The sequence below is a fragment of the Brevibacterium sp. 239c genome, from assembly GCF_900169365.1.
Classification (GTDB): Bacteria; Actinomycetota; Actinomycetes; order Actinomycetales; family Brevibacteriaceae; genus Brevibacterium.
Window position 1 is genome coordinate 1 of record NZ_FXZH01000022.1, and the last position, 57,442, is coordinate 57,442.

50 protein-coding genes, 1 tRNA gene and 1 pseudogene (1 of these 52 cut by a window edge) are annotated in these 57,442 nt (G+C 62.9%); 25 read left to right on the plus strand and 27 right to left on the minus strand.

All coding sequences use genetic code 11. The features are described 5' to 3' along the window. Positions 1–316 precede the first annotated feature (316 nt). The 6 genes from BSP239C_RS17000 to BSP239C_RS17025 all read right to left on the minus strand — a co-directional run bounded on the left by BSP239C_RS17000 (position 317) and on the right by BSP239C_RS17025 (position 7,148). On the minus strand, positions 317–1,948 hold the full coding sequence (locus BSP239C_RS17000; protein WP_101574540.1) for a long-chain-fatty-acid--CoA ligase: 1,632 nt from the start codon (positions 1,946–1,948) through the stop codon (positions 317–319). Between the two features lie 266 nt (positions 1,949–2,214). Then, positions 2,215–2,973 (minus strand): enoyl-CoA hydratase, encoded by a 759-nt coding sequence (locus BSP239C_RS17005; protein ID WP_101574541.1) that lies wholly within the window; start codon positions 2,971–2,973, stop codon positions 2,215–2,217. Between the two features lie 247 nt (positions 2,974–3,220). Beyond that, positions 3,221–4,219: a cytochrome c oxidase assembly protein gene (locus BSP239C_RS17010; RefSeq protein ID WP_219618920.1), complete on the minus strand. Its 999-nt coding sequence runs from the start codon at positions 4,217–4,219 to the stop codon at positions 3,221–3,223. Positions 4,220–4,400: 181 nt separating this feature from the next. Beyond that, positions 4,401–4,970 (minus strand): GNAT family N-acetyltransferase, encoded by a 570-nt coding sequence (locus tag BSP239C_RS17015; RefSeq protein ID WP_101574542.1) that lies wholly within the window; start codon positions 4,968–4,970, stop codon positions 4,401–4,403. Beyond that, positions 4,970–6,127 (minus strand): PLP-dependent aspartate aminotransferase family protein, encoded by a 1,158-nt coding sequence (locus tag BSP239C_RS17020; RefSeq protein WP_101574543.1) that lies wholly within the window; start codon positions 6,125–6,127, stop codon positions 4,970–4,972. Before BSP239C_RS17020 ends, BSP239C_RS17015 begins: the two co-directional genes overlap by 1 nt. A 103-nt stretch (positions 6,128–6,230) precedes the next feature. Further along, the gene (locus tag BSP239C_RS17025; RefSeq protein WP_101574544.1) at positions 6,231–7,148 is read right to left on the minus strand and encodes a LysR substrate-binding domain-containing protein; all 918 of its coding nucleotides are present in this window, start codon (positions 7,146–7,148) and stop codon (positions 6,231–6,233) included. 86 nt (positions 7,149–7,234) lie between these two features. Between BSP239C_RS17025 and BSP239C_RS17030 the strand changes: the two genes are divergently transcribed. From BSP239C_RS17030 to BSP239C_RS17040, 3 genes are all read left to right on the plus strand, one after another. After that, positions 7,235–8,323, plus strand: a complete 1,089-nt coding sequence (locus BSP239C_RS17030; protein WP_101574545.1) for a YeiH family protein — start codon at positions 7,235–7,237, stop codon at positions 8,321–8,323. Positions 8,324–8,475: 152 nt separating this feature from the next. Beyond that, positions 8,476–9,774, plus strand: coding sequence for an FAD-binding oxidoreductase (locus tag BSP239C_RS17035; RefSeq protein ID WP_101574591.1), 1,299 nt, complete (start codon positions 8,476–8,478; stop codon positions 9,772–9,774). Positions 9,775–9,922: 148 nt separating this feature from the next. After that, entirely contained in the window at positions 9,923–11,341 is a 1,419-nt protein-coding gene (locus BSP239C_RS17040; RefSeq protein ID WP_101574546.1) for an SLC13 family permease, read from the plus strand. Positions 11,342–11,462: 121 nt separating this feature from the next. On the opposite strand, the gene BSP239C_RS17045 is transcribed toward BSP239C_RS17040, so the two are convergent. Further along, positions 11,463–12,050 (minus strand): GNAT family N-acetyltransferase, encoded by a 588-nt coding sequence (locus BSP239C_RS17045; RefSeq protein WP_101574547.1) that lies wholly within the window; start codon positions 12,048–12,050, stop codon positions 11,463–11,465. Positions 12,051–12,220: 170 nt separating this feature from the next. Here BSP239C_RS17045 and BSP239C_RS17050 point away from each other — a divergent pair, with 170 nt between their 5' ends. Beyond that, on the plus strand, positions 12,221–12,547 hold the full coding sequence (locus BSP239C_RS17050) for a GNAT family N-acetyltransferase (RefSeq protein WP_101574548.1): 327 nt from the start codon (positions 12,221–12,223) through the stop codon (positions 12,545–12,547). Here the strand turns inward: BSP239C_RS17050 and BSP239C_RS17055 are convergent. Then, the gene (locus BSP239C_RS17055) at positions 12,493–12,999 is read right to left on the minus strand and encodes a DUF2306 domain-containing protein (protein ID WP_101574549.1); all 507 of its coding nucleotides are present in this window, start codon (positions 12,997–12,999) and stop codon (positions 12,493–12,495) included. The genes BSP239C_RS17050 and BSP239C_RS17055 overlap by 55 nt on opposite strands. A 123-nt stretch (positions 13,000–13,122) precedes the next feature. Here BSP239C_RS17055 and BSP239C_RS17060 point away from each other — a divergent pair, with 123 nt between their 5' ends. Continuing rightward, positions 13,123–13,821, plus strand: coding sequence for a MerR family transcriptional regulator (locus BSP239C_RS17060; RefSeq protein WP_101574550.1), 699 nt, complete (start codon positions 13,123–13,125; stop codon positions 13,819–13,821). 125 nt (positions 13,822–13,946) lie between these two features. After that, a complete protein-coding gene (locus tag BSP239C_RS17065; protein WP_101574551.1) occupies positions 13,947–15,404 on the plus strand; it encodes an NAD-dependent succinate-semialdehyde dehydrogenase in 1,458 nt (485 codons plus the stop codon). Here the strand turns inward: BSP239C_RS17065 and BSP239C_RS17070 are convergent. Both BSP239C_RS17070 and shiA read right to left on the minus strand, forming a co-directional pair. Next, positions 15,376–16,386: a zinc-binding dehydrogenase gene (locus BSP239C_RS17070; RefSeq protein WP_101574552.1), complete on the minus strand. Its 1,011-nt coding sequence runs from the start codon at positions 16,384–16,386 to the stop codon at positions 15,376–15,378. The two genes, BSP239C_RS17065 and BSP239C_RS17070, sit on opposite strands and share 29 nt — an antisense overlap. Continuing rightward, complete coding sequence (shiA, locus tag BSP239C_RS17075; protein WP_101574553.1) at positions 16,386–17,750, minus strand: shikimate transporter; 1,365 nt, start codon at positions 17,748–17,750, stop codon at positions 16,386–16,388. The genes BSP239C_RS17070 and shiA overlap by 1 nt, the downstream gene beginning before the upstream one ends. 229 nt (positions 17,751–17,979) lie before the next feature. On the opposite strand from shiA, the gene BSP239C_RS17080 reads away from it, so the two are divergent. From BSP239C_RS17080 to BSP239C_RS17090, 3 genes are all read left to right on the plus strand, one after another. Further along, entirely contained in the window at positions 17,980–18,765 is a 786-nt protein-coding gene (locus BSP239C_RS17080; RefSeq protein WP_101574592.1) for an IclR family transcriptional regulator C-terminal domain-containing protein, read from the plus strand. 86 nt (positions 18,766–18,851) lie between these two features. Continuing rightward, the gene (locus BSP239C_RS21405) at positions 18,852–19,481 is read left to right on the plus strand and encodes a putative immunity protein (RefSeq protein WP_101574554.1); all 630 of its coding nucleotides are present in this window, start codon (positions 18,852–18,854) and stop codon (positions 19,479–19,481) included. Then, positions 19,478–19,990, plus strand: a complete 513-nt coding sequence (locus BSP239C_RS17090) for a putative immunity protein (RefSeq protein WP_101574555.1) — start codon at positions 19,478–19,480, stop codon at positions 19,988–19,990. The genes BSP239C_RS21405 and BSP239C_RS17090 overlap by 4 nt, the downstream gene beginning before the upstream one ends. Before the next feature lie 69 nt (positions 19,991–20,059). On the opposite strand, the gene BSP239C_RS17095 is transcribed toward BSP239C_RS17090, so the two are convergent. The 3 genes from BSP239C_RS17095 to galU form a co-directional block, all read right to left on the minus strand. Further along, positions 20,060–21,907: a hypothetical protein gene (locus BSP239C_RS17095; protein WP_101574556.1), complete on the minus strand. Its 1,848-nt coding sequence runs from the start codon at positions 21,905–21,907 to the stop codon at positions 20,060–20,062. 74 nt (positions 21,908–21,981) lie between these two features. Beyond that, positions 21,982–22,578 (minus strand): GNAT family N-acetyltransferase, encoded by a 597-nt coding sequence (locus tag BSP239C_RS17100; protein ID WP_101574557.1) that lies wholly within the window; start codon positions 22,576–22,578, stop codon positions 21,982–21,984. A gap of 83 nt (positions 22,579–22,661) precedes the next feature. Continuing rightward, positions 22,662–23,564: a UTP--glucose-1-phosphate uridylyltransferase GalU gene (gene galU / locus BSP239C_RS17105; RefSeq protein ID WP_101574558.1), complete on the minus strand. Its 903-nt coding sequence runs from the start codon at positions 23,562–23,564 to the stop codon at positions 22,662–22,664. Positions 23,565–23,605: 41 nt separating this feature from the next. Between galU and BSP239C_RS17110 the strand changes: the two genes are divergently transcribed. Both BSP239C_RS17110 and BSP239C_RS21295 read left to right on the plus strand, forming a co-directional pair. Continuing rightward, on the plus strand, positions 23,606–24,262 hold the full coding sequence (locus BSP239C_RS17110) for a 5-formyltetrahydrofolate cyclo-ligase (protein ID WP_101574559.1): 657 nt from the start codon (positions 23,606–23,608) through the stop codon (positions 24,260–24,262). Between the two features lie 169 nt (positions 24,263–24,431). Next, positions 24,432–24,572: pseudogene (locus tag BSP239C_RS21295) on the plus strand (FmdB family zinc ribbon protein); the annotation flags it as partial. A 14-nt stretch (positions 24,573–24,586) separates the two neighbouring features. Here BSP239C_RS21295 and BSP239C_RS21300 read toward each other — a convergent pair. Then, positions 24,587–24,787 (minus strand): hypothetical protein, encoded by a 201-nt coding sequence (locus tag BSP239C_RS21300; protein ID WP_308298078.1) that lies wholly within the window; start codon positions 24,785–24,787, stop codon positions 24,587–24,589. Between the two features lie 146 nt (positions 24,788–24,933). Here BSP239C_RS21300 and BSP239C_RS17120 point away from each other — a divergent pair, with 146 nt between their 5' ends. Together BSP239C_RS17120 and mscL are read left to right on the plus strand one after the other, a co-directional pair. Continuing rightward, the gene (locus BSP239C_RS17120; protein WP_101574561.1) at positions 24,934–25,563 is read left to right on the plus strand and encodes an SAF domain-containing protein; all 630 of its coding nucleotides are present in this window, start codon (positions 24,934–24,936) and stop codon (positions 25,561–25,563) included. A 239-nt stretch (positions 25,564–25,802) separates the two neighbouring features. Continuing rightward, positions 25,803–26,279 carry a large conductance mechanosensitive channel protein MscL gene (gene mscL, locus BSP239C_RS17125; RefSeq protein ID WP_101574562.1) on the plus strand — a complete coding sequence of 159 codons (477 nt, stop codon included), beginning with the start codon at positions 25,803–25,805 and terminating at the stop codon, positions 26,277–26,279. Between the two features lie 189 nt (positions 26,280–26,468). Here the strand turns inward: mscL and BSP239C_RS17130 are convergent, their stop codons facing one another. Together BSP239C_RS17130 and BSP239C_RS17135 are read right to left on the minus strand one after the other, a co-directional pair. After that, the gene (locus BSP239C_RS17130; RefSeq protein ID WP_101574563.1) at positions 26,469–26,708 is read right to left on the minus strand and encodes a hypothetical protein; all 240 of its coding nucleotides are present in this window, start codon (positions 26,706–26,708) and stop codon (positions 26,469–26,471) included. Further along, positions 26,701–31,488 (minus strand): DUF4011 domain-containing protein, encoded by a 4,788-nt coding sequence (locus BSP239C_RS17135; protein WP_101574564.1) that lies wholly within the window; start codon positions 31,486–31,488, stop codon positions 26,701–26,703. Before BSP239C_RS17135 ends, BSP239C_RS17130 begins: the two co-directional genes overlap by 8 nt. A gap of 107 nt (positions 31,489–31,595) precedes the next feature. Here BSP239C_RS17135 and BSP239C_RS17140 point away from each other — a divergent pair. The 3 genes from BSP239C_RS17140 (at position 31,596) to BSP239C_RS17150 (ending at position 34,295) form a co-directional block, all read left to right on the plus strand. Further along, a tRNA-Arg gene (locus tag BSP239C_RS17140) sits at positions 31,596–31,671 on the plus strand. Positions 31,672–32,043: 372 nt separating this feature from the next. Beyond that, positions 32,044–33,570: a hypothetical protein gene (locus BSP239C_RS17145; RefSeq protein WP_101574565.1), complete on the plus strand. Its 1,527-nt coding sequence runs from the start codon at positions 32,044–32,046 to the stop codon at positions 33,568–33,570. Positions 33,571–33,674: 104 nt separating this feature from the next. Then, entirely contained in the window at positions 33,675–34,295 is a 621-nt protein-coding gene (locus BSP239C_RS17150) for a carboxylesterase (RefSeq protein ID WP_101574566.1), read from the plus strand. 87 nt (positions 34,296–34,382) lie between these two features. On the opposite strand, the gene BSP239C_RS17155 is transcribed toward BSP239C_RS17150, so the two are convergent. The 5 genes from BSP239C_RS17155 to pdxH form a co-directional block, all read right to left on the minus strand. Beyond that, positions 34,383–35,447 carry a universal stress protein gene (locus BSP239C_RS17155; protein ID WP_101574567.1) on the minus strand — a complete coding sequence of 355 codons (1,065 nt, stop codon included), beginning with the start codon at positions 35,445–35,447 and terminating at the stop codon, positions 34,383–34,385. Between the two features lie 141 nt (positions 35,448–35,588). Continuing rightward, the gene (locus BSP239C_RS17160; protein WP_101574568.1) at positions 35,589–36,089 is read right to left on the minus strand and encodes an HNH endonuclease; all 501 of its coding nucleotides are present in this window, start codon (positions 36,087–36,089) and stop codon (positions 35,589–35,591) included. 453 nt (positions 36,090–36,542) lie between these two features. Then, the gene (locus tag BSP239C_RS17165) at positions 36,543–37,364 is read right to left on the minus strand and encodes a C40 family peptidase (protein WP_101574569.1); all 822 of its coding nucleotides are present in this window, start codon (positions 37,362–37,364) and stop codon (positions 36,543–36,545) included. Positions 37,365–37,835: 471 nt separating this feature from the next. Continuing rightward, positions 37,836–38,522 (minus strand): metal-dependent transcriptional regulator, encoded by a 687-nt coding sequence (locus BSP239C_RS17170; protein ID WP_101574570.1) that lies wholly within the window; start codon positions 38,520–38,522, stop codon positions 37,836–37,838. 245 nt (positions 38,523–38,767) lie between these two features. Next, the gene (gene pdxH / locus BSP239C_RS17175; protein WP_101574571.1) at positions 38,768–39,439 is read right to left on the minus strand and encodes a pyridoxamine 5'-phosphate oxidase; all 672 of its coding nucleotides are present in this window, start codon (positions 39,437–39,439) and stop codon (positions 38,768–38,770) included. 157 nt (positions 39,440–39,596) lie between these two features. Here pdxH and serC point away from each other — a divergent pair, with 157 nt between their 5' ends. Continuing rightward, a complete protein-coding gene (gene serC, locus BSP239C_RS17180) occupies positions 39,597–40,754 on the plus strand; it encodes a phosphoserine transaminase (RefSeq protein ID WP_101574593.1) in 1,158 nt (385 codons plus the stop codon). Between the two features lie 261 nt (positions 40,755–41,015). On the opposite strand, the gene BSP239C_RS17185 is transcribed toward serC, so the two are convergent. The 5 genes from BSP239C_RS17185 to BSP239C_RS17205 all read right to left on the minus strand — a co-directional run bounded on the left by BSP239C_RS17185 (position 41,016) and on the right by BSP239C_RS17205 (position 44,955). Beyond that, positions 41,016–41,513, minus strand: a complete 498-nt coding sequence (locus tag BSP239C_RS17185; protein WP_101574572.1) for a DUF456 domain-containing protein — start codon at positions 41,511–41,513, stop codon at positions 41,016–41,018. Between the two features lie 149 nt (positions 41,514–41,662). After that, a complete protein-coding gene (locus tag BSP239C_RS17190; RefSeq protein WP_101574573.1) occupies positions 41,663–42,922 on the minus strand; it encodes an MFS transporter in 1,260 nt (419 codons plus the stop codon). A gap of 8 nt (positions 42,923–42,930) precedes the next feature. Further along, positions 42,931–43,914, minus strand: coding sequence for a DUF3027 domain-containing protein (locus tag BSP239C_RS17195; protein ID WP_101574574.1), 984 nt, complete (start codon positions 43,912–43,914; stop codon positions 42,931–42,933). Continuing rightward, positions 43,914–44,294 carry a cold-shock protein gene (locus tag BSP239C_RS17200; protein WP_101574575.1) on the minus strand — a complete coding sequence of 127 codons (381 nt, stop codon included), beginning with the start codon at positions 44,292–44,294 and terminating at the stop codon, positions 43,914–43,916. The genes BSP239C_RS17195 and BSP239C_RS17200 overlap by 1 nt, the downstream gene beginning before the upstream one ends. 430 nt (positions 44,295–44,724) lie before the next feature. Further along, positions 44,725–44,955 (minus strand): hypothetical protein, encoded by a 231-nt coding sequence (locus tag BSP239C_RS17205; RefSeq protein WP_101574576.1) that lies wholly within the window; start codon positions 44,953–44,955, stop codon positions 44,725–44,727. A 72-nt stretch (positions 44,956–45,027) separates the two neighbouring features. On the opposite strand from BSP239C_RS17205, the gene BSP239C_RS21305 reads away from it, so the two are divergent. Next, positions 45,028–47,232, plus strand: a complete 2,205-nt coding sequence (locus BSP239C_RS21305) for a helicase-associated domain-containing protein (RefSeq protein WP_308298077.1) — start codon at positions 45,028–45,030, stop codon at positions 47,230–47,232. Positions 47,233–47,290: 58 nt separating this feature from the next. Next, complete coding sequence (locus tag BSP239C_RS17215) at positions 47,291–48,925, plus strand: DNA repair helicase XPB (protein ID WP_101574577.1); 1,635 nt, start codon at positions 47,291–47,293, stop codon at positions 48,923–48,925. Positions 48,926–49,359: 434 nt separating this feature from the next. On the opposite strand, the gene BSP239C_RS17220 is transcribed toward BSP239C_RS17215, so the two are convergent. Further along, positions 49,360–50,319: a DMT family transporter gene (locus BSP239C_RS17220; protein WP_257930264.1), complete on the minus strand. Its 960-nt coding sequence runs from the start codon at positions 50,317–50,319 to the stop codon at positions 49,360–49,362. 239 nt (positions 50,320–50,558) lie between these two features. Here BSP239C_RS17220 and BSP239C_RS17225 point away from each other — a divergent pair, with 239 nt between their 5' ends. From BSP239C_RS17225 to BSP239C_RS17250, 6 genes are all read left to right on the plus strand, one after another. Continuing rightward, positions 50,559–51,158, plus strand: coding sequence for a CGNR zinc finger domain-containing protein (locus BSP239C_RS17225; RefSeq protein WP_257930265.1), 600 nt, complete (start codon positions 50,559–50,561; stop codon positions 51,156–51,158). Between the two features lie 194 nt (positions 51,159–51,352). Beyond that, on the plus strand, positions 51,353–52,108 hold the full coding sequence (locus BSP239C_RS17230) for a response regulator transcription factor (protein WP_009881891.1): 756 nt from the start codon (positions 51,353–51,355) through the stop codon (positions 52,106–52,108). A 30-nt stretch (positions 52,109–52,138) separates the two neighbouring features. Further along, positions 52,139–54,013 (plus strand): cell wall metabolism sensor histidine kinase WalK, encoded by a 1,875-nt coding sequence (locus BSP239C_RS17235; RefSeq protein ID WP_101574578.1) that lies wholly within the window; start codon positions 52,139–52,141, stop codon positions 54,011–54,013. Continuing rightward, entirely contained in the window at positions 54,010–56,052 is a 2,043-nt protein-coding gene (locus tag BSP239C_RS17240; RefSeq protein WP_101574579.1) for a trypsin-like peptidase domain-containing protein, read from the plus strand. Before BSP239C_RS17235 ends, BSP239C_RS17240 begins: the two co-directional genes overlap by 4 nt. Before the next feature lie 180 nt (positions 56,053–56,232). Then, positions 56,233–56,520 (plus strand): WXG100 family type VII secretion target, encoded by a 288-nt coding sequence (locus BSP239C_RS17245; RefSeq protein ID WP_101574580.1) that lies wholly within the window; start codon positions 56,233–56,235, stop codon positions 56,518–56,520. 214 nt (positions 56,521–56,734) lie between these two features. Further along, positions 56,735–57,442 carry the 5' portion of a PspA/IM30 family protein gene (locus BSP239C_RS17250; protein ID WP_101574581.1) on the plus strand. It continues 39 nt past the right edge of the window, so the window shows 708 of its 747 coding nt (coding positions 1–708); it begins with the start codon at positions 56,735–56,737; the stop codon falls past the right edge of the window.

Consider the following 57,442-nt stretch of genomic DNA (forward strand, 5'->3'; position numbering starts at 1 on the left):
CGAGCATTTCAGCGTCGGTCAGGTAAAGGTTTCACGTATCGAACGCGCTGAAGCTCGTGATGACGAGTTCGCAGCGCAGTACCGGGACTTCCTTCTTCAAGCCGCTTGACATCTATAGGAGCATCACAGAGGGTGCTCAACCGAGTTTCAGTTGAGCACCCGCGTTTCGAGGAAGGGGAGCAGCACAGCACCTGAGCTACAGGGGAGAGCCGGCCACGACCTCCGCGAGCCGGCCCGGGCCAGGCGGCTCAGCCGGCCGCGGCCTGCCCAGGCCCACTGTGCGCAGACCTGCGCAGACCAGACTAGGCTGCTGGGCCTACTTCTCTTCCCAGTTCTTGCGGAGCAGCTTCTTGTCGAGCTTCCCCACCGAGGTGCGCGGCATCTCCTCGACGACGTTGACCTCATCTGGCATCTGCCACTTGGCGAAGCGCTCACTGAGAGTTTCGATGATGGACTCGCGGGTCACCTCGGCGCCGTCATTGGCAACGACATAGGCAATCGGCCGCTCATCCCACTTCTCATCAGGGACTCCGATGACGGCTGCTTCCTTGACGTTGGGGCTGTCGAGGATCGCGTTCTCCATATCGATCGAGGAGATCCACTCGCCGCCGGACTTGATGACGTCCTTGAGGCGGTCGGTGATCTTGAGGTAGCCGTAGGCATCGATGACACCGACGTCACCCGAACGCCACCAGCCGTCGATGAACCGGTCCGCGTTGTCGGGCAGCTGGAAGTAGGACTCCGTGATCCAGGGACCGCGCATGACGATCTCGCCTACGGACTTCCCATCGCGAGGCATCTCCTCACCGGTCGGGTCGACGATCTTGAGATCGACGCCGATGATCGGCAGGCCCTGGTAGCGTTTGAGGTCCCATTTCTCCTCATCACTGAGATTCATGCCGGACTTGATGCGCCAGTTCGTGGTCGCCAGCGGAGTGGTTTCGGTGGCACCGTATCCGTGGATCACCTCGGCGCCGGTGATCTCCTTGAAACCGCGCATCATCGACAGCGGCGGCTCGGAGGATCCCGAGACCAGGCGGACGCCGCTGAGGTCGGGCGGGGTCGGCATATTCTTCATCATCGCCAGCATCGGCGTGAAGATCGCGGGAGCGCCGTTGGCCAGCGTCACCTTCTCTTCAATGAAGGCCTGGCCGATGGCGCCGAACTCTTCGACGGCGAATTTGCCTGGCAGGACGAGCTTTGCGCCAGCAGCCACCGCGTTCTGCGGGAAGCCCCAGGAGAGCACGTGGAACATCGGGGTGATAGGCATGACGCAATCGTCGAAGGTCGCATTGAGTGCGGCCAGTCCGCCCATCGTGTGCAGGTAGATCGAGCGGTGGGAATAGTAGACACCCTTGGGTCGACCTGTAGTTCCGGTCGTGTAGCCGGCATAGGCCGCTGTCTTCTCGTCGACAACAGGCCATTCATAGGTCTCCGGCTTGTCGGCGATGAGATCTTCGTAGAAGACGACGTTCTCTAAGGAAGTCTCGATCTCCGAGGCGGGCTTGTCGGTCATGATGACCCACCCCTTGACGTCGAGCTTCGGTGCGAGCGACTCGGCAACGTGGAGGAGTGACTCGTCGACGAAGATCCAGTCGGACTTCGAGTGGCTGACCACGTAGGCGAGGTCCTCGGGAGCCAGACGCAGGTTGAGCTGGAGCATGGTTGCGGCCACGCCGGGGACCGAGAAGTACAGCTCGAGGTGGCGGCGAGAGTTCCAGTCGATGACGCCGACCATGGAGCCTGCGCCCACACCAAGCTCGCCCAGACCATGGGCGAGCTGAGCCATCCGCTTGTATTCGTCGGCGTAGTTCGAGCGACCCCAGGACCCGTCAGACCGACGGTAGACGACCTCTGATTCGCCGAAGAAGGTCGCGGCATGCCGGATCAGGGTGGTGGTGTTGAGCTGGTAGCTGTCTCCGAGTGTGGATGGAATGCCTGTAAGCATGAGACTCCTTTGATCATGGTGGTCGTACTGGGGTGTCGCGATCGTGGTGGGACCCAGAGCTTGCGCAGTTGTCGAGGCTGCACGGTTCGCGTCATGGTGTGCAGTCGGAACACGTTGACGCCTGGGTCGTTTTCATCGTCAGAATATCCCGGCAGGTGATGCGGTTCACAATTTGCACCGCAACGTTACCAATTAGAAACTAACGGACGCCGAGGTGCGGGCCCGCCCTGTTCGCCGAGTCGGGCCCGTCCGATGCGACAGTCCGGCTATTCGCCGGTGAAGTTCGGTCCGCGCTTTTCGATGAAGGCCGCGACCCCTTCGGCAAAGTCATTACTGGCCCGCAACGCTGTCTGACCCGTGAGCTCCTGGTCGAATGCATCGTCGAGTTCAGTCAGCGTCGCCGCGTTGATGGCTCCCTTCGAAGCGGCGAAAGCGAGGGGTGCGCCCTGAGCCCATTGTGCTGCGATCTCCTGTGCCCGGCTCAGGTGCTCGCCCGCGAGCGTGACCTCGCTGGACAGGCCCCAATCGAGTGCTTCCTTGGCCCAGACCTTCTGTGCCGTCAGCGCCATCTTCATGGCTCGATGCCGACCCGCCGAGGCTGCGACGAGTGCCGTCGCCCCTCCATCGGGCATGAGCCCGATCTTAGTGAAGGCCAACATCAGGTACGACTCTTCGCTCATCACGGTGTAGTCGCAGGCCAGAGCCAGGGAACAGCCGATGCCGGCTGCGGGACCGGAGACCGCGGCGATGGTCGGTATCGGCAGATCGATGATCGATCGGATGATGGAGTTGGCCCGGTCGAGGCCGAGCCCTCCGCCCTGCACAGACCCCTGCAGATCGGCACCTGAACTGAAGGACCGGTCATTGCCGGTGATGATGAGCACACGGGCTGTGGTGGCTGCCGCAGCGACGGCGTCCCCGATGCCCTCCATAGCCTCCTCGGTCAGCGCGTTGAGACTTTCGGGGCGATTGATCGTGACAGTGACGACCCCATCGTTCAGGTCGGTGAGAACACTCGAGGTCAAAGCGACTCCTCTATGTTGGCGTTGGATGTCTGATCTTTCATCCAACTTTAACGTACGTTAAGTTGATCTGGGTCACACCGCTCGGAAGTACTCTTGGAAGCGAGCAGGCGCGCTTTCCCGTCAAGCAGCGCACTTGCCGCCGTGCCACGGGCCACCCTGCGCTCGCGGTCACCGCACCACGAGTCTCACGCCGTGCCACAGGCCACGTTGCACCCCGGGCCCCTGTGGTCCTGCCAGTTCATGGTGGTCACACTCTGCGGTGCCGGCTGTGCTGGTCTGCCTCAGACAGCGAAGCCAAATAGGCGTTGTAATTCCGCAGCTGGGCGTCACCGTCCCTGGCAGCTTGGCGGTCGAGACGACGACTGAGTCGCGCATCAGATCTCTGCCACTTGAACACCAGCACGCCGAGCATGATCAACGTCGGAATCTCCGTGAACGCCCACGCGATGCCGCCTCCGAGGAACTGGTCCTTCAACGGATCGATGCCCCACATCGGCATTCTGTAGAAGCTCGTGAGCAATGTCGTCGACATCATCACGACAATCCCGAAGAATGCGTGGAACGGGATGGTGGCCACAATCTCGAAGACCTGCACGACGGTGGGATCGATGCGAACCTGGCGCTTACTGCTCGTTCGCGGTGAGGGATCGATGCCGAAGATGTTCCAGAAGTAGAGCATCCCGATGGCCACGAAGTGGATGAACATCAGGTTGTGTCCCCACATCGTCGACATCAACCAGTCGAAGACGGGGGTGAAATACAGACCGTACAAGCTCATCAGGAACAACACGGTTGTCACGACCGGGTTGGTCAGCACGCGCAGAGGAGGACTGTGGACGATTGCGAGGATCACTCGACGCGCATTCCATCGACCCGATCCGGCCGGCAGGACACGCAGCATCAGTGTGATCGGCGCACCCAGGACCAACAGGATGGGACTGAGCATCGACAGAATCATGTGCTGAATCATGTGCATGCTGAACAGCGCCATGCCATAGCCATTCAATGCTGTGCCATCGACGAGGATCACGGTGGCGATACCCAAGGTCCACCAGATGGTTCGCGAGATCGGCCAGGGCACTCCTCGCCGATGGAGCAGCCAAACACAGATGAGATACGCCAGCAGGCCGAGCGTCGCGAGGATGACGATGATGGGGATCGGCTGCGGGTGCCATTCGATGACCCGTGACAGCGTCGGCGGGAGCGTCGGATGCCACATCGTCCCGCTCATCTGGTGCTCATGCATGCGCGCCCTCTCCTCGATCAAATTCTACGTACCGTAGAAAATTGGCTCGAGGCCCACCGTACGCTGGTTGTGCCGCTTCGTCACCCGGAGATCTCCACCCTCGCCGAGGCGCTTGCCCGGACCCAGCGGCCCGTTCAGGTGCACGGCCCGTCCAGGCAGTCCAGTCAGCCCAGTGGCGTGCTCAGATCAGCGCGGCCGCCAGCTGACTCCCCGTCAGAGCCCGGTCGGCGAAGACCAGTCGCATCGCCCGCGGATCGGGGTTACCGGCATCAGGTGCTCGATGCCGCAAGGTCAGACCCACCTTCTCCGCGACTCTCCGTGAGGCCGCATTATGTTCGAGCAGGTAGGCGATGACCGGCAGTTCCGGCTTGAGCTCCTGGGCCCGAGCAACGGCCAGGCGTGAGACCTCGCTGGCGTAGCCGCGGCCCTGAACTTCGGGGCGGAAGCGGTAGCCGAGGTTCCAATAGGCTTCGATCCGATCGGGATCCCACTCATCGGCCATTGGTCTGCGCCTCACGCCGCAGCCGCAGGTCCCCAGCACCGGGCCATCCTCCGATTCGCGCACAATCCACGCACCGAGCCCGTCGATCTCCCAATCAGCGATGCAAGCTAACAGATACGCCTCGGCTTCCGCCCGCCTGACCATCCGGCCGCTGGGAAAATGCGTCCAGACACGGGGGTCGCTGTGGATTTCGAAGACCTCATCCAGGTCCTGAAGTCCTGGACGGTCGAGAACGAAGGGAGCAGCCATCAAGCGCTGTGAGCCGTGCGCAGGGCCGCGTCGAGGTCGCTCCACAGATCATCGACGTGCTCGATGCCCACGCTCAGACGCAGCAGCCCATCGGGAACCGATTCCGGCTCCGAGGCATTGCGCCGACGACGTTCGATGAGGGACTCCACTCCGCCCAGGGACGTGGCAGGAGTCCACACCCGGACCGCCTCGGCGACGGCTGTGGCCTGTTCCGGCGTCTGGGTGCAGAAGGCAACGATCGCACCGAATCCCGACATCTGTGCCGCCGCACGCTCATGCCCGGGGTCCTCGGGCAAACCCGGGTAGCGGGTTTCGACGACGCTGGGGTGCGAGCTCAGACGCTTCGCGATCACCGCGGCATTGGCCTGGGCGCGCTCCATGCGCACCGACAAGGTCCGCAGACCACGCAGCGCCAACCAGACCTCGAAGGGCCCGGCGATTGCCCCACGCAGTGAGCGTTCGCGATGAAGTCGCTGGTGCAGCTCTTCGTTGCTCGTCAGCGCTGCACCGAGGACGACATCCGAGTGTCCGGCGAGGTATTTGGTGACCGAGTGGACGACGACGTCCGCACCCAGATCGAGCGGCGTCTGCAGCAGCGGGGTCGAAAAGGTGTTGTCCACGATGGTCAGGATGCCGCGCTCGCGCGCAGCGGAGATGAGTGCGGGTGTGTCTGCGACTTCGAGCATCGGGTTGGTCGGAGATTCGATCCACAGCACCGCCGAGGCGGCAGCAACCTCGTCGAGTGCCGTCACGACGGCCGCGGTGTCGGCGATGTCGACGGTGACGAGCGTGAATCCGCTGCGCTCGGCGACTTCGCCCGCGGACTCCAGCGACCCCTGGTAGCAGTGCCGGGGCATGATCAGAGTGCCCTCGCGCGGGACCAGGCTGAGGGCAGCGGCGATCGCGGCCAGCCCCGAGCCGAAGACCAGTCCGGGCAACGCAGCATGTTCGAGTTCAGCTAATGCCTCCTCGAACGGAGTCCACGCCGGGGTCGAGAACCGACCGTAGACATAGGCGGACTGATCGATCTCACGGCTGCCGACGAAGGTCGAGGACAGTTCGATGGGAGGGTTCACCGACGACCCGGTCGAGCGTTGAGGACGACCCGCCTCGACGAGGACGGTCTCTGGTGCGTGGGACGAATCTGGAGAGGTCATCGTCCCAATATATGTCGCATGCCGACCACGCCGCACTGACGTCTCAGTGGTGTGACTGACGCCTCAGCGGTCATTCGGAGGCCTCAGTCGCACCACTGATGCCTCAGCCGCGTACACGCACCATGTGCTCCAGCAGTGCCCTGGCTCCTGTTGAGAGTCGGCGCCTAGGCGACCACACCGCGTGCAGTTCACGGTCGAGGGCGACCCCGGACTGCACCGGCAGCGGCACCAGGCGTCGGGCCCGGAAGTCATCGCGCAGAGCCAGCTCGGAGAGCACAACGGGTGCGACACCGGTGGCAGCTGCGATCTTCAGCGCCGAGTTCGACCCGTACTCGCCCACCACACGTGCCCCACCGAAGCGAGCCAATGCGGAGTCAAGGACCTCCCGTGTTCCCGAACCGACCTCTCTGACCAGCAGCGGAACCTCGGCCAACGCCTCAGCGGCGATCGGGGCCGTCCACGCATCGGCGAAGGCGGGTGCGGCGGCGATCATAAGACGGTCATGGCCGACCACCTCGGCGGGGAAATCCTTGGGCAGGGACACAGACTCGATGAGGCCGAGGTCGCAACGCTGCTCACGGACGGCAGCGATGACCGCGGCCGAGTTCTCGACCGCCAGTCCCACGTCGATATCGGGATGGGAGGAAGTGAACGTCGTCAGATAGCGGGGCAGAAGGTATTCGGCCACGGTCAGCGAGGCGGAGACCCGAACAGTGCCAGCCCGCGCATCCTGGATGGCGCGGGTGCCGGCGTTGAGATCGGCATAGGCATCGATGACCTTCGAGGCCCATTGGGCCACGGCATGACCTTCGGCGGTGAGCTGGGTGCCCTGCGGCGAGCGCACGAGCAGCGGCACCTTGAGATCTCTTTCCAGGTGGCGCAGGCTGCGTGAGGCATTCGGCTGCGCAAGGCCCATCGCCTCGGCGGCCTGTCCAATGGACTGGGCGCTCGCGCTCAGAGTCACCAGCAGCCCCAGCGCCGGGAGCTCGGGCCAGTCCTGCATTCTGCTGAGATCCTGCATGCCCCAATACTGCCATATCAGCGCCATATGGGTCGGTCGAACAATGCCGGCTACCGAAACCTCTGAGTGCTTGACAGACTGAACTTATGAAACGCATTGTCAGCCTCCTCCCAGGCTTGGGAGTCGCCGCAGTCGCCACCGCGATCGCGTGGCCCATCTCAATGGTGGCCCCCATTCTCTCCCCGCTCCTCGTCGCCATCGTCCTGGGGATCATCGTCGGCAACGTCCTCCCCGAACTGCCGCAGACCTTCCAACCCGGCCTCGCCTTCGCGGCCAAGCCCCTCCTGCGTCTGGGCATCGTCGCCCTCGGCGCACAGGTCGTCCTCGGCGACATCCTTGACCTCGGCTGGCTGGTCCTCGTGCTCGCCGCGGTCGTCGTCGCCGTCGGCATCATCTCCGGACTGCTGCTGGCACGTCCGTTCCGCGTCGATTCGAGTCTTGCGCTGCTCATCGGCTGCGGGTTCGGCATCTGCGGGGCCGCCGCGGTCGCCGGGGTCGAGTCGACGCTGAAGGCGAAGAAGGAGGACGTGGCCGCGGCGATCGGTCTCGTGGTCCTCTTCGGCACCCTGATGATCGCTGTGATCCCCTCGCTGAGCGCCGCCTTCGGTCTGGCCCAGGACACCGCCGGCATGTGGGGCGGGGCGTCCACCCACGAGGTCGCGCAGGTCGTCGCAATCGGCGGCATCATCGGCCCCGCGGCTCTGCAAGTCGCCGTCCTCGTCAAGCTCTCCCGCGTCATCATGCTCGCCCCGACCGTCGCCGTGTTCAGCTTGGTGATGCGCCGCAACGAGAGCCGGGAGCGGGCTCTGGTGACTTCCCCCGCCGAGGTGGCCTCGCAGTCCTCGTCGGACGCTGAGTCATCCTCGGATGCCCAGTCGCCTTCGGGTGGCCTGCCCGCTGCACCTGCGGCGAAGCGCCCGCCCATCATTCCCCTCTTCGTTCTCGGATTCCTCCTCATGGCGGGCCTGCGCACCTTCGGCCTGCTGCCTGACGTTGCGGTCTCCGGCCTGGGCTGGATCCAGACCGTGTGCCTGGCCATGGCGATGTTCGCCCTGGGGCGCGGAGTCCAGTGGCGTTCACTGCGCAACCTCGGCGCAGGTCCGATCGGCCTAGCCGCGGTGACGACTCTCATCGTCGCGGTGATCAGCCTCGGCGGCGCCGTCCTCCTGACCTGAGGTAATGAGCGCGGTACTGGTCTGAGGCTCTCACCTTGGTCCTGATCTGAGCTCCTGAGCGCACACATGCTGGAAGCACCTTCTGCAGGCTGCCCGTCCTGGCTACGATGATGGCGAAGTCGAACCATGATCCAGTCGAGAAGGATGCGGCAATGAGTGCGAACGCGATAGTCGTCGGCAGCGGCGTGATGGGAGCGTCCATCGCGTTTTCCTTGGCCAAACGTGGATACTTCGTCACCGTCGTCGACAAGAAGGCGGGACCGGCGCAGGGTTCGACGGGGGCGACCAGTGCGATCGTTCGCTTCACCTATTCCCTGCGGGACTCCATCGCCCTGGCCTGGGAGTCCAAGCACCTGTGGGAGAACCTGCGGGACCATGTTCAGGCACCGGAATCGGAACCGGTCGCGGACTTCATGCGCACCGGCATGGCCGTCTTCGACATACCCGGGCTGATCCCGGCCACAGTCCGCACAGACTTCGAGGCCCTCGAGATCCCCTATGCCGAGTGGGACGCAGCCGATCTTGCCCGGGAGCTGCCCGGTGTCGACCCCTCGAACCACTTTCCACCGACGCGCCCGGAAGATCCAGCCTTCCTCGACGACAGTGTCGAGCCCGCCACAGCACTGTACACACCCGACGGCGGGTATATCTCTGACCCGGTCCTGGCCACGGAGAACTTCGCCCGCGCCGCCAAACGACATGGCGCCCGGTTCCTCTACAACACCGAGGTCATCGGCCTCCACCACGCCGATTCCACCTGGTCGATCAACCTCGCCGATGGCCGAGTCCTCGATGCCGACGTCGTGATCAACGCGGCCGGACCCTGGTCAGCCCGACTCAACGAGCTCGCCGGGGTCGGCTCCGACCACGGAATCTCGCTGACTCCCCTGCGCCAAGAGGTCCATACCCTTCCGGCGGAATCGACCGTCATCCGCGCCGATGGCTCTCCCATTCCGGCCGTGCTCGATGCCGGCATCGGCACCTATATGCGCGCCGAGGTGGGCGGCCAGCTGCTCATCGGAGGCACAGAACCCGAATGCGATGAGCTGGAATGGGTCGAGGACCCTGACACCGTATCGATGAGCGTTCGCTCCGAACTATTCGAGACCCAGGCGCTGCGAGCGGCCAAACGCTTCAATGACATCACGATCCCGAACCGGGCCCGAGGAGTCGTCGGCGTCTACGATGCTTCCGCCGACTGGACCCCCATCTACGATCGCTCCGTAGCGGATGGCTTCTATCAGGCGGTCGGCACCAGCGGCAACCAATTCAAGAATGCGCCGATGGTCGGCGAGCTCATGGCGGAACTCATCGACGCCGTCGAGCACGGTCATGACCACGACCGTGATCCCCTCCAGATCTCACTCCGATACACGGGCGGGGAGCTGAACCTGGGAACCTTCTCGCGGCTGCGGTCTCCGGCAGGAACCAGCGGAAACGTCATGGGCTGATCTCAGCGGGGCACACTCACGTGCCGTTATTTGGGAATTACCGACCATTCGGGCTGCGATTACCGCTACTGTCCTTGCCGAACTGGTAATGTCACTCAGCGAGCCATCCAGTTTCGTTCAGCGAAATTCCAGCCTAAATGGGGAAATCATGCTCCTTCAAATCATTGCATTGTTGATCTTCATCGCCCTGTTCGCAATCGGCGCGATCCGCGGTGTGCAGATCGGCATACTCATGCTCGTCGGCGCAGCCGGCACCGGTCTGTTCCTGGCAGATATGAATGTCGATGACATCATCGCGGAGTTCCCGCTCTCGATCATGATCCTGCTGGCCGGGGTCACCTACTTCTTCGCCATCGCGCAGGAGAACGGGACCGTCGACAAGATCATCGACTGGGCGCTGGAGAAGGTCGGGTCCTCTGCCGTCCTCCTCCCCATCGTCTTCTTCATCATCACAGCCGGCATTGCCTCCATGGGGGCGCCTCTTGCCGGTCTCGTGATGATGCCGGTGGGCATGCAGGTGGCCCGCAAGTACGGGGTCGACTATGCGCTGATGGGCTTGGCGATCTGCTTCGCCATCGGCGCCGGCGGGTTCGCTCCGACCAGCCTCTACGGCATCGTCACGTACAGCACTGCCCATGATGCGGGAATCGACCTGTCGCCGTTCCTGCTCTTCGGCATCGCCGTCGTCGTCTATCTCGTCATGCTCGTCGTCGCCTACTTCATGTACGGTCGCACACTCTTCGGACGCAAGTCCGCCATGGCCGCGGCTGGTACCGCGCACTCCGGGTCCTACGTCAGCGAGACAAACGGGTTCGGAACCACCGGCGAAGGTGCCGGTTCCACGATCTCCCGTGGATCGGCCTCGGCGACCAAGGTGGCCTTCGGTGAGGATGAAGAGGACGAAGCACTCTTCGACTCTTCAAGCACCTCCGCGAGCGCCGAGTCGGGCCCCTTCACATTCGTGCAGATGCTCACCGTGGTCCTCATGGTCGGACTCATCGGCTCGGTCGTCGCTCTGGCAGCATACGGCAAGGAACCCGACATCGGCCTGCTGTGCTTTCTGTTCGGTGCGATTCTTTCGCTCGCCGATCCTAAGACCGGCAAGGCCGCGCTGCCCAAGATCGACTGGTCGACCGTCCTGCTCGTGGGCGGCATCATCACCTTCGTCGGAGTGCTGCAGAACATGGGCGCCGTCGATCTCCTGGGTGAGGGCGCCGAGGCGATCGGATCGCCACTCATCGCTGCCTTCGTTCTCTGCGTGGTCGGCGGACTGGTGTCCGCGTTCGCGTCCACGACCGGCATCCTCGCCGCGCTCGTGCCTCTCGCGCTGCCCCTCATCGCCGCTGGCGGAGTACCCGGCTGGGCACTGATTGCGGCGCTGGGCGTGTGCTCGGCCGTCGTCGACGTCTCGCCGTTCTCGACGCTGGGTGCCACGGTCGTGGCCACGGCTCCACAGGATCATAAGGCGCGGCTGACGCGCATCCTCGTGAAGTTCGGCATGTCGATGGTCATCATCGGGCCCATCGTGCTCGTCGGCGGTCTCGTCATCCCTGCCATGTTCTTCTGAGGCATCTGGCGTCCGGACCCATTGGGACGCCCGCCTCCAAGACGCACATGGTGCCCAGCGAAAATCGCTGGGCACCATGTGTGTCTGTGTCACTTCATTCGGTTCGACCCGCTGCCGGAACTCAATCCAGCGGTTTGACCAGTACGACGAACTCGAGGTCATCGACCAGGGGCACACCGAATCGATCGTCGCCGTAGGGGAAGGGCTCGATCTCTCCCGTGCGCTCGTAGCCGCGGCGCTCATAGTAGGCGATGAGTTCGGCGCGCTTGTTGATGACGCTCATTTTCAGCGAGTGAGCGTTCCAGCGTTCGACCGCCCACGCCTCGGCGAGGTTCATCAGTGCCGAGCCCACACCCTGGCTCTGCCCGAGCGGAGAGACCGCCAGCACACCGAGGTAGGCGATCCCGTCGACGGGTTCGCGCAGGTAGACGCTGCCGACAGCATGCCCTTCGGCGGACCGGACCAATATCATCGACGAATCGGTCTCTGCGAGCATCTCGCGGGCCATGTCGGCATCGAGCCGCTGACCGCTGAGCAGATCCGCCTCCGTCGTCCACCCCCGCTTCGAGGGCTCACCCCGGTAGGCGGAAGCGACGAGCTCAACATAGTCGTCGATGTCGTCGAGGCCGAGTTCGCTGACCTCGAAACCTGATTCGTGCAGGATCAGCATGTGAGCATCGACCATGGTGGCGGGTGCGTACGAGGACATGGGTCGGCTCCTTGAGGATGTCTGACCGTCGACAGGAACGGCCGAAAGAACGGGTTGCTCAACAGGTTAGTCGCTAGGCGGCGAACACAACTATAGTTTCATGTAGCAGAATTGACTCAGCTACGTGTCGGCCTGGAACCGACCGACACCTTCGCCTCTAAGGAGCGTTCATGGACCTCGAGATCTCGGACGAGACCTACACCTTCGCCCAGGACTCAGCGGCTTCTCGCTTCACAGTGAGCCATGACGGCAAGCGCATCGGTCACGTCGACTACGTCGACCGCGAGGCCAGCCCGGACGACACCTCAGAGTCCACCGTGCGCACGTTCACCCACACCGAGGTGTCCCCCGCCTTTGGTGGTCGCGGCCTTGCCGCTCACCTGGTGCGTTTCGCCCTCGAGACCAGCGCCGAGGCGGACCTGAAGTTCCGCACCACGTGTTCTTATGTCATGGAATTCTTCCGCAAGAATCCGGAGTTCGACGAGTTGCGTGCCTGAGTCGGCACGAATTTGAGAACGTAGCCGACCCAGACCGTGGCGGCGATGACGATTGCCGCAACGGCGCCCCACAGCAGAGTCGGATCGACAATCGCCAGCTGCGGTATTTCCCTGCCCGGAATGATCGCGGCGAAGGTGCCCGCCGTCAGCGCGCCGAGCCATGATCCGACCATCATCCCGATGTGTCTGCGGATGTTTCCACGCCGGATTGCAATGACTCCGACAGTTGTGGTGCCGAAGGTGAAGATCGCGAGCGCATGGAAGACCGTGAAGCTACCGCTGAGGGTGTAGATGAACATGCCGCTCACGCACACGAGATACATGAGGATGACCCATGACCGCCCGATCCACCTGTGCCTGCGGTCCTTGGTCCGCCGGATGATCTGAACCGGGGCCAGGAGCACTACACCAGAGGCAGCCAGAGCGTGGATTGCTATGAACATCGTTGTCATAGACCTAAGATAGTTCCACTAACTAATTGCGGCAACGAAGATAGCAGAACAGGAAATGCTATCCAAGTCAGCTGCTATTCACGTTGCCATCCGCACTGCCATCTCAGCCGATTGGAGACCCGAATGAAGCTCAGCGCCTTGGCCCAGGAATCCGGAGTCTCGACCGCCAGCATCAAGTACTACATCCACGTCGGAATCCTGCGCCCTGGCCACAAACGCAATGCGACCACGGCGGATTACTCCCAGGCTCACCTCGACCGCCTCGGGCTCATCACCTGGCTGCGACGACAACTCGGCTCGCCGATTGACTCCATCGCCGCACTGACTCGGGCCATCGATGACGAGTCTCTGGAGAACATCGAGCTGATGGGCTTCTGCCAGAGACTTGCACTGGAGGCGAGCAATGTCCTGAAGTCCGCAGCCGGCTCATCCTCGCATTCCGAGCCTGAACCTGCAACGGCAACGGCAGCAGCGGAACCGGCACCGGCACCGAAACCTATCGAGAACGATATCCGTGACGTTCTGCAGGAACTGGGCTGGCCGGACATCTCACCAACCGCAGTGGCATCGATGGCAGGCGTGCTCGAGGAGTTGAGCACCTCAGGCTATCCCGTCGGACGAGACACAATCATGCGCCACATCCAGGCTCTGACCGAGGTCGCCAGCAGGAACACCACCCCGATCACTGATGACCTGAGCAGGGACCAGATCTGTATCGAGGTGGTTCGGGGCATCACCTTGCACAACCGACTACTCGTCGCGACGAGTGCTCTCGTCCATGCTTCTCTATCGGCAATGCCTCGAAGCTCGCAGTCCATCTAGCTTCAGACAACGAAATTCGTATTACATGCATCGAATATCGCCACTACACTGTTCACTACTGCTCGCTTTCGTGCCTATCGGCCACCTGCAGTTATGCCTTATCGACAACCAAGGAAGGATCAGTCGTGGACATCACGCCGATCATCGACAAGCTCAACACCGGACTATTCATCAATGGCCAGTGGCGCGATGCCGAGGGTGGAAAGACGGTTGACGTCATGAACCCCGCAACTGGTGACTTCATCACCACGGTCGCCGACGGGTCTGCAGCCGATGCCGAGGAAGCCATCAAGGTCGCCGGTGACACCCAGGAATCATGGGCTGCCACCCCGCCACGTGAACGCGCCGAGATCCTCCGCCGGGCCTTCGAACTGCTCATCGAACGCTCCGATGACATTGCAGCAGTCATGACCGCCGAAATGGGCAAACCCTTCGCCGAGTCAAAGGGAGAGGTCACCTATGGGGCCGAATTCTTCCGCTGGTTCTCAGAGGAAGCCGTGCGCGTCGGCGGCGAATACACGCAGTCCACCGATGGCAAGACCCGCGTCATGGTCTCCCGCGAGCCGGTCGGGCCCTGCATCCTCATCACCCCGTGGAACTTCCCACTGGCCATGGGCACCCGCAAGATCGGCCCGGCCATCGCCGCCGGCTGCACAATGGTCTTCAAGCCAGCGAAGCTGACCCCGCTGACCTCTCTGATGCTCGTCGACGTGCTCATCGAGGCTGGTCTGCCCGCTGGCGTCCTCAACGTCGTCACCTCCGAATCCGCTCGCCGCGTGGTCACCCCGTGGATGGAGTCCGGGATTGCCCGCAAGGTCACCTTCACCGGATCCACCGAGGTTGGCGTGGGACTGCTCAAACAAGCCGCAGACAATGTCATGAAGACTTCGATGGAACTCGGGGGCAACGCCCCATTCGTCGTCTGCGATGACGCCGACATCGACAAGGCCGTCACCGGCGCAGTCCAGGCGAAGATGCGCAACGGCGGTGAGGCCTGCACCTCTGCGAACCGCCTGTTCGTCCACTCCTCCGTTGCTGAGGAGTTCTCGGCGAAGCTGACCGAGCGCATCGGCTCGATGAAGGTCGGCAACGGTCTAGATGAGGGCACAGAGGTGGGGCCGCTGGTCGATCAGGACTCCCTGGACAAGGTCGCTGCCCTCGTCGATGACGCCGTGTCCAAGGGTGCGAAGATCCTCACCGGCGGGTCGACGATCGAAGGCAAGGGCTTCTTCTACAATCCGACCGTCATGACCGATGTGCCGCTTGACTCCGAGATCCGGACCACCGAGATCTTCGGACCTGTCGCCCCCATCGTCACCTTCGACACCGACGACGAGGGCATCGCCTTGGCCAATGAGACCGAATTCGGTCTGGCCGGCTACCTGTTCAGCGAGAACGTCGAGCGTGCACTGAACCTGGCCGACAAGATGCAGGTCGGAATGGTCGGCCTCAACACCGGCCTGGTCTCCAACCCCGCAGCACCCTTCGGCGGTGTGAAGAAGTCCGGACTCGGCCGCGAAGGCGGAAGCGTGGGCATCGAGGAGTTCCTCGAGGTCAAGTACGTGGCTCTGCCCCGCGCCTGAGGCGCATGTCGACCCACTGCTTGACACCCGAGCGTTGCTGCGTCCCTGCGGCGAACACCGCAGGGACCTCCTCGAGTGCCATCGCCGGACCCATGATCGCCTCCGCGGGCATCTCCTCGAGCAGGTTCACTGCCGCAGCGATGTCCCGCGGATGTTCATAGATAAATGACCCCTTGATGCGTAGCTGCTTCTGCACGATGGTGAAGCTGGAGGCGCCGAGGTGATGGTGGTCCTCCCCCACCAGAGTGACCGCTGCGAACGGGGCCAATTGGTCAACGACTGCACCGAGAGCCTCTGGCACCCCGGCCGCGTCGATGACGACCTCGGCCGCGGGGCTGTCCCCGGGAACGAAGATCTGCGCACCGAGTTCGACCGCCAACGACCGACGTTCATCGCTGGGTTCGCTGACGTACGGGCGATAACCCTGCGCAACGAGAGTGCAGATCGACAGCAGCCCCTGGGCGCCGGCCCCGAGCACGAGCACCGTCTCCCTCCCTTGGAGGTCCGTGCGTCGAATCGCCGAAGCGGCAACGGTCAGAGGCTCGACGCACACCGCACGTTCGAGTGCCATGTCCGGCTCAAGTAGATGGCAGAAGTCGCTGGGATGGTCGACCACCTCGGCGAGGAATCCAGGCTGAGTGAGGACTCCGGCGCTCAGCCTGGAGGTGCAGGCGGAGGTCATGCCGCGAGCGCAGTATTCGCACCGGCCGCAGGTGATGTTCGGTTCGAGGGCCACTCGGTCGCCTACGGCGACTCCGGGAGCACCGGAGCCCACCTCGGTGACTTCACCGATGCCCTCGTGGCCCAGGCGCCACGGAAGTTCGGGAGGCATGCGCAGGCCAGCGGCCAGGCTCTGATCCGTCCCGCAGATTCCGACGGCGAGCATGCGGATTCGGAGATCGCCGCTGCCGACCGGCCCCTGCGGCTCGCGACGGTCGACGATTTCGACGCGGCCGGGTGCCGTGATCTCCGCCGAGCGCATCAGAGCTGAGCCGCCATCGTGGTGCTCGTCATCGCGCGTTCAACGTTGCGCTCCACACGCCACTGGTGGACGAGGTACATCGCGATGGCAATCGAGATGAGGCACCCGCCTGCCAGGTAAGCGGCGACGAGATACCAGGAGCCTCCGCCGACACCGACGAGGAAGGTGGCGATGAAGGGGGTGAAGCCACCGGCGATCGCACTGGCCAGCTGGTATCCGACTCCGGCTCCGCTGTAGCGGAATTCGGGGCTGAACATCTCGGCGAACAGCGGCTGCTGCACGCTCACGACGGCGTCGTGGGCGATGTTGATCAGCAGCACGGCGAAGATGACGATGGCGACGATGTTGCCGCTCTCAAGTGCGAAGAAGAATGGGACCGCACTCACGAGTCCGACGATTCCGCCTGTGAGGTAGACACGCAGTCGCCCGTAACGGTCGGAGAGGTAGGCGAACAGAGGGATCGTGATGATGCCGAGTCCGCCGACGAGGAGAGTGATGTTGAGCATGATCTGGCGGTCAAATCCGAGCTCGTCCGTGGAATAGGCCAGGGCGAAGGTCGTCACGATGTACATCGTCAGCAGCTCGATGAATCGCAGGCCGACGATCTGGAAGATCTGAGCCGGGTAGCGCTTGAAGGCCTCGAGGATCGGCAGCTTCGCCACCTTGTCCTCTTTGGCATGCTTGACCCGCTCGAGGTACTCCTCGGATTCTTCGACACCGGAGCGAATCCAGAGCCCGACGAGAACGAGGACGGCGCTGAAGATGAAGGGGATCCGCCAGCCCCAGGCCAGGAAGGCTTCCTGTGAGAAGTTTCCGCTCAGCAGGGCCACGAGCCCGGTGGCCAGCAACAGTCCCACGGAGTATCCGATCTGGACGCCGCTGGAGAAGAATGCCTTCAGCTTCGAGGGTGCGCTTTCGACGGCCATGAGCGCGGCTCCGCCCCATTCACCGCCGACGGCGACTCCCTGGATGCAGCGAAGCAGCACGAGCAGAGCCGGCGCCAACCAGCCGATCGTTTCATAGGTGGGAAGGATACCGATGACGGCGGTGGCGACGCCCATGATCGTCATGGTCCAGATGAGCATCGCCTTGCGGCCGAGTCGGTCACCGAAGTGCCCGAAGATGATTCCGCCAAGAGGACGGAAGATGAAGCCGACACCGAATGTGGCGAAAGCGGCCAAGGTGCCTGCATGGGCGCTGTAGCCGGGGAAGAAGAGCTCGCCGAAGACCAAAGCGGCAACGATTCCGTAGAGAAGGAAGTCGTACCACTCAACCACTGCTCCGACGAACGACCCTGCGGCCGCCCGCCGGGCGCGTTTCATGGCCTCGGGGCTCGCTGTCATCTGGGGCTGTCCAGTGGACATGGCATTCTCCTTCGAATGGTGGCGGCAGTGCTGACGCGCCTTCCACGACATAGCACCGGCCCGTTGGGTCGCAGATCACATTATCATCATGTGCACCTTTCGTACAGACGTGCGCAGTGCGCACATCAGAAATGTGCTGGCGAGGTAGGACGCTACGTGGACCGACTGCCGCACTTGATCTGACGGCCTGAGCGACGGTGACCGCTACCCTGGAGAGGTGAAGTCAGAGATGAGTCCCGACGACGGGCCCCAGAAGAGTGCGCACTACGTTAAATCTGCCGAGAAGACCCTCGCCGTCCTTCTCGCCTTCAACGGCGAAAACCCGCAGCTCTCCGTGACACAGGTGGCTGAGGCCACGAACCTGACCAGAGCCGCTGCCAGGCGATTCCTCCTCACCCTCGTCGACCTGGGGTATCTGAGTGCGGTCGGCACGCAGTTCGCACTCACCCCACGGGTCCTCGACTTCGGAGCAGGCTTCCTCGCAGGCCTCGATCTGCCGAAGGTCGCCCAACCTCATCTCAACGCCCTGGCTCTGGACCTCGACGAATCCGCGACCCTGAGCATCCTCGACGCCGACGACATCGTCTACATCGCTCGGGCCGCCGCGCCTCGACTCCACGCGGTCACCGTCAACTTGGGAAACCGGCTCCCCGCTTGGGCCACGTCCATGGGGCGGATGCTCATCGCCGAGCTGCCGGAGACCTTCCAGGAGCAGTTCCTCAGCCGAGTTCAGATCTCACCGTTCACTGATCACACCGTGTCATCGGCCGTCGAGCTCGGTCATGAGCTGAACCGTATCCGCCAGCAGGGCTGGTGCCTGGTGTCTCAGGAACTCGATGACGGGCTCCGCGGCCTGGCGGTGCCGATTCGCCGAGGTGACAACACCCTTGCCGCGCTCAACGTCTCTCTGCATACGTCTCATCTGCGCGGACTCTCTGTCGAAGACGACCTTGTCCCCCGATTGCAGCACGTTGCAGCATCGATTGCGGAGGACTTCGGTGGTCGCTCCGACTGACCCAACCCGCCTGAGCCCGGTCGGACGATCTGCACCCCGATCGAACCGATCCGCGTATGCGCACAATCGAAGTTACACTCTGAGATGTGAGCAGCGAAGGCGAACGAAAAGGTCAACCGCGGAAGCCGAACTTCGAGCTGAGCGCGGAGGACCTGAGATCGGTTGTGGCGTTCACCTCCGCTGCTGCCGAGGTGGTTCTCCCTCATTTCGAAATGCGATGTCCCGAAGACGGTAGGCCCCGTCAGGCCCTCACAGCTGCACTCGCCTTCGTTCATGGAGCGCCACGATCACGAGCCCAGCGGGTGAGTGCTCCGGCCGCCCATCGCGCCGGACGAGAAGCGGCATCTGAGATTGCGTTCCATGCTGCGATGGCGGCCGGAGATGCGGCTGCATCAGCGTATCTGCATCCCCTGGCCGATCCGGTACAGGTCAAACATATTCTGCGCGCTCCCGCGCATGCCGTTCGCGTCATCGAACTCACGGACAGCCCAGATAGGGACGTAGACTTGAGTCCCCTCCTTGAACGCTTCGCGTCGTATGCCACTTCGCAACTCAGAGATGTTCTTCGACGCTATCCGCGGATCAGCGCCACGTCGAGCCGGACCACCGAGAAGTCGAGCCTGAACAATGACCGCACCAATCCAATCAACCGCTCCATATACGAACTCGATGCACGGCTTCGCAATGGTCCGACTGCGGCAACCGAGCAGCGATGATTCTACCTGAGGTTCGCGACCAGTCGATGGTGACGATTCGGCGCGGTGGCACGCTGCGCGATGACGATCACCGACTGCTGGCGCTATGGGCGGCAGACTGTGCTGAGCACGTCCTGCACCTCTTCGAAGTCCAGGCTCCCGAGGACATGCGAGTACGTGATGCTGTGACTGCCGCACGTGCCTGGGCGGAAGGGACCATGCCGATGATGCAGGCGCGTGCCGCCGGGGGCCACGCCATGGGTGCGGCCCGTCCGTTGCGGGGCGCAGCTCGATTCGCGGCCCATGCGGCCGGGCAGGCTGCCTGCGTCGCTCACGTGGCCGAACACGATCTTGGTGCAGCGGCCTACGCCATCAAAGCCGCCCGCAGTGCACACCCCGAGGACGCTGCGGCCACACGCACTGAGCGCGACTGGCAGAGATCCCAGCTGCCCGACCAGGTCCGCCAGCTGGTCCTGTTAGATCAGCGACGACGCGACTCTATCTGCTGGTTCGTCTTCGGCACCGACTGAACCGAATCGCCGGCGACGCGGTCCTGAAGGCTTGACGCATTGAGGTTTGAAGCTTGAAAGCTTGAAACGTCAGGCGCGGCGGCGGGCCAGAACGTCGTCGATGGCGCCCATCTCGGGTGCTTTGTTGGTTCGAATCGCATTACGACCGTGTTCCAGCGGGCTGTCGTCACGGGCGGAGTCGCTGAGTTCGGGGCGGTAGCCGAGTTCAGCGGCGAACTGAGCCGCGATGTCTTCACGGCTGCGAGCCTGGGTCTCATAAGACGAGGCATCGGCCGCCTTCGACTCAGAGACCGGGTGCTCGACCTGTGGGGCATCTACATAGCTGGGCACCGGCAGTGGCGTCGGTGACCAGGCACCACGTGCCTGCAGTCGCTGCATGAACGGATCATTGACCTTGACGGTGTCGACAGTCGACGCGGTCGCCACGACGTCTTCTTCCGGTGCAGCGACATTCTCGGCCTCAGCCTCGGTCTGTGGTGCCGTCTCGACTTCTGCGGCCGAGTCCACACCCGGAGTCGATTCGGCCGCGGTGTCATTCTCCACGCGATCTGTCTCAGCCGAGTCCGTGGCTGCAGCGTGTGATTGCGAGTCCTCGGACGCCGCTTCTTCAACGATGGGGATCGGTCCGGTGAGCAGCACCTGGCGAGTGGTGTGTCCCTCTGCAGCTTCGTTGCGGATGCGCACGAGCGGAATCTCGCCGGTGTCAGCTTCTTCCTTGATGTGCTTTGCGCTCACGTTGCGCTGCATGACGGCACGCGCCCGGGCTGCCTTCGTCGATCCTGCCGACCGTGTCTCGCTTGTCTTCGCAGCCGCAGTCTTCGCACCCGTGGCCGTCGAAGCGGCGGGTGTCGGTGCGGTGCTCGTGGTCTTTGCAGTCGTGGTCTTCGATGCAGTGTTCGCACCCTTCGCAGCCCGAGCGTCGAGATCACGGAGACGAGCCTTGATCTCGCGTTTGCGCAGGTTGAGTGTGCGCACGATGGCCAGGGAGACGATCGCGAGTCCGAGGAACACTCCGGTCAGAGCGATATGGACGACCGAGAACATCGCGAGCACGCCTGTTACAAATACGCCCAAGGCAGAGGCGAGGAATACCAGTGCGAATCCTCGCGTCATCGCGCCCAGTGATTTCATCGACTCGTGCAGTGTCGTTGCTTTCTCAGTCATCGAATGGTCCTCATCGGCTCCGAAAGTCGGATTGGGAATCTGTGTACCTCGTCTGTTTGTCTCTGCTGTGTCTGCGGTGATGGCTTCACCGGATCGGCTGTGCCGCGATCGCGGCTGAGCCTGTCCCGGCCGGATCGGAATCGTCCCGGAATGCTCACCGAGGTGGCTGGTGCTTGCCGAACCTCGGCCGTTCGACGAGCCCTGGCCGTTCGAACCCTGGCCGTTCGAGCCTGACTGCGACTGGTTGAACACGGCCTGGACCGCCGGGTGCACCAGCCGAATGTTGTCGGTCCTCGCCGAGGTGGCTGCCTCATGTGCACTGTGACTGAGGCTGTCGAGATAAGTGGAGTGGGATTCACCAACGGCCACGGGAAGGGAGCTGCGCTGGTGCTGCTCATCCGCCTCGGCGATGGTGGATTTCGTGTCCGTGGTCGAACTCGTGTCGGCGTGCCCGTCGATGACGGCGAACTCCGGTGTCCGCGCTGAGAGGCTGAGCGTCGGGGCGCTGGCCATCGGGGCGACGTCGGGGCGCGGGACGGTCGGTTCGATGGTGGCTGAGGAGTGGAAGACTCTCGCCCGTTCGGAGTGATCGTGGCCCGGTATCTGAGGGTCAGCGGCGATGACCTGTGCCTCTGCCGGGACTGTGTCGATCTCGACGCGGGAGAGCTCCGTCGCTGATTTGCGGATCATTGTGGGCACAACAACGACGAAGACCACGATGATGGCGATAACGACGATGATGCTGGTGTCCACAACTGCAACCCTAGAGCGCCCGGATCAGCAACGACGTGAAGGGCTGTGGTGTGTCGGTCAAACAGGTGCTAAGTTCACATCTTTCTCAGGCTGTGACGGTAGGCGGCGAGGATTCCCTGAGGAACCTCCTCTGCGACCAGGGCGAAAGTGCGATGGTCACACCATCTGCCGTCGATGTGCATGTACTTCTCGCGCAGCCCCTCATCCCGCAGACCCAGCTTCTCGACCACCCGCAGGCTGGCAGTGTTCTCGGGCCGGATGTTGATCTCGATGCGGTGCAGCCCCAGCGCGAAGAGGCAGTGGTCGGCGGCCATGGCGACAGCGATGGGAGTGATGCCGCGGCCGGCGACTCGCGAATCGATCCAATAGCCGATCTGTCCGCTGAGGATGGACCCCCAGCTGATGCTCGAAACGGTGAGCTGACCTCGGAATTCACCGCCGACCTCGATCGCCAGCGGCACCGACTGCCCCCGCTTTGCCTGCTTGTCATACATGCGGACCATGGCCCGAAAGCCCGGGAGCTGCTGGCCGGGAATCGGCAACGTCGCGTCCCAGGGGCGGAGCCAATCCTGGTTGTACCGACGCACCTCTCGCCACTGGCTCTCGTCGTGCCGGTGCAGCGGACGCAGCACGATGTCGGACTGCTGATCAGTCAGTATGACTGGCCACAAAGGGCGGCCTCCGCTCTCGAGTGCTCAATCAGGAATGTCATCTGGTGCGGTGATGCCAACGGCTGGGGCATTGCCACAGGCGATCAGGGAAGCGTTGCCACGTATTCCTTGAGCCAGCTGTTGAGGTCAGCGCCCAGATCCTCGCGGGCGCTGGCGATCTGCACGACAGCTTTGAGGTAATCGAGCTTGTCACCCGTGTCATAGCGGGCGCCCTTGAACACGACTCCGTAGACCCCATTGCCGCCATCCTGTTCAGCGAGGACCTGGAGGGCGTCGGTGAGCTGGATTTCGTTGCCCCGGCCCGGTTCGGTGGTCTCCAGGACGTCGAAGATCTCCGGTGCGAGGACATAACGGCCGATGATGGCCAGATTCGATGGGGCTTCACCCTGTTCTGGCTTCTCGACCAGACCGGTGACCTTGACGACCTCGTCATCGGAGGTGGACTCGACGGCTGCGCAGCCGTAGAGGTGGATCGCCTCGGGCGGGACTTCCATGAGCGCGACGACGCTGCCGCCGGTCTTCTCCGCAACCTCGATCATCTTCGGCAGGATCGGGCTGCGTTCGTCGATGAGGTCATCGCCGAGCAGAACCGCGAACGGCTCCTGGCCCACATGCTGGCGGCCCTTGAGCACCGCGTGGCCCAGGCCCTTCGGATCACCTTGGCGCACATAGTGGATGTCGGCAAGCTCGGAGGCGTGACGAACCGCGGCGAGCTTCTGTGTGTCGCCTTTCTTCGCCAGTGCGGCTTCGAGCCCGTCGACACGGTCGAAGTGGTCCTCCAGGGGTCGCTTGTTGCGCCCGGTGATCATGAGGAGGTCCTGGAGCCCGGCATCGGCGGCTTCTTCGACGACGTATTGGATGGCCGGTTTGTCTACGACGGGCAGCATCTCCTTGGGAGTTGCCTTGGTGGCGGGGAGGAAGCGGGTGCCCAGACCGGCCACGGGGATCACGGCCTTGCGCACTGTGCGCTGCGTTTCATCACTCATGTCGTTCATCTTAACCACTGGAAGTGATTCCGATTAGGCTTATGGGCGTGGATGCAGAAACTTCAAAGGCGCAATTGCGTGCACGCATACGTTCCGAACGCGCCGCTCGGGCCGCAACGGCCCCCGAGTCGCGAGGCGTTGAGGCTGAGCCCTCGGTGGCCGAGTCCGCCTGGGCGCTGGTCGAGAGCCTGTGGCCAGATCTGGATCTCAACGGACGTTCGATGCTCGCCTATGCCGCATTGGCCGGCGAACCCGATATGGATCCGGTTGTCGACCGGTTCCTCGCCCATGGCGGAACCGTCTACCTTCCCGTTGTCACCACCGTCGGTCAGCCACTCATGTTCGGTGCTGTCACCGAATCCATGGCAACCCTCGAGCCTCGTGGGAAATGGGGAATTCGTGAACCCTCACCCGCGTTGTCCGCCGTTGACCTCCTCGCCGAGGTGGCCCCCGACATTATGTTCATCCCCGCCCTCGGGTTCGGCCCCGAGGGCGCACGTTTGGGAAATGGCGGCGGTTTCTATGACCGCACGTTCGGCCCGCAGGGCGAGGTGCCTATGGAGAGGGAAGACCGCATGGGCTGGGTCTTCGGGGTCTGCTTCTCGACCGAGCTCGGTCTGCCCGGACTTGCCGTTGAAGCCTGGGACCTGCAGATCACCAGTGCCGTGACCGATCATGGCGTCCACTCCTTCGACTGAACCGAGACGCAGGTGTGGGGGTCCGCAGACGCTGGAGTGTGGGCCGCAGATGCCCACTTGCGTGTACGAGCCTGTGGACAAGATTCCGGTCGCTTGGGCTCCTCACCCCATGCGTTACTCGCGGGTGAGCGCGGTGGACTATAATCTTCTCGTCGAAGAAAGGTCTCGAATGCCCGTTTACGCCTACGCCTGCAAGAGCTGTGGTCATGCTTTTGATATTCAGCAAGACTTCAGCGATGACTCGCTCACGATCTGCCCCGAGTGCCAGGGACGCCTGAAGAAGGTCTTCGGCACGGTGGGGATCAGCTTCAAGGGTTCCGGCTTCTACGCCACTGACTCCCGCGCGAGCAATTCGAGCACAGTCTCCTCTTCCTCGAAATCCGATTCGTCGAGTTCTTCCAGCTCTTCGGACTCATCAGGCTCATCCAGTTCGGCAACGGAATCGTCGAGCTTATCGGATTCGTCCTCGTCGACGTCCAGCTCACCGGCCAAGAGTGCCCCGGCGGCCAGCAGCGCTTCCGCCAACTGATTCCACCGTCCACGTTCTCGCCGGAGGTCGTGTGGATTGACCGCCCACTCATGTGCGTTTCGCCTGTGGACACAGATCAGCTGTCCACAGGCCTTGTCTGTTCCCTTGATCCCAGCCTCTGAGCACCAGCACGCTCATAGGCATGGGAATCATGCGCCGCATCAAAGACCGAGTCTCGACGTGGTCGAGGTCCTCACGGATCAAACCACAGCGGGTCGTCGCCGCCGTCTGCTTCGCGTGTGCATGTGCGCTCGTCGTCTGGATCCTCACCCCGGATCAGGGCGGAACCGCCGTCGTCGTCGCCAACAGGAATCTGCCTCCGGGGTCTGAGCTGCGCTCGCAGGACCTGACCGTTGTCGAATTTCCGACACGGCTCGTCCCTGAAAAGGCCTTCACTTCGGTCTCGGACGCCGATCACAAGCGCACCTCTGCAGGCTTGTCCAAGGGGTCACCCGTGACTCAGTCGGCGGTCCTCGACCAGCAGGCGTTGCCAGAGGACAGTACCGATCTCCTCATGCCCGTGCGCTTGGCCGATGACTCTTCGGCAGCGCTCCTGGAGCCGGGGCAGCGAATCCGCCTGTTCAGCTCACTCCCCGATGGGGGTTCTGACGTAGTGGTGAAGGAAGTGACAATAGCCCGATTGGTCGACCAGGGTGACGGCATTTCTGCTGAATCAGGGCAGCTTGTCTCGGTGATATTGTCATCGAGCGATGCTGAACGGATCGCAGAATTCGCAGGGATGCCGATCAGCTTCGCAATCCTCCCCCGCTGAGTCAGCGCTGAATCAGCGCTGGATCACCAACCACGCCGCGCGGCCCTTACGCGGGCTGCATGCTGACTCAGCGGCGGTCTTCACCACGCGACTCAGACCCGGCGAACCGGGATTTCTTCGTGGCAGAAAGATCGCATGTCTACCGCGTGTAGACGAGTTACCCGTGTGTATCATGTAATCGTAATAGAAGTGGTTCACTCCGCATTATTGTTTTCATATACGCCGAAAGGGTGCCTCTAATGCTTAAAGGTTTCAGAGACTTCATTCTCCAGGGGAATGTCGTCGAACTCGCAACCGCAGTCATCATCGGCGGCGCCTTCACAGGGATCGTGACGGCTTTCTCCGATAAGGTCATCAACCCGCTGATCGCCGCCGTCGGTGGCGCAGAAGGGCCGGCACTGGCCTTCAGGGTCAAGGCGGGCGTCGAAGAGACGACAATTGATCTGGGCGCTGTGATCACGGCCGCGATCAACTTCCTGATCGTCGCCGCCGTCGTCTACTTCATCATCATCGTCCCGATGAACAAGCTCAACGAGCTGCGCAAGCGCGGAGCCCCGGAGGAAGAAGTTCCTCCGACCACCGAGGATCTGCTCGGCGATATCCGCGAAATCCTCCGGACACAGGCGGCCACCACCGCTGGTGGTCCTGCCGAAGGTCCAGCCAGCACGGCCGGTCCATTCGACGACACCGAACCGACGGAGCCCCCACGCCACTGATTAGCGCGAGTGCGGCAAAGGCCCGTTTCCACTTTGGGGAAGCGGGCCTTCGTCGTTCTCAAGCTCAACCGGTATCGCTCGGGTTCAGTCGGTGGGCGTTCGGCCTAGTCGGTAAGCGTTCAGCTCTGTTGGTGAGCGTTCGGTTCAGTCGCTCACTACCTCTGCAACTGACGAGTCATTGAGTACCGGTCACCAGTGCGGGGGCTTCTGCGATCTGTAGTAGTCCGCGCTGAAGCCTCCTTTGCCGGTCTCTGCCTCATTGCGCAGCGTGGCCCGGTACTTCCGCAGTGCCGTGTCCAGACGCGCCTTCTTCTGCTGGTCCGTCTCATGCTCTTCAGCAGGCACCTGACCGGCTGCACCTTCAGCGGGTTCTGGGTCATGTGCGTGCTCGCCCTCGGGCGGTTGTTCGCCGAGGCTGTCTTCACTCATCGCTGTGCAGTGGATCCGTGCGGGGCTCGACATCGGCCGCGCTCGGGCGTTTCGTCGCGGCCTCCTGCTCGCTGGCGACTGTCTCCTGCTCACCTGAGGCCGTTTCCTGCTCAGCGGAAACCGTATCCTGCACACCGCTGGTGGGCTCGGACGTTCCGGCCTGGGCCGCCCGTGTCGCGTCCGGTGTCTCCCGTTCATCCGAGCTGGGCACCTGGTCATTGCTCGCGGTCTCGATCAGACCCGCCTGACGCAGCTCGTCAGCCCTGATCTTTCCCGTGTCGAACGTGGGTACGACCTCGTCCTCCATGGGGCTGTGCTGATCTGCTTCGGGAACCAGAACCTCGGCGCCGGTGACGCGTTTGGCCTGTGCATGGCGTTGACGATAACGGTCCACGGCCGCCTGCAGCTGGGAGTCTCCGCGACCGGAGCTGCCCTTCTGGGCCAGTGCCGTGCGGAGCAGATCCTTGATCTCGCCATCCCCGCGCACGACAGCATCGGACTGAACCCAGTCGATCATTGCGTCAAGACCCGAGTCCGAGTATTTGTGCATGGGCAGCCCCGGCACCAGCTTGGGCCGGCTGCCGGTGCGGCCGACGACGACCGAGGCGGCACGAGCCGCGTTGAGGACGGCCTGCGGGCTCATCTTCTCGACCGTGGACTTCCACGCATCGAAGATCTTCTCGGTCTCTGACTGAGGATCGACGAAGGCATCGGTGGACCACATGCGCATGAACTTCCACCCGCGACGAGCCAACTGTTCGGGCACGACGCGGTCACGCTGGCGCAGGCTGCGCACCGAAGCGTATTCGGGTCCGTCTCCGGCGACGGCGATGATCATTCCATGCTCGTCCTCGGTCGAGTTCGCCACGGCCAGATCGATGCCGTTGTAATGTTCGTGAGCGACGACGCCGAGCTGCAGCAGACGATCGGCGATGTCGTTGAAGAGCGGATCGTAGATCTCACCGTGTGGGCCCGGCTGTCGGACACCACCGGTGGCCACTTCGTCGAGCAGGCGTGGGAGCAGGACCGCTCCCCCGGTGAGCTTGTTCGTGTCGAAGTCATCGGATTCGATGCTCGAGACCACGGTGAGTCGTTTGCGCGCCCGTGTCATTGTGGCCGCGAGGATCCGCTCCCCGTCGGGACCGGACAGCGCGCCGAAGTCGTGGATGACCCGACCGTGGACGGTCCGGCCGAAACCGAAGGTGAAGATCACGGCATCGCGGGACATCCCCTGCACGCGTTCGGCATCAGTGACCACGAAGGGTTCCTTGCTCGAATCGTTGAAGAATGCTGCAACATAGGGCAGATCCTTCATCGCCCGTCCGATCGAAGTGGCGACGCGCTGAGCGTGATGCGCGGTGAGTGCAACGACGGCCAAGGACTCCCGCGAACGGTTTCGTGCGTGCCTGAGTACGAGTTCGACGACCCGTTTGACCTCAGCGTCAGGACTCTCGACACGACCCGTGCCGATGTCCGTCGGGCCTCTGCCGTCTGCCACGTAGGAGAACTCGAGTCCGGTGCCTTCGCCGGTGTGTGCGGTCGGCATCGTCGTGATCGTCGAATCGTAGAAGTGCCGATTCGCCAGATCGATGAGCCCGACCGGTGACTGGCGGTAGGAGTTCGACAGTTCCATTCGAGGCAGGAACTCGCCGAGGTGCTCCTGGACTGAGCTCGGATGATTCCCATCATCCATTCCCCAACGATCGACGGCGATCGAGAAAGGTCGTGGACCGAGCAGTCGGGAATCTCCAAGCGAGACGACCTGCCTGGCACGGGTGATGGCTGGAACCACGTCAGGGACCGAAAGACGGCCCGCATCGGCGATGACGACAGCGTCGAAGAGCGGCAGAGCCGAGAACAGTTCCGGCACCGTGTACGGACTGGCCATCCAGACCGGGGCAAGGGTCGTCAGCAGCTCGGGGGCACGCGTGGACATGGTCTGCACAGAGGTGTGCGGGGAGAGCAGTTCCTGCTTGATGACTCCGGCGGAGATCGGGTCGTTGTCGATGCCACGCTTCCAGGCCTGCGCATGGTTGTATCGCAGTCGACCTGCGCCGGCAGCGACGAAGGCACGGTCGTTTTCGGCGAAGCCTTCGGCCACTTGGTGCAGTGCGGCACCATCGTGACGGCCCACCTGTGGATCCTCGCTGGCCATCCGCTGCAGGACCGATGCCCAGTAGGCCAGGTCGAACTCCGGTCCTACGAGCGTGGTGTCGACCTTGCGACGACGCAGATCGGTGAGCAGATCAGACAGGCCCTCGTCAGTCAGCTCGCGCTGAATACGAGAGCGCTCGGGTAGTTCGGCGAGGTTCTCCGAGTCACGTCCCATGGCTTCGGTCCGTGCCTGCAGCTCTTCGATGAGCATTGAGCCCAGTTCGCCGCCATCGGGGGTGGTCTCGAGAATAGGTGCGATCTTGGCAATGTCGGCCTCAACCTCTTGCAAGATCTCATCGGCTTCGAGGACACCGCGTGGGATCTGCGGACGACCGTCATGACCGGCGAGGTCCTGGAGCACGATGCGCTGGGACCGGACATCGATCAGCGACGAGTGCAGGTCCGTGACATTGGCGCCGGGACGCAGGAACTCGTTTGCAGACTTCTTCTGGCGCTTGCGCTGAAGCATGCCCATCTCAACGCCGACCTCGGAACGGTATTCTGCGGTTCCCGTCGCGGCAATGAGATCGTCGAGTCGGTGGTCGTAGATGTCAGGGGCGAAGTTGTCGAGGGTCGTGCGCACCCGTAGCAGCACCTTGATCGCACGCGACCAGTCGTTGAGGTTGCGGCGGGGGTTCAGCTTGGCTTTGGACAGGACCGGTTCGACAGCCTTGACCAGATCAGGGATGGTTCGACCAAGACGCTCGGCGACGGTTCGTGCGGCTTCGGCCTCTTCGACGGACTTGAGGTCCGCTCCGAACCAGACGGTGTCCTCCACATCGAGGGTGAAGGCTCCCAACGAGGCCAGCTCGCTGAGCTTTCCACGCAGTGCCTCGCGACGGTCGTCGCTGGATTCGAGGAGATCTTCACCGAATCGCACAGGTGTCTGCGGAGAATCGTCGCCGGAGGTCAGCTCCGCCAGGTGCTGCATCGTCTCGTAGACGGAAACGTCCCAGGGTTCACGCCGACGGTGCAGTGAGGAGACATGTTCGTTCAGAATCTCGCGCTGTTCGTTGAGTTCGTTGAGCAGCCCGGTCAGGTCGGGCCGTTCAGCCTTTTCAGCCGAACCGATGAGACCGACGAGCTGGTCCCGAATCCCGCCGGTGCCCTGGCGAGTGTCGACTGCGAATTCCGAGAGTCCAACCTCGCCGAGGCGGGAGGAGAAGTCGTCGAGCGCGTCAGCGGTCTGTGCCAGGAAAAGCACGCTCTTGCCTGTGTGGGCCAGGGTTGTGGCCACAGCGACGGCGACCTGGGTGGCACCAGTGCCGGGAGGGGTGTCGACGACGACGGATTGCCCTGACACGGCCGCGTCGACGACGGCCTGCTGGTCACCGTCAACATCGATGACGAGGAACTCTTCCTGAGGTTTGCGATCAGGGAGAGGGGTGACGGGTTCCTTGAGCGCGGCAGGAACGACATCGTCTTCGTCGGAGTCGACAGCTTCCGGGTCTGCGGAGCTGTCCGCGTCCGCTGCGGACTCTGAACTCTGAAATTCTGGGGCCTTGGAGGCAGGAGCGTCAGCCTCTGCCGCTGACGATGTGGTGTCTGACGTTACGGAGTCTGATTCCTTGCCGTCAGCGGCACCCGACGTGGTCTTCTCTTTGCCGATGGTGGCAGCGTCGTCGGTGTTCTGATCCGACTGCGCGCTGCTATCGCTGGCAGCACCGCCTACTGAGGTCTCTTCTGCTGAGTCGTCGGGCAGGGTCCTGGAGTCCCCGGGCAGGGAGCCGTCGGTGATCGGCACCGTCGGCTGAGAGAACTCGTCGTCAACATCGGCGTTCAGCTCAGAGCTGTTCAGTTCGACGGCTGCCTGCTTATCAGAAACCTGCCTATCGGCACCAGATGCGTCTTCCTGGCGCGCGGGCTGCCGCGGAGCCGGAGAGTAGGAAGGGCCGCCGAGCACACGCCGGACGTCTTCGTCTCCGGCGAGAGCTCTGAGGATCGGGTGCTGTGTGGGCAGGTAGTCAGTGGTGAATGGGCTCGCAATGTTCGCGAACGTTGATACGACGAAGCGATGGTTGATGCGCAATCCGGGCACCGACTGTGCGAGGTCGCGGAGACGGTCGAGAGCTGGCCCCGGATCGAAGCCGTGCGGTCCGCCTGTCGCGTCGACCCATTCGTCGACGGGAACATCGAGGTCATAGACCTCGGACAGGTGCTGGACCAGGGCAGGGTTGATCATGATCCCGTCGCCCAGCACGATCTCGAAGTCCTCGACGCGGGAGCCGCGGGGAACAAGCGTGACATGGCGCATCACGACGGGGGCGTTGAACTTGTACTTGGAGTCTTTTTCCGTCCACGAGGCGAAGCCGATCGCCAAGTGCGCAGCCTGAATTCCGCGTTCATTGTCGAGCTGCTCTGCCTTCGACCGGATCGATTTCGCACGACGGCGTGCGTCGGCGAGGACCTCATGGTCGCGGACCAGGCTGGAGAGCCGGGTGGCCCGACCGGCCAGAAGCTGGGCTAGACCAGACGGGTGAGCTCCGGAAAGATCAATGCTGCCATCACGCGAATCCCGGAAATGGAGCATGGTGTCGCGACCACCCAGGTGGGCAGCCTGCTGTTTCCACTCGACGTAGACATCGTCGAGTTCTGGGAACTGATCGTCAACAACGGAATCTGGCACAATTCGACCCTAACGAGAAACTTCACATAATAGGTGCTGGCACACCGTGAAACATCTAGGTTTCTTCTACGCTACACTGGGTGGTCGTGGCTGAAGAAGACCACACCGCCCCCGTAGCTCAGGGGATAGAGCACCGCTCTCCTAAAGCGGGTGCCGGCAGTTCGAATCTGCCCGGGGGCGCCACAGCAGACATTGACCAGAGCCCATTCAGGCGCAACGGAATCACCCAGCGCAATACTGAATACCGGCTTGCAGCCCCCGCTCGCCAGTTCCTTTTCGACTCCCACGCTCCCTCACCTTTGAGGTCTGTTCGCACGATTGACCCTACTCTCATCGAGCCTCTTCCCAGGACAACGAGCCGCGCCCGACGGTATTTTCACTGGTAAGACGCCCGTAGCTGAACCCTGAAGCATACTCCCTTGCCGCAAAATGAGACAACTATCCTTGTTTTCCCTATACTGACCTGGTGGGAGCGAGAGAGGGCATGTCCTCTGTATCTACGTTCGTGGAGTCGACGGCCGACACCACGGAACGCACCCAGGAAGGAACCACAATATGCGGCACCTCCGCAGACGACTGCCCGTAGTCGGCACAACGATTGCATTGATCGCCGGGAGCACTCTCCTTGCCTCACCAGCAACGGCTGCACCTGAACTCGGTCCCCAGCTCAGCGCGTACGAGGGCGAACCGGATTTCACCGGAGTCACCACCAACCCTGAGACGGACAACCAGGGCGGCATCGACAACGCCACCATGTACGGGGCCTATATCCCCTCGTCCGGCGTTCTCTCCGGCAATCGGGTCTGGTGCATCGACCGAGGCCTGACCCAACCCATGGGCAACGGCTACGACGAGGGTGGCAAATCCTCCGTCGAGGCTCCCGAGCTGGCCTATATCCTCGCAAAATGGGACGAACCCCGCAGCGACCAGGCCAGTCAGATGGCCCATGACATGGCCATCAGCGAGCATGTGCACAGCTCTGAGGAAATCGACCACCGTGACATTCTCGACGACCGCAGTCTCGAAGAAGTCACCGATGGAATCGGGTGGAACGAGGACTCTCAGAATCTCAAGGACATCGGCGCTGAGAAGTTCTCCGATGATGTGCTTCCCGATGCCTACGACCTCTCGGCACTCATGGGTGACGAAGCCGCAAAGTATGCGGGCAACGGCACCTACGAAGCCGAAGTCAGCATCGATGCGGACTCGTCGACGGCAACCGTCTCGCTGGTCAACTCCGAAGGTGTCGAGGTTCCCGGATTTGAGGGTGAGCTCTCTGTCGACGGTGCCGAGGCTGAAACCACGGACATCACCTCCGGGGAAGAACCGGTCGAGGTGTCCCTCGACTTCGCCGACGACGTCCCCGACGCATCTGTGTCCGTGACGTTCTCGGGCCTGCCCACCGGTTCAGTGACCCAGTGGGATCCCAAAGACTTCGACGCCGATGATTATGATCGCACAAGCCTGCAGGGTGTCATTGAGGGTCAGGAGACTACGGCCGAGGCATCCGATTCCTACCAGGGCCTCTACACGCCGGAGGTGTCTTCGCAGGTCTCGGTCAACGAAATCACCGACCTTCCAGCCACGGTCACTGACAAGGTTCGCCTGGACCACTGTGCACCGGGCGAAACCATCGACGATGCCAAGGTCGATGTGTATGCCGAAGACGGCACCATCGCTCAGTCCAAGTCCGTCCCCGAGGACGCTGAACTGCTCGAGACCTTCACTCCCGACGTCACTTGCGGTGAAGACGGCACCGCCGACTTCGAGACCGAGAAGCTCGCACTCGATGCTGACTTCGTGGAACCCGGCAAGGAGAAGTCGGTGACATTCGTGGCCTCGGCTCCTGCCTCCGGTTCAAACGAGGCCTTCTCGCATGAGTACGGTGTGCCCTCGGAGACCGTGGCAATCACCATCCCCGAGGCTGAGAAGCCAGACGATCATCCAGTCGTGAAGACGGGGGCCTACGTTGATTCGACCGACGGTGGTCCCAACTGGAACCTTGTCGGCGGCATCGGACTGTTGACCGCTGCGGGTGCGCTCATCATTGGTGCACTGCGTCGTCGCACGACGAGGGGCTGAAGTTTCACTCATGATTCGAGGAATCACTCAAGACTCGAGGATTCGGTCATGACTCGGTGGCGGTCACTGCTGCAGTGGCCGCCACCGGCATATGAAAGGAAAGCATGACGCCACGCATACTGCGCAGCTGGTGGTCCTTCCCGGTCACTGTCGTCATCATCGCACTTATCTGCGCAGGGGCATGGATGCTCGTCCAGGGATTCTCTGATGAACAGAGCACCGTCGAGGACGACGCTCAGATCCAGCTGGAAGAGCCCCCAGACAAGGCCGAGGTAGAGGATATGCAGATCGAAGCCCTCGACGGAGACTTCCAGGTCCCGTCAGTGGGTCTGGATACCGGGCTGGAATCCATGACCGAAGTCAATGGCGCGATCAATCCCCCGGGGCTTCACAACGGCTATGTGGTGCGCAATCACGGCACCCCTGACCACCCCGAACGCGGCACCACCTACGTTGCCATTCACTCCGTGCAAGGTGCCGAGCTGCCAGGGAACACACTCATCGATGTCGATGCAGGCACGGCGGCTGTCGAGACGGGCGAGTCGGTCACTCTCCAAGACCGCGACTACACGGTGACCGACTCCTACACTGTGTCCAAGACGGACATCTCCGGAGATGATCGCGTGTGGGCCGATGAACCTGGCCGCCTCGTCATCCTCACCTGTCTGCAGCGCGCCTCCGGTCGTTCAGCTGACAATGTCGTCATCGAGGCCGTCGCGAACTAGCAGCTCAACGGACGGTCCCGAACCGACCTACGCGACATCCACAGACCGACTTGAGCAAGTATCGCTGATCCGACGCCGCCACCCACGTCACAGCCCTGGTTCGGGAGTATCCCCGTCGTGTCGACGCTTGTTGTGGTCGCGAGTGACACGAACGACCATGGTCGGGCACTGTGAGTACGGGAGCACAGACTGCGAGGTCGAACCGAGAAGCAACCCTGCGAAGCCTCCACGGCCACGAGAACCGATGACAAGCACCTCGGCGGTGTCAGAGGCACGGACGAGCACCTCGGCGGGCTGGCCGTCGAACAGAGTCCAGGTGACATCGAGGTTCGGGAACTCGGCCTGCAGGTGCTGTTTGGCCACGACGAGCTTATCGGCGCCTTCGTTGACAAGCCGCTCGAGGTCGGCGGTGCTTGGCAGCCATTCGGGGCCGATCACGGTCGTCGTGATGACGGCAACGATGTGCAACGGCGACCCTCGGCGCACGGCCAGTCGAGCTGCCTTCCACAATGCCGGAGACTCTGCGCCGAGCGAATCGACACCGACGACGACCTTGCCGTCGAAGCGCAGCCCTTCGATGGCTTCAACATTGGGGTCAGGCTCTTCGACGACGATGCCGTCCTGTCGGATCGGTCGTGAGGATGTGGGGTGCGCGGTCTTCTCCACATCAGACTGCCACGAGGCGGGCACGACGACAGTTGGGCACGCGGAGTGAGCCGGGAGGGCGCTGGACACAGTGCCGAGCAGACGCCCAGCGAATCCGCCTCGACCGCGGGAACCGACAACGGCCAGGCTTCCCGACTTCGATTCGTCGATGAGGACACCGGCGGCGTCGCCGATTTCGATCACGGCTTCGACCGGCACGCCGGCCGCCTTCACCTCGGCGGCGGCTTCTTTGAGGGTATTCGTCACTGCCGCCCGGATCGACGTGTCATCGATCGGAACGTAGGAGACGTCGATCGCGGCTGCAGCCACGCTGGGGATCGTGTAGGCCCCGACCAGACGGATCGGCTTGCTCAGCGACCTCGCTTCCTGGATTGCCCACGCCAGAGCATTGCGGCTGGGTGGCGAACCGTCGATGCCGACGACAACAGCGTCAGGCTCCCCCGCAGGTGCTGCATCGGCGTTCGGGGTTCGGTCTTGCTCGTTCATCGCAAGCTCCTCATCTTGAAGCGAACTACTCTCGTGTCCACCCTAAATCAGAATCAGGGCAAGGCCTCCGCCTATGTCACATCGTTATCGGAAATGGGCCATAGTGCGGACATTGCTCCGGTGGCCTGGAAGGGTGTCGCTTCAGGCAGCCTGGGAGAGTTCCAGAAATGGGCGCCATTGTTCGACCGGTTTCTCAACCCCGCGCATCCAGAACTGCCCGGTCCGCGGCTCCCTGGGCTGGAAGCTGAGCTTCCACCCGATCTCGGCCAGCGTCCTGTTTCCCTTGCGGTTGTTGCACTCACGGCAGCAGGCAACGAGGTTCTCCCAACTGTTGACCCCACCGCGTGAACGCGGAACGACATGATCGACCGTCGTCGCAGGCTTCGCGCAGTACGCGCAACGGTGGTTATCCCGGCGCAGCACGCCCCGCCGAGAGAGCGAGACCCGGCGGTTGTGGGGCGGCCTGACATAGCGGGTGAGCAGAATGACCGATGGCTGGTCGAGGTTCAGGTGCTCAGATCTCACCGGAACATCCTCAGCGGCCAGGACCGTCGCCTTCCCCGTGAGCACTAGGACCACTGCCCTGGTGAACGGAACGATCGACAGTGGTTCATATCCGGCATTCAGCACGAGAGTCTTCATATCCCGCCCCTCATCTTCATGTGAGTGCGGACCCGGTCGATCGACACGGACCCGGGAAACGCAAAAGGCGCCGTGCCGCAGCACAACGCCTTGAAAGAAGGGACAGACACAGATATGTACTCCGCGCCAGTAACTGGAGCGGATATTCGTCCTATGCGACTGTGGCCCATCTGATTTCCCATCACTTACGCCAACTCAATCTTTATAAGACTAACGCCAACCCTCCCCTGTGACCGAATTCATATCGCTCGCGTCACGGATTCTTTCCTCGCCGTTCACCTGAGCGGGCGGTGGACACCGCTTCCTGCCCTCCGGGAAGGAACGTCCACCCAATCTGCGAAGGGGAGCACCGCAAAACAGGAGATGGGAACTTCAGACAAGCAAGAGACGCAAAAACTCCCCGCCTGATTCGAGGACCGTCGAGTCAGGCGGGGAGTTTTGGTGTGAACTAAATCAGAGAACGCGGATGAAGGTGACGTTGCCCATCCAGCTGTAGCTGCGCTTCGAGGTGCCTGAACCTGGGGAACCGGCATCGTACATCTGTCCGCCACCGGCGTAGATGCCGACGTGGCCGGGGTGCCAGATGAGGTCACCGGGCTTGGCTTCAGACTGCGAGACGACCTTGCCGGCAGCCTTCTGTGCACCTGAGCTGCGAGGCAGGTTCACACCGACCTTGCTGTAGACCCAGGCGGTGTAACCGGAGCAGTCCCAGCCGCTCTGCGAGGTTCCACCGTAGACGTATGGGGTTCCGACGCCTTTGGCTGCCCAGCCCATGACCTGCTCGGCCTTGGAGCCGTCGATCGAGCCGGCATCATCGGAGCCGGAGTCTTTGCTCTTGTCACCGGAATCTGAGGAACCGGCTGTTGCGGAATCGGATGAGTCGCCTGAAGTGTCTTCGGCGGCCTCAACGGGTTTTGGCTTAGGCGCTGGTTTCGGAGCAGCCTTGGCGGTGACGGTCTGGACGTCGGCGTTGAAGGAGGAATCCTGCTTCTTGTCCTTGTCCTTGGACTCGTCAGCAGCATTGACGGTGGCCGTCTGGTTCTGGTATTCAACCTGCGTGTGAGCTTCTGACTCGGCGGAGACTGCGACGTTGTCGTCGGCTCCCTGTCCTGCTGCTGGAAGGACTGCTGCGGTGAGCAGACCACCGCTGGCAGCAACAACGGCTGCACGGCGTCCGAAGACGGCGGAGTTGGCATTCAGGATTTCGGTCAGCTCGGTCAATGGGGTCTTGACCTTGGCTTCAGCGGCGCGGCGGCCATGCTGCTTAATTGCCACGTTTCCCTCTCGTCACCTATTGGAAGAATCCCAACCGCCACTCTCGGTCCTCAGAGATTTTGCATCGAGCGTGGCGTTCGGCTCTCGATGCAAAGTCGTCACTTTCGTGAACGACCTCCACAACTGTAACCAATCGGTCACCGATTGTCACGTTTCTGTCACGAACCACGGAGGTCATCCCTGAGGTTTTCCATAACACTCCAGGTCAGACCCCCTATAGGGATGGAAATATTCGTAACATTTGCTCGTAATACGACACGGCCCAGGGGGTGAAATTCCACTCCCTGGGCCGTGCCCACCAAACGTTTTATAACAAATCGATCCTGTTCGAGACCTTCGGTCGTGACCGGACTGTCTTCGGTGGTGACGGGACTGTCTTCGCAGAGATCATGCAGATGCGACTCGCTCCTCAAAGACGCCCCGCCCTTCAGAGCAGGACTATTCCTTGAAGGCTTACTTCTTTTACTTCTTTTACTTCTTGTAGGCGAACACGTGTGAGGCTGTGTCCAATGGCAGATCGAGCACGTCCTGTGCCCCGGGGACCTGAACCGTGATGTACTCGCCGTTGCGTGAGATCTCGACATCACTGTCGGGCAGGACACCAGCGACCTGGAACTGCTGCAGGAGGTGGATGTCGACTTGCAGGGGTTCTGCCAGCCAAGCGATCCGCAGCTCCTTCGCCCCGTCGCGAGCCACAGCGGTCGCCAGATCGACAACCTCAGTGCCTGGCGCCAGCTTTCCGCCGATCACGTCGAGACCGGGGATCGGGTTGCCGTACGGGCCTGAGGCCGTCTCTGGAAGCAGAGCGATGAGTTTGCGTTCGACCTGCTCGCTCATCACATGCTCCCAGCGGCATGCTTCGTCGTGGACGAGTTCCCATTCGAGTCCGACGACATCGGCGAGGAGCCGTTCGGCCAGACGGTGTTTGCGCATCACTTCGGTGGCGATCCGACGACCCTCGGCTGTCAGCTCCAGGTGACGGTCGTTGCTCACATGCAGAAGTCCGTCGCGCTCCATTCTCGCCACGGTCTGTGAAACGGTGGGACCGGAGTGATCCAAACGTTCGGCGATCCGGGCGCGCAGCGGCACGATCGACTGCTCCTCAAGCTCGATGATCGACTTGAGGTACATCTCAGTTGTATCAATGAGGTCGTTCACTTAAGACCAGCCACTCCACTCTTCGTCTTCAGGCCCATTCGACCATTTCAGGCGTTCTCAGCATCAATCCTATCTCGCGTACAGCCGATCTCGTGCCTTCAAGCGACGTCGACGTCTGCTGCCCGTCGGCTCATGCTCGGCGAACTCCCCGGTCGGCCCATCGATCATACCTTTGCCTGTCCCGCTCAACACTGGCAGTGAACCGAATATTTCTCCAAGGTGTACCAGCCCAGGGGCCGTTCAGATCATGGGTAAAGACGAACAGGGTTCCACTCGGTCGCCTGCGACAGATCGGCAGGTTCGTGGCTGCCATCGGCACGTCGGAATGCCCATCGGTCGTGGAAGCGGTTCTTCTGTCCCTGCCAGAACTCGATCTCGAAGACACGAACTCGGAACCCACCCCAATGCTCAGGCCGGGGCACATCCTTGTCCGCGTACTCTGCAACGGCAGCATCGTATTCTGCCTGCATCTGTTCGCGGCTGCCGACGATCTGGGACTGCTTCGAGACGCTGGCCGCGATCTGGGATCCATGGGGACGGACAGCGAAGTACGCGTCCGAGTCCTCGGTGGCGGCCACCTCGGCGAGGCCCCGGATCCTGACCTGACGTTCCATGTCCTGCCAGGGGAAGTTCACGGCCACTCGGGGATCGGCACGCAGCTGACACCCCTTGGCGGAGTCGTAGTCGGTGAAGAACATGAACCCGGACTCGTCGATGCCTTTGAGCAGGACGATCCGCGAGGACGGACCCCATTCGTCGAGGGTGGAGACCGTCATCGCGTTCGGTTCGCGGACATGCTCCGCGGCCTCGTCGTACCACTGTCGAAACAGCGCGAGCGGCGAGACCTCCGGATGGTCGAAGGTCGGGGACTCGTAGGACTTCCGGGTCTGCGGCAATCGGTCGACTGGCTCACTCATACCTTCACTCTACGGCGAGCCGGTGCCACTCGTCAGGCCATGAACCCACAAGTCACACCCGCGTGACCGCCCAACACGACTCGATCCGAGCGTGACAAGTCTCAACATGACGATGCCGGTCGTCGGTCACACATGGGTGCGCCGTAGAATGTCGAGCGTGACTGCCACGAATATAACGATCCCAGACGAACTCCTGCCCGCCGACGGACGATTCGGAGCCGGTCCGGCCCGCATCCGCAAAGCCCAGATCGAGGCGCTTAACTCCGCCGCCACCGATGTGCTGGGCACCAGCCACCGCCAAGCACCCGTGAAGAAGCTGGTCGGTCGCATCCGCACCGGCCTGGCCGAACTCTTCAACCTGCCCTCCGGCTACGAGGTTGTCCTGGGCAACGGCGGATCCACCGCTTTCTGGGACGTCGCCACCTTCGGACTCGTGCGCGAGCGGGCCGCACACGCCACCTTCGGCGAGTTCGGCCAGAAGTTCGCGAAGGCCACCGATGAGGCCCCTCACCTGCAGGATTCCCTCATCGTCAAGGCCGAACCGGGCACATCGGCCGTCCCCTCCCCCGCGTCCCTCGCCGAGGCGACCGGAAATTCGGATGTCGCGGCCGATGTCTATGCCTGGCCGCACAACGAAACCTCAACCGGCGTCGCCACCACGATCGCCCGCCCCGAAGGCATCGACAATGACGCGCTCGTCGTCATCGACGCCACATCCGGTGCCGGCGGCCTGCCCGTCGAGATCACCGCGACCGACGTCTACTACTTCGCACCGCAGAAGAACATGGGCTCCGACGGCGGCCTATGGGTGGCGATCATGTCGCCGAAGGCCATCGCCCGCGCGCAGGAGATCAAGGACTCCGGCCGCTGGATTCCCGCGTCGTTGGATCTCGTGACCGCGATCGAGAATTCGCGTAAGGACCAGACCTACAACACTCCTGCGGTGGCGACCTTGGTGCTCCTGGCCGAGCAGATCGAATGGATCAACGGCAATGGTGGTCTCGAGTGGGCTACTGCCCGGACCCGTGAGACCTCCGGTTACGTCTACGACTGGGCCCATGCCGCCGAGGTGGCTCATCCCTACGTTGAGAACCCTGAGGATCGCTCGTCGGTCGTGACCACCATCGACTTCGACGATTCGGTCGACGCGGCCCTCGTCGCCTCGGTGCTGCGCAACAACGGCATCGTCGACGTCGAGCCCTACCGCAAGCTGGGCCGCAACCAGCTGCGCATCGCTACGTTCGTCTCTGTCGATCCCGAGGACGTCAAGGCGCTGCTGGCCAGCATCGACTTCGTCATCGACGCCCTGGCCTGAAGTCGCGTCACTGACGCCGGCCGAGGAGTCTTCTCGGCCGGCGAGGCTCTGGGCCAGCAACCTTCTGGGCTAACGACATTGTCGGCTAACGACCTTCTGAGCCAGTACATCGAGCACCCCGCACCGTCAGCACCGAAACGACCTGTTGCCCGGGTTGTCTTCGGCACGGACGGTGCGGGGTGCTCAACTGCCTGTCGGCAAAGCAGCTAACTGGAGGACTTGCGAGCACCGGTGCGTGGCGCGGTGCGCGTCTGAGTGTCCTCAGCCGAGGAAGTGGATGAGGTTTCCGATTCCGAAGGTGATGGCGGCCAGCAAGGCGAGCACGAACTCGATGGCGGTGCCGATGCCGATCGCCTTGAGTGATCCCCAGCTGGAGGCCCACGCTTCCTTGGCATCGTGAAGCCGGGTGTGTTCGGCGAGGTAGAGCCCGGCGATGAAGCCGATCGGCAGTCCCACGACGGGAATCACGAAGAATCCGATGATGCCGAGGACACCGGCCAACAGCACGGACCGGTTGGGGACGGCCATCTCCTTGAGTTTTCTGCCCGTGAGCACCAGGGAAGCACTCATCCCGCCGGCGACGAACACTGCGACGACGGCGAAGATGATCCAGGCCATCGGTCCCCCGATGACGATCGCCCACACCAGCACGCCGATGGCGATGAGGATGGATCCCGGCAGGACGGGAAGGATGATGCCGAGGCAGCCGACCAGGATAGCCAGCCCGACCAGCACCGAGGTGAGAATGTCCGCGTTCACTGTCTGTCCGATCTGTTGCTGTGCTGCTCAGTTGTTTGTTGCCTAGTTCCCTAGCCGCTCAGTTACATACGAGCGTCCCCGATCTTAGGCGATGCAGATCCGCGAGTGGCTCAGGGAGAGTTCAGAGACCAATACCGCCAGCCCGGACCTCAGGGGCGACCGAGGTAGCTGACGTGGACACGGATCCGAGACTTGGGGTCGTAGTGCAGTCGCAGGTTCTTCGCCACGATCATCCACACCAGCCCGACGGCGAAGGCGATGATGCCCGAGGCGGCTCCGACGCCCATCGCCATCCGAGGCCCGTACAGGTCAGCGACCCAGCCGGCCAGCGGGGCACCGATAGGCGTGCCACCCATGACGACGGCGGCGTAGATGGCCATCACCCGACCGCGATAGTGCGGCGGAGTCGTCGTCTGCACATAGGCGTTGGCTGAGGTCATCATCGTCAGCGATGCGAAGCCGACGAATATCAGCGACGCCGCGAAGACATAGTAGTTGGGTATCAGGGAGGCGGTTCCCACCGCGAGGCCGAAGCCTCCTGCAGCTCCGAAGATGAACCGCAGCCTCGGCTTCTCTCGTTTCGCCGAGGCAAGTGCCCCAGTGACGGATCCGATCGCCATGACGGAGTTGAGCAGGCCGAAGCCGGAGGCGTCCTTGTCGAATTCGATCTTGGCCATGGTGGCCGTATAGATGTTGAAGTTGAATCCGAAGGTCGCGACGACGAAGAGGACGATCAGCACGATCGTCACATCGGGGCGTTGTCGCAGGTACCTGAACCCGCCCAGAATCCCGCCGGTGCCACGGCGCCTCGTGGGATGCAGCCGGGTCTGATCCAAACGGATGAGCACAGTCAGGGTCGCAGCGAACCCGAGCCCGCTGATGAGGAACACCGGTCCGGCACCAATGACTGCTGTGAGGACTCCGGCGACGGCGGGGCCGATCATGCGTGCACCGTTGAATGATGCGGAGTTGAGACTCACGGCATTGGGAAGCAGTTTCTCACCGACGAGCTCAGAGACGAAGGCCTGTCGGGAGGGATTGTCGAGGGTGGCCAGGATGCCCAGAGCCAAGGCCGTCATGTAGACGTGCCAGAGCTGAATGGTGTCGGTGATGACGAGGACGAACAGCAGCAGCCCCACAGTGCCCAGCAGGGTCTGGGTGACCATGAGCAACCTGCGTTTGGAGAACCTGTCGGCAATCGCACCGGCAAAGGGGAACATGATGAGCTGCGGGCCCATCTGCAGCGCCATGGTGATGCCCAGGGCCGAGGCGTTGTTGTGTGTCAGGTAGGTGAGGACGATCCAGTCCTGGGCCGTCCTCTGCATCCACGTTCCGGTGTTCGAGATCAGGGCACCAGCGAACCAATGTCGGTAGTTCGGCTCTGCCAGTGACCGGAACGTGTGCGCCATCGAGTGTCTCAGCCCTCCTGGAACTCGAGTTCGCTGACGGAGTAGTCATCGACGACGGCTTCGGCAGGCTCGTTGCTCTGCCGGCTGACGTCGGTCTCAGAGTGGGCTCCGCAACCGAAGTCGAGCGCGACGACCTTACCGTCGGCCGGGGACCACCCGTTCGCACAGACCCCGAACTTCTGTCTCAGTGATCCCGCGATCGGCAGGAAGTACCCGCAGCTGGAACAGTGCGCCGAGGCTTTTGCAGCGAAATCGGATTCCCCGCCGGTCTCCGACTCGGCCCACCTGGTCGCGGCAGCTGAGATCCCTTCAGGTGAGAGGACCCGGCGGCGGCCGAGTCCGAACTCAAAATTCGGGATCTCGTCCAGATTACCGTCCGAGGTCTCTTCGAGCTGTTCGAAGCCCTGCTGCAGGTTCGGATCGTCCTCCACCTTCGGCAGAGTGTCGCGAGGGGTCAGATCGCCGGGCTCGACCCGCTGGTCCCAGGGGACCCATTCGGGTGCGACGAGGGAATCGGGGCCAGGCAGAAGGGCCGTCTCGCAGACCGTGACCTTCTTGGCCCGAGGCGCACGGGCGAGGACGGCGACCCAGCGCCAACCGCGATAGATCGGATCGGTGCACGCGAAATAGTGGGTGACCAGGCGGGTACCCTCAGCCAGAGTGCCCAGGTGGTCACCGATCACGGAACTACCGGCCACCTCGGCGATGGCGGAACGTGCCGTGTCGATGGCTGCGGCCAGTTGTGTGTCCAGAACGATCTTCTCCGAACTCGCCCGCGGGGCCTTGGCCGGCTTCACCGGCGCAGCAGCCTCAGCCTGTGCCGGTGCAGCGGTCCCTGCCGCCTCAGTCTGGGCCGGAGCAGCGGTCTCAGCAACCGCTGCGGTCTCCGCATTGTTTGGGGTCTTCGCAGCCGACGCCGCCTGAGCGGGCGCAGGGTCGTTCGTCGGCTCGGCACTCCGGCCGGCCATCCAATCACTGAAGAGTGATGACATCAGGACTCCAAATCGTCGGCAATTGCCCGCAACAGTGAGGCTACCTTGTTCCCGTGGGAAGAGTCGGGGTAGCGGCCGTGCTGCAGTCCGTTGTTGAGGTCATCGAGTACTTTGATGACATCTTCAACCATAACTGCCATGTCTTCGGCCGGACGCCTGCGGACCTTCGCAACCTTGGCGGGGCCGGAGAGCAGGCGGGCCTTGAGGACCTGGGCTCCGCGACGGGAATCGACCACATCGTAGTCGAGGCGGGTGCCCTTGGTGACCTCGGCGCCCTCGGGCAGAACTGAGGAGTGGAGGAAGGCCTGAGAGCCGTCCTCGGCGGTGACGAAGCCGAAGCCCTTATCGACGTCGAACCATTTCACGCGTCCGGTTGGCATGATGTCCTTTCCTGGTGATGCTCGTAGTTGGTGTAGCTCGTAATGGGTGGTGCTCGTACGTGGTGAAGCTCAGTGGTGGAAGTGCTCGGCGGTGCCTGGCCTCAGGATCGGCCACGATCGCTTCGGTCACCAGCAGTTTCGTCTGACTGCGACAGCGCGGCCCTGGCTCTGCGCTGTTCCCGAATCCGATCCGGCAGTGTGCTCGCGCATCTTCTCATCAGTCGAACTCAGCGATCGAATATCTGCTGAAGCGCTGCGCTGTCACTCTCGGCTGCCCGGATCGCCCGGATGCGGGCGTGGACTGCGGCCAACCTCGGCTCAAGGCCGTCTGTGGAGGTGGGTGCCCGACGCTGTCTGCGCGATCGTCCCGCGGAGAGGCGATCAACTCAGCCCAAGTGACTGTGTCGCTGACAGCACCAGCGGCCGAGTTTCAGCTCTGGCCCACCTCTGTCTGTCTGCGTCTCAGTGCTGCTCTGACCAGGGTCACCGCGACCAAGGCGAATGCGATCGGGAGGAGGATCATCGGCAGGTATGTCAGCAGGTGCGAGGGCGCGTAGCCCATCCAGGCCTGACCCAGCACACCGATCAGCGCCAGCGCACCGACAAGGGCGGCGGCAACGGCTACGACGACGATGGTGGTGTCGACACGTTTGGCTGACAATGCTCGTCCTTTCCGAGATCCGAGAAGCTCTTCTGCCCATCTATTGTAACCCTCGGGCTAAACTGAACAGCGATGTCAATGACCTTCAGCCAGTGGCTGTCCCACAGTTCCGATACCGACTTCGAGTCCTTCGTCCGGACTCGTCGCGATCTCCTCCAACCCGAGTCCCCGACGATTCCTTCGCTGGCCGCGGCCGCTTCCTCGCGCATCGGCGTCTCCCGGGGCATCGAAGCGCTGACTTCGGCACAGCTCGACGTCTTCATCGACTTGGCCAAGGCCGCACGCACCACGGCCGACATCAACGTGGGTGAGAATCGTCATATCGACGCTGCCCTCGCCGAGGTGGTCCTCCCCCGACTGCGCGACCTGGGCCTGGCCTGGCCCTCGTCCTCCCCCACCGAGGCGGCATCGCCGTCTGAGTCCACCTGGCGGATCCAGTCGGAGGCCATCACACTTCTGCCCACCTCGGCGGCCGAATCCGCCCGGGCACATCCGTGGCAGGCGGACACGTCCGGGATCGACTCGAGCACCGAGACGATCCCGACGGCACTCATCCACAACAGCGAACGAGCCGCCGTGGCGGAGGTCATCTCCTCCCTGCGCGGTCTCGTCGATGAGCTGGCGAGCTCGCCGATCTCGCGCCTGACCAGCGGCGGCATCTCCAAACGAGACGTCACCCGGATCGGGAAGACCATCGATCTGAGCCTCGAGCAGACGATCACACTGCTCCTGGCAGCGAAGTCACTGAACCTCATCGGCGTGCTCGATGACCCACTGGATCCGCAGTGGACGGCCAGCGACGACGCGGCCGATGTCCTCGAAGGCGACAGGGCAGAACTGTGGGCTGCACTCATGACCTCGTGGCTGCGCGAAACCCTCGACGTCACCCAGTTGGCGGCTGGGGCCAGCGCCAACGAACGCCTCACCGTCCTCGCCTCGCCGAAGAAGTCCCTGTTCAAGGGCTTCAGCCAGTCGCAGCCGACGATGCCGCTGCTGCGCTTCACCATCCTGGAGATCCTCGCCGACATCGGTCAGGGGTCCTCACGATCGGCCGAGTGGATCCACGCGCAAGTGCTGGACAGGCGTCCACTCATCCCAGCCCACGAATTCGCGATGACAGAGGCGATCCTGCACACCGCTGGTGCCTTCGGCCTGGCGACGACCCCGCTGCAGAATTCCGAGCATTTCGGGCCCAGCAGGTTCGGTGTTCTCCTCGCAGCGGGCCTTCGGTCTGCGATGAGTAACCAGGCCGCCCAGGATCCCTCGATCGCACCGGTGAACTTCAGCCTCGAGGGCCTCGACGTGCCCAGCGACGTCGTCGACGCGGTCCGCCTCGGGCTCGTCGATGAGGTCGAGACCGTGCTCATCCAGTCAGATCTCACGGCCGTGGCGACCGGGCCCATCGAACCCCGTGTCCACCACATTCTGCGTAAGTTCGCCGTCGTCGAAGCGCGCGGGCAGGGAACCGTGTACCGCATCGATGCCGACACGATCGAAGCGAGCATGCAGACCGGCATCAATGCCGAGGATGCCTTGGCCCAGCTCGCCGAGATCAGCGCCGAGGCCCTGCCCTCGACACTGAACTTCCTCGTCGAGAACACGGCGTCGAAACTGCGCCGCGTCCAGGTTGCCGGCGCCCGTGCCGTCCTCGTCGTCGACGATCCCGTCGACCTCGACGTCATCCTCTCCGACCAGGCCATGCTGCCGGCCGGTCTGGAACGTCTGGCACCGACAGTGGCGGTCGGGCAGCTGGGCCCAGAACGCACCATGCATCTGCTCGAGTCCGCCGAGCACCATGCCATGCTGCACTCGCCGTCCGGGCCGGTGCGCAAACGCAAGGTCATCACCCAGGCCGATCCCGAGGTGCACCTGCGCAAACGTGCACGGGTCGACGATGCCCACCTTGATGATTACATCCGCATCCTCCGCTCCCCCGGAGCTCGCGCGGCACCGGCCACGAGCACGGATGAGCCGCTGGGACACATGGATCGCCTCCGGGAGGCCGCCGCGGCCAGTCAGCAGGTCACGATCACGCTCGCCGACTCGCATGGGAAGGAACGCGTCATCGAAATGCTCCCGGCCACCGTCAACGGTGGACGTGTGCGCGGCAAGGTGAAGACCACCGGCGCCGAGGCGTCTCTGTCGATCGCACGCATCGTCAGCGTCGATGTGGTCGGCGACGAGTCCAGCGACCGGTCTGACGGGTCCGGTAGGTCTGACGGGTCCGGTAGGTCCGACGGGACCGGTAGGTCCGACGGGGTGGAGGAACAATCCTGAGGCCACAGACGTTAGGCCCTCGGAAGTCACCTCGGCGTGGAAAGAAGCAGGAACTTACATGAACGGTCCGTTGATCGTGCAGTCCGACCGGACTGTGCTGCTGGAATCGGGGCACACCCTGGCCGTCGAGGCGGCCGTGGCGATCGCGCCGTTCGCTCAGCTCTCGCGGACGCCGGAGTACATTCACACGTACACGATCACCCCCTTGGGGCTGTGGAACGCCCGCGCCAGCGGACATGATGCGGAGTCCGTCGTCGACGTCCTCCTCGAGTTCGCGAAATACCCGGTGCCCCATGAGCTGCTCGTCGACATCGTCGACATCATGGACCGGTTCGGAGTCCTCACCCTCATCGAGAATCCGATCCATGGACTGACCCTGACCTCAACGGACACCGAGCTGCTCGCCTCTCTCATCGAGCAGCCGGACCTGGTGGGCAAGTTCGGCAAATCCCTCGACGCCGAATCCGTCCTCGTCCATCCTTCGGAACGCGGTGAGCTCAAGCATGCGCTGCTGCAACTGGGCCATCCTGTCTCCGACCATGCCGGTTATGTCGACGGCGAGGCCCACGAGATCGCCTTGTCCGATGACGCCCATGGTGGTCAGTGGCATCTGCGTGACTATCAGAAGGAAGCGATCGACCATTCCCTCAGCGGTGAGTCCGGTGTCGTGGTTCTGCCCTGCGGTGCCGGCAAGACCATCGTCGGCGTGGCCACGATGTCGCGGGTGCAGACGACGACGCTGATCCTTGTGACGAACTCGGTGGCCGCCCGGCAGTGGAAGGACGAGATCCTCGCCCGCACCTCGCTGACCGAGGATGAGGTCGGTGAGTACTCGGGGTCGACGAAGGAGATCCGACCGATCACCATCGCCACCTATCAGGTGCTGACGACCCGCCGCAAAGGCTCCTACCTGCACCTGGAGCTCCTCGACGCCAAGGACTGGGGGCTGGTCATCTATGACGAGGTCCACCTCCTGCCCGCACCGATCTTCCGTCTCACCGCGAGCCTGCAGGCCCGGCGACGCCTCGGTCTCACCGCCACACTAGTGCGCGAGGACGGACGTGAGGATGAGGTGTTCTCCCTCATCGGCCCCAAGCAGTACGAGGTTCCGTGGAAGGAACTCGAACGCATGGGCTACATCGCCACCGCGTCCTGTCATGAGATTCGGGTCCGTCTCGACGGCGGGACACGCACGGCCTATGCACGTGCCGACGGTGAGGATCGGTACCGGCTCGCGGCCACCTCGGATGCGAAGCTGCCGATCGTGCGCGAGCTCGTCGCCGACCATCCCAATGCACAGATCCTCGTCATCGGGCAGTATCTCGATCAGCTCGAGGAGATCGGGGCCGGCCTCGACGCCCCCGTGCTAACCGGGCAGACTCCGGAATCGCAGCGCCAGGAACTCTTCCGCGAATTCCGTTCGGGACAGATCCCTGTGCTCGTGGTGTCGAAGGTCGCGAACTTCTCCGTCGACCTGCCGGCCGCCTCGGTGGCAATCCAGGTCTCCGGTGCCTTCGGCTCCCGGCAGGAGGAGGCTCAGCGACTGGGTCGGATCCTGCGACCGAAGGAAGATTCGGGCTCCGCGACCTTCTACACCGTCGTCGCCGCCGACACCGTCGACGAACACTTCGCCGCCCAGCGTCGCCGCTTTCTCACCGAACAGGGCTACAGCTACGACATCGAGGTCCGCTGAGGGGACCACGCCGCTAAACCACTCCGACGTCACTAAACCGCCCCGGCGCCGGGCGCAATTAGTGACGTCAGGGAGGTTTAGCGAAGGCTGCCACACCGCTCAGCCATCTTCCGGGCGCTGGGCAATCCCACTAAACGCTGCTCGGCGCCCGGACGGTGGCCGATAGGCAGACGAATCCCCCATTGGCGAAGACAGCATCAGCGAGCGGTGGAACGGATGGCGGAATGGCGACTAGTCTGTAATCTGCAGAGATCTGCTGATTCTGCTGGCCGGGATCATCGTGACTTGTCGCGCTGGAATGCTGAAGCCCGAAAGCGAAGTCGCCTAAAGCAACCCCGTGCCGGTCACCCTCATGCGCATACTTGAGCGTGCGTCATCGAGTGCGCCCACAAGTGCGCCTCCTCGCCTACGCCCACTCGTAATGGAGGTCAGCCTCAGACCGCAGCGAGCTCCTCGGCCCGGACGATGACCTCGCGGGAGGCCACTCGGCGGGCCAGGCGCGCCTCGCCCCATTTGATGAAGCCGACGCCGCCGACGATGAACACACCGCCGAAGAGTTGGATGGGCGCTGGCATCTCAAACAGGATCAGCCAAGCCACGATGACGGAGAATGGAACCTCGATGAGGTTGACGAAGGAGCCGACCGTGGCCCCGATGTAGCGCAGTCCCAGGATGCCCGTGATGTAGGCGCCCACTGTGAAGACGACGATCATCGCCATGGGCAGGATCCAGGAAACCGCGTATCCGCCGAAGTCGACGTCGGCGGTGACGATGCCGGCAGGCATGACTCCCGAGAACACGATGATGGACATGGCCAATGCGCCCACGCCCATGCCCAAGCCGGTCAGCGCGACCGGTGGGACATTGATGGAGTCCTTCGCCGAGACCAGGAAGTAACTGGCCAGGCAGACTGCCGCGGCAAGTGCCATGATGACGCCGAAGATGCTGATGTCGGAGTCGCGGAGGTTGAGGACAAGCACCAGCCCGAACATCGAGATCACCACCCCGATGAAGGTCACGGTGGCGGGACGGGTCCGGGTACGTGCCCAGATCCAGAACACGATGAGCATCGGTGCCGTCATCTCCAGCAACAGCGCAACGGCGACGGTGAGGTGCTCGACGGCGACGAAGTAGAAGCCCTGCACACCTGCCATCGACACCAGCCCGTAAGTGAGCACGGTCTTCCAGTGCCGGCGCACCTCATCCCAACGTCCGCGCAGAGCGATGAGGCTGGGGATGAGCAGCAGAATGGCCGAGCCCGCGAGGCGAATGAGGACGACGGAGCCAGGAGTCCACCCGATCGCATACATCGTCTTCGCGATCGGGCCTGAGACCGCGAAGAAGAACGCGGAGGCCAGAGTCAGCAGAAACCCCATGACGACGGTGCGATTCATTCTTGACCTCCTGAGATGCGCGCGGACTCGACGTAGGACTCTTTCCCTCGCCGAGGTGGTTGTGATGAGTGGATGTGAACTGCGGACGTACATGTGGTGCAGTGCAGTCACGATGCTGCTCGCGGCCGATATGTGCGATGCGGCGCGTGATGATGCGACAGCGTTGTCCGCCTTGACCAGTATTTCCCACCACCATGAAATGAGTCAAATACACTTTGACCCTTACATGGTGTGGCAGAATGTCATTCACAATGACTTTCGCCTACGACATTCGCTCGAATCTCACCATGCTCGTCGATCTCCTCAACACCTCCGGCACCATCGCCGAGGCGGGAGATGAGCTGACGACGACTGCCGGACTCCACGGATTCGCTGCCCGACATGACTTCTCCGGCCCCTTCCAGGCCACGAAGCCCGACGTCGAGGAGACTCGTGAGCTGCGTGAACGATTTGCCGTCGTGCTCGACTCGAGCATCGATGCCCAGACCGAGGCTGAGGTCGAAGCGGGCGAAGAAGGCGTCGTCAATCAGGTGAATATCACGCTCCGCGAGACCGGCGCGCTGCCACAGCTGGTCAAGCATGGAAGCTGGGATTGGCACCTGCACGCAGTGGGGCAGGCGGCGAGTCTTGCCGATCGCGTGGCGGCCGACGTCGCCCTTGTACTCATCGACCTCATCCGCAGCGGGGACCTAGACCGACTGGGACGCTGTGCGGCGGAAGACTGCGGAGCCTATCTGGCCGACTTCAGCCGCAACCGCTCGAAGCGCTTCTGCGACACCGGCAACTGCGCCAACCGCACGCACGTGGCCGCCTTCCGGGCCCGCCAGGCAGGCTCGTGAGGTCGACCCTGCCTTCTCTGTGAGCAGGCTGTGCACGAGCGCAAATATTGCTCAATTCGTCACACCATTCCTGAGAGCGCATGCGGCGCTTCGGGACTCACAGGACTTTCTCGAGAGTTTTTCAGTGACCTGGCTCACAATCGCATTCAGGTAACTGTCAAGTGACTCTCAGAATTGATCTTCAGACTGGATGCATGACTACAGCAAACGATACCGACATCGAAGCCACACTCCTCGTTGTCGACGATGAGCCCAATATCCGCGAACTCCTCTCGACCAGTCTGCGCTTCGCCGGCTTCGACGTCGTCTCGGCCGCCAATGGTGCTGAAGCTCTTCGTCTGGCCGAGCAGACCAACCCTGATCTCCTCGTCCTCGACGTGATGCTGCCGGACATGGACGGCTTCACAGTCACCCGTCGCCTGCGCCAGATCGGCATGAATGCTCCTGTCGTGTTCCTCACCGCCCGTGATGACACTTCGGACAAGATCACCGGCCTCACCGTCGGCGGCGACGACTATGTCACGAAGCCCTTCAGCCTCGAAGAGGTCGTCGCCCGCATCCGCGCCGTGCTGCGTCGGACCCGCAGCCTCGAAGACGAAGAGAACGCCGTCATCATGGCCGGCGATCTCGAACTCGATGACGACACTCATGAGGTGCGTCGCTCGGGAATCCTCATCGATCTCTCCCCTACCGAGTTCAAGCTGCTGCGCTACCTCATGCTCAACACCAATCGGGTGCTCTCGAAGTCTCAGATCCTCGACCATGTCTGGGAATACGACTTCGGCGGCGACACCGGAATCGTCGAGTCCTACATCTCCTACCTGCGACGCAAGATCGATGTTACGCCCGAGACAGACGCCGCCGGACACCCTGTGGAGATGGAGTGGACACCGATGATTCAGACCAAGCGCGGTGTGGGCTACATGCTGCGCACACCGGAATCCAAGTAGTCGGACAAGCTCAGGCGCTAGATTAATCACGTGGCAAAAGAATCCCGTCCCACCCGCCCCGGCTTCTGGGAAGAATGGTCGCTGACCACCAAGCTGCTGGCCATCATGATGTTGCTCATGCTGCTCGTTCTCTCCGGAACGAGTGCTTGGGTGCTCGAAAATCTCCGCGACAGCCTCGTCGAGCGCACCGATGAGAGACTCATCAATGCCTCGGAGACCCTTGCGAAGCAGGCCTATCAGGATGTGTTCCAGCCTGCCCAGCTGCAATCGACACAGTCGAGTAAGCATCAGACACCGGATTCGGGTAAGGACAGCCACGGGTCGGATTCTTCGACCGAGACTCCCACCACGATCGATTCGAGCTCGTGGGATGAGCTCAAGAGCCTGATGCCCGAGGGATTCTACGTTCAGTTCTATGACACGAGCGGCAAACCGATCAGCGACCCTGTGGCTCCGGAGTCGGGCAACCGCCCGATCCTGCCGAGGATCAACGAGTCCCAGGTCTACTCACGCGGCGGTGAACCATTCACCGTCACGGGGACCAACTCGAAGTGGCGAGCGCGAGCGATGAAGGTCCAGAACACCGATGTGCTCGTCTCGATCGCGGTGCCCTTCGATCGCGAAATCGACAACATCAACGAACGTGCCCGCAACACGATGATCGGCATCGGACTGTTGGCTCTGGCCTTGGTCGCAGGCGTCGGATACTGGGCGATCAACAACACGTTCCGGCCGCTGCGTGACATTGAGAAGACTGCTTCACGGATCGCAGCCGGTGACCTGAGTCAGAGGGTGCCGACGTTCCCTCGCAACACCGAGCTCGGCCGCCTCTCGGGTGCGCTGAACACGATGTTGGGCCGCATCGAGGATTCCTTCGACGGACAGACGCGATCGGAGAAGCGCATCCGCCAGTTCGTCTCCGACGCCTCGCACGAGCTGCGCACACCGTTGGTCACCATTCGCGGCTATGCCGAGCTCTATCGGCAGGGTGCGATCACGAAGTCAGATGACATCGGCAACGCCATGGAACGCATGGAGTCCGAAGCCAAGCGGATGGGCGTACTCGTCGACGACCTCGTCGTCCTCGCCCGTCTCGATGAACAGCGACCTGCCGAGATCGGGCCCATCGACCTCCATCGAATCGCCCGCGACGCCGCCGCCGACGCGGCTGCCCAGGCTCCCGACCGCGACATCAGCTTCATCGGACTCGATGGAGAGGACGCGCAGCCTGTGCCGATGATCCGCGGATCGGAGTCGAAGATCCGTCAGGTCATCATCAACCTCGCCGGCAACGCTGTCCGACACACGCCAGAGCACACGGCCATCGAATTCGCCGTCGGCGTTGTCGGAGGCAGCACCGAGGCTGCTGCGGACTCAGCAGAGTCTGCAAATGGCCAAGGTACCGGCACCAAGACCGGTTCGAACAAGGTGGTGGCGAACGCGAACAAGTCAGCGGCGAAGGACAAGTCCCGCGAGCGCGGATTCGTCACCGGCGGTGTACGCATCTTCCGCCGAGGCGACTCCACCGGCAATGATCAGAGCGACGCTCAGACACCGACCGGCATCGTGCCGGACATGACAGCAGCGGGGTCCATCACCGTCGACGAATCGCTGCGCGGTTTCCCCAACGGGCGAGTCAGGATCGAGGTGCGCGACCACGGCGACGGGATCGACCCCGAGGTCGTTCCTCGGATCTTCGAACGGTTCTACCGCCTCGACGTCTCCAGGACTCGCGACACCGGCGGGTCCGGCCTCGGACTCTCCATCGTCAAAGCGATCGTGGAGAACCACCACGGCTCGATCACAGTGCACCAGACACCGGGCGGCGGTGCAACGTTCCGCATCGATCTGCCCATCTCAGAAACTGAAGACAGCGCTCCGGACGCACGAAAGGACGAGCGATGAGCAGCAACGACCCTAACAATCAGGGCTACAACTCCAACAACCGGGGACGGCACGGGGATCAGGACCACCGCACGTTCCCCACAGATGCAGATGGCTCACGCGACTCCTCAGACGTCCCCCGCAACTCGACTGCAGGACCTCAAAGACCCACAGACGGGTCCCGCCGTTCGGCAGAGATCCCACGCACCTTCCCGAACGGGTCGAACAGCGCCAACGGTTCGAACGGCCCGGCCCGCGTCAGCCCACCCGTCGCGCCCTCGGCCCGACCGACCGGCCCGAACAGCCAGAACAGCCAGAACGGTCCGGACAGCCCGGACAACCCGGAGCAGGGCCAGGGCCAAGGCGGCAATGCTGGTCAAGGCCAGGCTCCATGGCAAGGACAGGACCCCAGGCAGGGCCAGAGGTTCGATCACAACCAGGATCAGAATCCCCCGCAGGGACAGCCGACTCGCGCTCAGCCCCCTGTTGATGGTTCGAGAGGCCAGACCGGCCAGCCCGGACAGCCAGGCCAGGGACCGAGCCAGAACTACGGCAGCAGCCAGCGCTTTGACCGCAGTCCAGACAATGGCACCAGCAGTCACAACGGCTACCCCTATGCCAGAGCCACCACACCCAACGGACCAGCGCAGGCCGGCCCCAACTCCCCCACTGATGCCAATGCCCCATACGGCACTCCGTATTCTCAGGGTGCCGGACAGCCTGCACTTGGTGCAGGAGTCGGAGTCGCTGCGGGAGCGGGTGCAGGCGCCGCTGCCGGCACAGGCTCAAATGCCCACGGTCATTACGGCAATCAGCCGAACCAGGGCGGGTACCCCGCTTCCGGTTCCGCGGGATTCCAGTCCGGGCCAGGGGGTCCGGGTGGGCCCGGCGCGCCAGGAGGCCCAGGAGGACCGGGAGGCCCCGGGCCGTACGGAAGCGAAGCACCACCTCGGCGAGAGAAGCGGGGACCGGGCTGGGGTGCGACCATCGCCATCGCGTTGATCGCCGCCCTGCTGGGCGGAGGTGCTGCCTTCGGCGGGAGCTACGCGGTCAGTGCCCTCGGAGGGGATGAACCGCGCAAGGTCGCCGGTCAGACGATTGAAACCCCGGACTGGACCGAGGTCGCGAAGCAGACGTCCCAGAGTGTCGTCTCGATTCAGGTCGGCACCGATGGCAAGGTCCAGGCTCTGGGTTCGGGCTCGCTCTACGACGACCAGGGGCACGTCATCACGAACAACCACGTGGTGGCCCCGGCAGACACGCCCTCCGGTGAGATCGCGGTGACGATGAAGAGCGGTGAGACGATGAAGGCCAAAATCGTCGGGCGCGATCCGTCGACCGATATCGCGGTCATCAAACTCGACCAGGTTCCCAAGGACGTCGATCCTCTGCCCGTCGGCGACTCGAAGAAGATGAAGGTCGGAGACCCGGTGATGGCATTGGGCAACCCCCTCGGCCTCGCGGACTCGGTCACCACCGGCATCGTCTCAGCCCTCGACCGTCCTGTGTCGACGGAGAACATCGGCGAGGACGCGACTTCGCAGGAGAAGGAGATGACGATCACGAACGCCATCCAGACGGATGCGGCGATCAACCCCGGCAACTCCGGCGGCCCGCTCGTGGACGGCGATGGCAACTTCATCGGCGTCAACTCCGCTGCCGCCTCATTGAGCCAGGCAGGTGAGGACGGCCAGTCGGGATCGATCGGCATCGGGTTCGCCATCCCCTCTTCACAGGCTGTGATGATCGCCGACCAGCTCATCGCCAACGGCAAGGCGCTGCACCCGTTCCTCGGGATCACGCTCACGGACGGACAGATCAACAGCGGCGGCACCACTCGCGGCAGCGCCAAGGTGCAGTCGGTGCAGTCCGGATCACCAGCAGCGAAGGCAGGCTTCAAAGACGGCGACGACATCGTGTCCGTGTCCGGGACAAAGGTCAACAACGCGATTGCGCTGCGTGCGCTCGTCCGCGCACAGCCGACGAACTCTCCCGTCGATTTCACGGTGATCCGCGGCGGACAGGAACAGACGTTGAAGACAACGCTGGTACTGAAGTAGCACCACCTGAGTGCAGATCGCTGTGGATGGCGATCTGACTCATGTGCGTTGAGGGTGTGGACAGCCAAGCGCTATCCACACCCTCTTTCTCTGGGCTTCTTCCAGCGCGAGCGAGCGGTGATGCTGATGAGAGTCCCGGTCCCTCGTACCGAGTTCCGGTGCCCACCGTCAGGAGAAGTCATGAGTTTCGAAGTCGACGCCGAACGCGTCTCATCTGCAGCCGCTTCCACAGCAGGAACCGCGCGCACACTTGTTGCGGAGTCCAATACGATGCTGAGGAATCTTCTCACCTTGCAGGAGTGTTGGAAGGGAAGCGCTGCACAGAACTTCCAGACAGTCATCAATGAGTGGGAGGGCGCACAGAAACAGCTGTTCGAATCGCTGACCTCGATCCACGGGGCGCTCAACACAGCGGCCGCTCAGTACTCTGAGGTCGAAGCCGCGAATTCCCGGCTCTTCGCCCCCTGAGCGCCAAGCCCCCGACAGCATGCCACGGCATGCTGTCGTCGCCGATTCTCGCCTCGATTATCTGTTCGAGTTCTGTGTCCACGTCTGGCAAATTGTCAGCCTTTGTTAGTAGGCTGATAGCGATAGTTCGCGGCGGTGCTGACAGGGTTTCTCCAGGTACGGAGACGATCGGTCTGTAGCGTCGGGTCAAGACCAATGCAGGAGTCGACTACGGATGAGCATCTTCCAAAGGATCGCGGCGATCTTTGGCGCCAAGGCCAACAAGGCACTGGACAAAGCCGAGAACCCCAATGAAACCCTCGATTATTCATATCAGAAGCAGCTTGAGCTGCTGCAGAAGGTACGCCGCGGTGTTGCCGATGTCGCCACCAGCCGCAAGCGCCTCGAACTGCAGATCACTCAGCTCGAACAGCAGCAGTCCAAGCTCAGCGGTCAGGCCCAGAAGGCCATGGAGATGGGCCGCGAGGACCTCGCTCGTGAGGCACTGACCCGGAAGTCCGGTCTTGACCAGCAGATCACCGATCTGCAGGGACAGCACGAGGGCCTCCAGGGCGAAGAGCAGAAGCTGACACTGGCATCACAGCGGCTGCAGGCCAAGGTCGACGCCTTCCGCACGCGGAAGGAAACGATCAAGGCCACATACAACGCGGCGGAGGCACAGTCGAAGATCGGCGAAGCCTTCTCAGGCATCTCCGAAGAGCTTGGTGACGTCGGGCTCGCCGTCCAGCGCGCCGAGGACAAGACGGCTTCGCTCCAGGCACGGGCTGGTGCCGTCGACGAACTGATCGCTTCGGGCGCACTCGAAGATGTCACCGGGTCTTCGAAGGATGACATCAGTTCACAGCTCGATGCGCTCTCCAGCGAAAACGATGTCGAGATGGAACTCAACCGGATGCGTGATTCGCTGCCAGCCTCGTCGAAC

Coding starts and splice junctions, on each gene's coding strand:
- BSP239C_RS17000 (WP_101574540.1), bottom strand. CDS start 1,948: ATGCTTACAGGCATTCCATCCACACTCGGAGACAGCTACCAGCTCAAC.
- BSP239C_RS17010 (WP_219618920.1), bottom strand. CDS start 4,219: ATGCATGAGCACCAGATGAGCGGGACGATGTGGCATCCGACGCTCCCG.
- BSP239C_RS17015 (WP_101574542.1), bottom strand. CDS start 4,970: ATGGCTGCTCCCTTCGTTCTCGACCGTCCAGGACTTCAGGACCTGGAT.
- BSP239C_RS17020 (WP_101574543.1), bottom strand. CDS start 6,127: ATGACCTCTCCAGATTCGTCCCACGCACCAGAGACCGTCCTCGTCGAG.
- BSP239C_RS17025 (WP_101574544.1), bottom strand. CDS start 7,148: ATGCAGGATCTCAGCAGAATGCAGGACTGGCCCGAGCTCCCGGCGCTG.
- BSP239C_RS17030 (WP_101574545.1), top strand. CDS start 7,235: ATGAAACGCATTGTCAGCCTCCTCCCAGGCTTGGGAGTCGCCGCAGTC.
- BSP239C_RS17035 (WP_101574591.1), top strand. CDS start 8,476: ATGAGTGCGAACGCGATAGTCGTCGGCAGCGGCGTGATGGGAGCGTCC.
- BSP239C_RS17040 (WP_101574546.1), top strand. CDS start 9,923: ATGCTCCTTCAAATCATTGCATTGTTGATCTTCATCGCCCTGTTCGCA.
- BSP239C_RS17045 (WP_101574547.1), bottom strand. CDS start 12,050: ATGTCCTCGTACGCACCCGCCACCATGGTCGATGCTCACATGCTGATC.
- BSP239C_RS17050 (WP_101574548.1), top strand. CDS start 12,221: ATGGACCTCGAGATCTCGGACGAGACCTACACCTTCGCCCAGGACTCA.
- BSP239C_RS17055 (WP_101574549.1), bottom strand. CDS start 12,999: ATGACAACGATGTTCATAGCAATCCACGCTCTGGCTGCCTCTGGTGTA.
- BSP239C_RS17060 (WP_101574550.1), top strand. CDS start 13,123: ATGAAGCTCAGCGCCTTGGCCCAGGAATCCGGAGTCTCGACCGCCAGC.
- BSP239C_RS17070 (WP_101574552.1), bottom strand. CDS start 16,386: ATGCGCTCGGCGGAGATCACGGCACCCGGCCGCGTCGAAATCGTCGAC.
- shiA (WP_101574553.1), bottom strand. CDS start 17,750: ATGTCCACTGGACAGCCCCAGATGACAGCGAGCCCCGAGGCCATGAAA.
- BSP239C_RS17080 (WP_101574592.1), top strand. CDS start 17,980: ATGAGTCCCGACGACGGGCCCCAGAAGAGTGCGCACTACGTTAAATCT.
- BSP239C_RS17090 (WP_101574555.1), top strand. CDS start 19,478: ATGATTCTACCTGAGGTTCGCGACCAGTCGATGGTGACGATTCGGCGC.
- galU (WP_101574558.1), bottom strand. CDS start 23,564: ATGAGTGATGAAACGCAGCGCACAGTGCGCAAGGCCGTGATCCCCGTG.
- BSP239C_RS17110 (WP_101574559.1), top strand. CDS start 23,606: ATGGGCGTGGATGCAGAAACTTCAAAGGCGCAATTGCGTGCACGCATA.
- BSP239C_RS17120 (WP_101574561.1), top strand. CDS start 24,934: ATGGGAATCATGCGCCGCATCAAAGACCGAGTCTCGACGTGGTCGAGG.
- mscL (WP_101574562.1), top strand. CDS start 25,803: ATGCTTAAAGGTTTCAGAGACTTCATTCTCCAGGGGAATGTCGTCGAA.
- BSP239C_RS17130 (WP_101574563.1), bottom strand. CDS start 26,708: ATGAGTGAAGACAGCCTCGGCGAACAACCGCCCGAGGGCGAGCACGCA.
- BSP239C_RS17145 (WP_101574565.1), top strand. CDS start 32,044: ATGCGGCACCTCCGCAGACGACTGCCCGTAGTCGGCACAACGATTGCA.
- BSP239C_RS17150 (WP_101574566.1), top strand. CDS start 33,675: ATGACGCCACGCATACTGCGCAGCTGGTGGTCCTTCCCGGTCACTGTC.
- BSP239C_RS17155 (WP_101574567.1), bottom strand. CDS start 35,447: ATGAACGAGCAAGACCGAACCCCGAACGCCGATGCAGCACCTGCGGGG.
- BSP239C_RS17160 (WP_101574568.1), bottom strand. CDS start 36,089: ATGAAGACTCTCGTGCTGAATGCCGGATATGAACCACTGTCGATCGTT.
- pdxH (WP_101574571.1), bottom strand. CDS start 39,439: ATGAGTGAGCCAGTCGACCGATTGCCGCAGACCCGGAAGTCCTACGAG.
- BSP239C_RS17190 (WP_101574573.1), bottom strand. CDS start 42,922: ATGGCGCACACGTTCCGGTCACTGGCAGAGCCGAACTACCGACATTGG.
- BSP239C_RS17195 (WP_101574574.1), bottom strand. CDS start 43,914: ATGTCATCACTCTTCAGTGATTGGATGGCCGGCCGGAGTGCCGAGCCG.
- BSP239C_RS17200 (WP_101574575.1), bottom strand. CDS start 44,294: ATGCCAACCGGACGCGTGAAATGGTTCGACGTCGATAAGGGCTTCGGC.
- BSP239C_RS21305 (WP_308298077.1), top strand. CDS start 45,028: ATGTCAATGACCTTCAGCCAGTGGCTGTCCCACAGTTCCGATACCGAC.
- BSP239C_RS17215 (WP_101574577.1), top strand. CDS start 47,291: ATGAACGGTCCGTTGATCGTGCAGTCCGACCGGACTGTGCTGCTGGAA.
- BSP239C_RS17220 (WP_257930264.1), bottom strand. CDS start 50,319: ATGAATCGCACCGTCGTCATGGGGTTTCTGCTGACTCTGGCCTCCGCG.
- BSP239C_RS17225 (WP_257930265.1), top strand. CDS start 50,559: ATGTCATTCACAATGACTTTCGCCTACGACATTCGCTCGAATCTCACC.
- BSP239C_RS17230 (WP_009881891.1), top strand. CDS start 51,353: ATGACTACAGCAAACGATACCGACATCGAAGCCACACTCCTCGTTGTC.
- BSP239C_RS17240 (WP_101574579.1), top strand. CDS start 54,010: ATGAGCAGCAACGACCCTAACAATCAGGGCTACAACTCCAACAACCGG.
- BSP239C_RS17245 (WP_101574580.1), top strand. CDS start 56,233: ATGAGTTTCGAAGTCGACGCCGAACGCGTCTCATCTGCAGCCGCTTCC.